45 protein-coding genes and 2 pseudogenes are annotated in these 51,766 nt (G+C 42.2%); 14 read left to right on the top strand and 33 right to left on the bottom strand.

All coding sequences use genetic code 11. From position 1 onward, the window contains the following. Positions 1–288: 288 nt before the first annotated feature. From mtnA to J7E37_RS16845, 3 genes are all read right to left on the bottom strand, one after another. Positions 289–1,338 (bottom strand): S-methyl-5-thioribose-1-phosphate isomerase, encoded by a 1,050-nt coding sequence (mtnA, locus tag J7E37_RS16855; RefSeq protein WP_215025387.1) that lies wholly within the window; start codon positions 1,336–1,338, stop codon positions 289–291. Between the two features lie 154 nt (positions 1,339–1,492). Continuing rightward, positions 1,493–2,029: a DUF3231 family protein gene (locus J7E37_RS16850; protein ID WP_214779356.1), complete on the bottom strand. Its 537-nt coding sequence runs from the start codon at positions 2,027–2,029 to the stop codon at positions 1,493–1,495. Positions 2,030–2,090: 61 nt separating this feature from the next. Beyond that, positions 2,091–2,981, bottom strand: coding sequence for a LysR family transcriptional regulator (locus tag J7E37_RS16845; protein ID WP_215025384.1), 891 nt, complete (start codon positions 2,979–2,981; stop codon positions 2,091–2,093). 136 nt (positions 2,982–3,117) lie between these two features. On the opposite strand from J7E37_RS16845, the gene J7E37_RS16840 reads away from it, so the two are divergent. Beyond that, entirely contained in the window at positions 3,118–4,404 is a 1,287-nt protein-coding gene (locus J7E37_RS16840; protein ID WP_214779074.1) for an NCS2 family permease, read from the top strand. Between the two features lie 140 nt (positions 4,405–4,544). Here the strand turns inward: J7E37_RS16840 and J7E37_RS16835 are convergent, their stop codons facing one another. The 3 genes from J7E37_RS16835 to acnA form a co-directional block, all read right to left on the bottom strand. Further along, positions 4,545–5,414: a DMT family transporter gene (locus J7E37_RS16835; RefSeq protein WP_215025381.1), complete on the bottom strand. Its 870-nt coding sequence runs from the start codon at positions 5,412–5,414 to the stop codon at positions 4,545–4,547. Positions 5,415–5,719: 305 nt separating this feature from the next. Continuing rightward, complete coding sequence (locus J7E37_RS16830) at positions 5,720–6,268, bottom strand: hypothetical protein (protein WP_215025378.1); 549 nt, start codon at positions 6,266–6,268, stop codon at positions 5,720–5,722. 405 nt (positions 6,269–6,673) lie between these two features. Continuing rightward, positions 6,674–9,382, bottom strand: a complete 2,709-nt coding sequence (gene acnA / locus J7E37_RS16825) for an aconitate hydratase AcnA (protein ID WP_215025376.1) — start codon at positions 9,380–9,382, stop codon at positions 6,674–6,676. 332 nt (positions 9,383–9,714) lie between these two features. Here acnA and sspO point away from each other — a divergent pair, with 332 nt between their 5' ends. Further along, positions 9,715–9,864 carry a small acid-soluble spore protein O gene (gene sspO / locus J7E37_RS16820; protein WP_192472394.1) on the top strand — a complete coding sequence of 50 codons (150 nt, stop codon included), beginning with the start codon at positions 9,715–9,717 and terminating at the stop codon, positions 9,862–9,864. Between the two features lie 36 nt (positions 9,865–9,900). Here the strand turns inward: sspO and J7E37_RS16815 are convergent, their stop codons facing one another. After that, a complete protein-coding gene (locus J7E37_RS16815; RefSeq protein WP_214779084.1) occupies positions 9,901–10,158 on the bottom strand; it encodes a hypothetical protein in 258 nt (85 codons plus the stop codon). Between the two features lie 113 nt (positions 10,159–10,271). On the opposite strand from J7E37_RS16815, the gene J7E37_RS16810 reads away from it, so the two are divergent. Next, on the top strand, positions 10,272–10,415 hold the full coding sequence (locus J7E37_RS16810) for a small acid-soluble spore protein P (RefSeq protein ID WP_023614207.1): 144 nt from the start codon (positions 10,272–10,274) through the stop codon (positions 10,413–10,415). A gap of 73 nt (positions 10,416–10,488) precedes the next feature. Here the strand turns inward: J7E37_RS16810 and selA are convergent, their stop codons facing one another. Together selA and J7E37_RS16800 are read right to left on the bottom strand one after the other, a co-directional pair. Then, entirely contained in the window at positions 10,489–11,895 is a 1,407-nt protein-coding gene (gene selA, locus J7E37_RS16805; protein ID WP_215025373.1) for an L-seryl-tRNA(Sec) selenium transferase, read from the bottom strand. A 122-nt stretch (positions 11,896–12,017) separates the two neighbouring features. Then, positions 12,018–12,206: pseudogene (locus J7E37_RS16800) on the bottom strand (Rdx family protein); the annotation flags it as partial. 141 nt (positions 12,207–12,347) lie between these two features. On the opposite strand from J7E37_RS16800, the gene selD reads away from it, so the two are divergent. After that, entirely contained in the window at positions 12,348–13,448 is a 1,101-nt protein-coding gene (gene selD / locus J7E37_RS16795) for a selenide, water dikinase SelD (RefSeq protein WP_215025370.1), read from the top strand. 30 nt (positions 13,449–13,478) lie between these two features. Here the strand turns inward: selD and J7E37_RS16790 are convergent, their stop codons facing one another. Together J7E37_RS16790 and J7E37_RS16785 are read right to left on the bottom strand one after the other, a co-directional pair. Beyond that, the gene (locus J7E37_RS16790; protein ID WP_215025366.1) at positions 13,479–14,423 is read right to left on the bottom strand and encodes an L-threonine 3-dehydrogenase; all 945 of its coding nucleotides are present in this window, start codon (positions 14,421–14,423) and stop codon (positions 13,479–13,481) included. A 67-nt stretch (positions 14,424–14,490) separates the two neighbouring features. Further along, positions 14,491–15,681, bottom strand: a complete 1,191-nt coding sequence (locus J7E37_RS16785; RefSeq protein ID WP_214779092.1) for a glycine C-acetyltransferase — start codon at positions 15,679–15,681, stop codon at positions 14,491–14,493. 481 nt (positions 15,682–16,162) lie between these two features. Between J7E37_RS16785 and arcA the strand changes: the two genes are divergently transcribed. Then, positions 16,163–17,395 (top strand): arginine deiminase, encoded by a 1,233-nt coding sequence (arcA, locus tag J7E37_RS16780; RefSeq protein WP_214779094.1) that lies wholly within the window; start codon positions 16,163–16,165, stop codon positions 17,393–17,395. 46 nt (positions 17,396–17,441) lie between these two features. On the opposite strand, the gene J7E37_RS16775 is transcribed toward arcA, so the two are convergent. Continuing rightward, positions 17,442–17,723, bottom strand: coding sequence for an AbrB/MazE/SpoVT family DNA-binding domain-containing protein (locus J7E37_RS16775; protein ID WP_192472366.1), 282 nt, complete (start codon positions 17,721–17,723; stop codon positions 17,442–17,444). Between the two features lie 220 nt (positions 17,724–17,943). Continuing rightward, the gene (locus J7E37_RS16770) at positions 17,944–19,344 is read right to left on the bottom strand and encodes an LVIVD repeat-containing protein (RefSeq protein ID WP_215025362.1); all 1,401 of its coding nucleotides are present in this window, start codon (positions 19,342–19,344) and stop codon (positions 17,944–17,946) included. 301 nt (positions 19,345–19,645) lie between these two features. Between J7E37_RS16770 and J7E37_RS16765 the strand changes: the two genes are divergently transcribed. The 5 genes from J7E37_RS16765 (at position 19,646) to J7E37_RS22135 (ending at position 24,670) form a co-directional block, all read left to right on the top strand. Next, positions 19,646–21,199, top strand: a complete 1,554-nt coding sequence (locus J7E37_RS16765; RefSeq protein ID WP_215025360.1) for an ABC-F family ATP-binding cassette domain-containing protein — start codon at positions 19,646–19,648, stop codon at positions 21,197–21,199. A gap of 207 nt (positions 21,200–21,406) precedes the next feature. After that, entirely contained in the window at positions 21,407–22,279 is an 873-nt protein-coding gene (locus tag J7E37_RS16760) for a putative selenate ABC transporter substrate-binding protein (protein WP_214779099.1), read from the top strand. Positions 22,280–22,288: 9 nt separating this feature from the next. Continuing rightward, the gene (locus J7E37_RS16755; protein WP_215025356.1) at positions 22,289–23,035 is read left to right on the top strand and encodes a phosphonate ABC transporter ATP-binding protein; all 747 of its coding nucleotides are present in this window, start codon (positions 22,289–22,291) and stop codon (positions 23,033–23,035) included. Position 23,036: 1 nt separating this feature from the next. Further along, positions 23,037–23,837 carry a PhnE/PtxC family ABC transporter permease gene (locus J7E37_RS22140; protein ID WP_251009723.1) on the top strand — a complete coding sequence of 267 codons (801 nt, stop codon included), beginning with the start codon at positions 23,037–23,039 and terminating at the stop codon, positions 23,835–23,837. Next, positions 23,834–24,670, top strand: coding sequence for a PhnE/PtxC family ABC transporter permease (locus tag J7E37_RS22135; protein WP_251009722.1), 837 nt, complete (start codon positions 23,834–23,836; stop codon positions 24,668–24,670). Before J7E37_RS22140 ends, J7E37_RS22135 begins: the two co-directional genes overlap by 4 nt. Before the next feature lie 28 nt (positions 24,671–24,698). Here J7E37_RS22135 and J7E37_RS16745 read toward each other — a convergent pair whose 3' ends face one another. Together J7E37_RS16745 and J7E37_RS16740 are read right to left on the bottom strand one after the other, a co-directional pair. Continuing rightward, complete coding sequence (locus J7E37_RS16745; protein WP_215025353.1) at positions 24,699–25,121, bottom strand: hypothetical protein; 423 nt, start codon at positions 25,119–25,121, stop codon at positions 24,699–24,701. A gap of 183 nt (positions 25,122–25,304) precedes the next feature. Beyond that, positions 25,305–25,451: a hypothetical protein gene (locus J7E37_RS16740; RefSeq protein ID WP_214779105.1), complete on the bottom strand. Its 147-nt coding sequence runs from the start codon at positions 25,449–25,451 to the stop codon at positions 25,305–25,307. 212 nt (positions 25,452–25,663) lie between these two features. Here J7E37_RS16740 and J7E37_RS16735 point away from each other — a divergent pair, with 212 nt between their 5' ends. Continuing rightward, a complete protein-coding gene (locus J7E37_RS16735; protein ID WP_215025350.1) occupies positions 25,664–26,749 on the top strand; it encodes an AI-2E family transporter in 1,086 nt (361 codons plus the stop codon). A gap of 42 nt (positions 26,750–26,791) precedes the next feature. Here J7E37_RS16735 and J7E37_RS16730 read toward each other — a convergent pair whose 3' ends face one another. Beyond that, positions 26,792–27,520: an esterase/lipase family protein gene (locus J7E37_RS16730; RefSeq protein WP_215025348.1), complete on the bottom strand. Its 729-nt coding sequence runs from the start codon at positions 27,518–27,520 to the stop codon at positions 26,792–26,794. A gap of 211 nt (positions 27,521–27,731) precedes the next feature. On the opposite strand from J7E37_RS16730, the gene J7E37_RS16725 reads away from it, so the two are divergent. After that, positions 27,732–28,235 carry a YhcN/YlaJ family sporulation lipoprotein gene (locus tag J7E37_RS16725; RefSeq protein WP_214779111.1) on the top strand — a complete coding sequence of 168 codons (504 nt, stop codon included), beginning with the start codon at positions 27,732–27,734 and terminating at the stop codon, positions 28,233–28,235. Positions 28,236–28,487: 252 nt separating this feature from the next. Here J7E37_RS16725 and J7E37_RS16720 read toward each other — a convergent pair whose 3' ends face one another. Together J7E37_RS16720 and J7E37_RS16715 are read right to left on the bottom strand one after the other, a co-directional pair. Beyond that, positions 28,488–29,036 carry an HD domain-containing protein gene (locus J7E37_RS16720; protein ID WP_214779113.1) on the bottom strand — a complete coding sequence of 183 codons (549 nt, stop codon included), beginning with the start codon at positions 29,034–29,036 and terminating at the stop codon, positions 28,488–28,490. A gap of 195 nt (positions 29,037–29,231) precedes the next feature. After that, a complete protein-coding gene (locus J7E37_RS16715) occupies positions 29,232–32,684 on the bottom strand; it encodes an SCO7613 C-terminal domain-containing membrane protein (protein WP_215025346.1) in 3,453 nt (1,150 codons plus the stop codon). A 285-nt stretch (positions 32,685–32,969) separates the two neighbouring features. Between J7E37_RS16715 and J7E37_RS16710 the strand changes: the two genes are divergently transcribed. Next, on the top strand, positions 32,970–33,329 hold the full coding sequence (locus J7E37_RS16710; protein WP_215025390.1) for a hypothetical protein: 360 nt from the start codon (positions 32,970–32,972) through the stop codon (positions 33,327–33,329). 444 nt (positions 33,330–33,773) lie between these two features. Here the strand turns inward: J7E37_RS16710 and J7E37_RS16705 are convergent. The 3 genes and pseudogenes from J7E37_RS16705 to J7E37_RS16695 form a co-directional block, all read right to left on the bottom strand. Further along, positions 33,774–34,489, bottom strand: a pseudogene (locus J7E37_RS16705) (3-ketoacyl-ACP reductase). Positions 34,490–34,642: 153 nt separating this feature from the next. Continuing rightward, positions 34,643–35,314, bottom strand: a complete 672-nt coding sequence (locus tag J7E37_RS16700; RefSeq protein ID WP_215025344.1) for a GNAT family N-acetyltransferase — start codon at positions 35,312–35,314, stop codon at positions 34,643–34,645. A gap of 20 nt (positions 35,315–35,334) precedes the next feature. Then, on the bottom strand, positions 35,335–36,207 hold the full coding sequence (locus tag J7E37_RS16695) for a carbon-nitrogen hydrolase family protein (protein ID WP_215025342.1): 873 nt from the start codon (positions 36,205–36,207) through the stop codon (positions 35,335–35,337). 251 nt (positions 36,208–36,458) lie between these two features. Here J7E37_RS16695 and J7E37_RS16690 point away from each other — a divergent pair, with 251 nt between their 5' ends. Next, positions 36,459–37,682, top strand: coding sequence for an MFS transporter (locus tag J7E37_RS16690; protein ID WP_215025340.1), 1,224 nt, complete (start codon positions 36,459–36,461; stop codon positions 37,680–37,682). A gap of 47 nt (positions 37,683–37,729) precedes the next feature. Here the strand turns inward: J7E37_RS16690 and J7E37_RS16685 are convergent, their stop codons facing one another. The 12 genes from J7E37_RS16685 to J7E37_RS16630 form a co-directional block, all read right to left on the bottom strand. Continuing rightward, positions 37,730–39,763: a sensor domain-containing diguanylate cyclase gene (locus J7E37_RS16685; protein ID WP_215025338.1), complete on the bottom strand. Its 2,034-nt coding sequence runs from the start codon at positions 39,761–39,763 to the stop codon at positions 37,730–37,732. A gap of 177 nt (positions 39,764–39,940) precedes the next feature. Then, positions 39,941–40,735: a serine hydrolase gene (locus J7E37_RS16680; RefSeq protein WP_215025335.1), complete on the bottom strand. Its 795-nt coding sequence runs from the start codon at positions 40,733–40,735 to the stop codon at positions 39,941–39,943. Between the two features lie 14 nt (positions 40,736–40,749). Beyond that, positions 40,750–41,760 (bottom strand): ABC transporter ATP-binding protein, encoded by a 1,011-nt coding sequence (locus J7E37_RS16675; RefSeq protein WP_215025331.1) that lies wholly within the window; start codon positions 41,758–41,760, stop codon positions 40,750–40,752. A 2-nt stretch (positions 41,761–41,762) separates the two neighbouring features. Next, positions 41,763–42,692 (bottom strand): C40 family peptidase, encoded by a 930-nt coding sequence (locus tag J7E37_RS16670; protein WP_214779130.1) that lies wholly within the window; start codon positions 42,690–42,692, stop codon positions 41,763–41,765. After that, complete coding sequence (locus J7E37_RS16665; RefSeq protein ID WP_214779132.1) at positions 42,679–43,785, bottom strand: dipeptide epimerase; 1,107 nt, start codon at positions 43,783–43,785, stop codon at positions 42,679–42,681. The genes J7E37_RS16670 and J7E37_RS16665 overlap by 14 nt, the downstream gene beginning before the upstream one ends. A 19-nt stretch (positions 43,786–43,804) precedes the next feature. Further along, positions 43,805–44,725 carry a S66 peptidase family protein gene (locus tag J7E37_RS16660; RefSeq protein ID WP_214779134.1) on the bottom strand — a complete coding sequence of 307 codons (921 nt, stop codon included), beginning with the start codon at positions 44,723–44,725 and terminating at the stop codon, positions 43,805–43,807. Between the two features lie 295 nt (positions 44,726–45,020). Continuing rightward, positions 45,021–46,628 (bottom strand): peptide ABC transporter substrate-binding protein, encoded by a 1,608-nt coding sequence (locus J7E37_RS16655; RefSeq protein ID WP_214779358.1) that lies wholly within the window; start codon positions 46,626–46,628, stop codon positions 45,021–45,023. 78 nt (positions 46,629–46,706) lie between these two features. Then, positions 46,707–47,702, bottom strand: coding sequence for an ABC transporter ATP-binding protein (locus tag J7E37_RS16650; RefSeq protein ID WP_215025328.1), 996 nt, complete (start codon positions 47,700–47,702; stop codon positions 46,707–46,709). Between the two features lie 5 nt (positions 47,703–47,707). Next, a complete protein-coding gene (locus tag J7E37_RS16645) occupies positions 47,708–48,661 on the bottom strand; it encodes an ABC transporter permease (protein WP_483297221.1) in 954 nt (317 codons plus the stop codon). Next, the gene (locus J7E37_RS16640) at positions 48,661–49,593 is read right to left on the bottom strand and encodes an ABC transporter permease (protein ID WP_214779139.1); all 933 of its coding nucleotides are present in this window, start codon (positions 49,591–49,593) and stop codon (positions 48,661–48,663) included. Before J7E37_RS16640 ends, J7E37_RS16645 begins: the two co-directional genes overlap by 1 nt. 55 nt (positions 49,594–49,648) lie before the next feature. Beyond that, positions 49,649–50,473: a M55 family metallopeptidase gene (locus tag J7E37_RS16635; RefSeq protein ID WP_214779141.1), complete on the bottom strand. Its 825-nt coding sequence runs from the start codon at positions 50,471–50,473 to the stop codon at positions 49,649–49,651. Positions 50,474–50,763: 290 nt separating this feature from the next. Then, entirely contained in the window at positions 50,764–51,393 is a 630-nt protein-coding gene (locus J7E37_RS16630; RefSeq protein ID WP_215025325.1) for an NUDIX hydrolase, read from the bottom strand. Between the last annotated feature and the right edge of the window lie 373 nt (positions 51,394–51,766).

Genomic DNA, 51,766 nt, shown 5'->3' with positions numbered 1-51,766 from the left:
GTCCGAACCTGGGTCCTCTTCAGACAAAATAAACCTGCACTCGCTTGGTTTTGTCCGAACCTGGGGCATCTTCGGACAAAATCAACCTGCACTCGCTGTTTTGTCCGAACCTGGGGCATCTTCGGACAAAATCAACCTGCACTCGCTCTGTTTTGTCCGAACCTGGGTCCTCTTCGGACAAAATCAATCGACACACACGCTATTGTCTTAGAACTCTGCCCCATCTAAATCCAAACTATCCATGCGCAAAAAAAAGCCAGGGAGTGCATCCCTGGCATACAACCATGCTTATTGTTCAAACAAACGCGGCAGTTCTTCGCTGTAGTTTCCTCGCATGATTCCTTTTTCTGTAATGATTGCGGTTATTAAGTGATGTGGTGTTACATCAAATGCAGGGTTGAAAACCTTGACGCCTTCAGGTGCTGTTGATTTTCCAAAACCTGCAGTTATTTCTTCTGCTGCCCGTTCCTCAATAGGTATCTCATCACCTGTTTTTGTATCAAGATCAATTGTAGATAAAGGCGCAGCGACATAGAAAGGAATATTATGGGCTTTTGCAAGTAACGCGACACCATAAGTCCCGATTTTATTGGCTACATCTCCATTGGCTGCTACACGGTCACAACCTACGATGACTGCCTGGACCTTTCCCTGTTGCATGACCATGGCGGCCATACTGTCAGTGATAAGGGTAACATCGATTCCAGCCTGCATTAATTCCCAAGCTGTCAGACGCGCCCCCTGAAGCAACGGACGGGTTTCATCCGCGTACACCTTTATATCCATTCCGCGTTCTTTAGCCAAATAGATTGGCGCAAGCGCTGTTCCATATCTTGCTGTGGCAATGCCACCAGCATTGCAATGAGTTAACACAGTCATGCCGTCTTTAAATAATGTTAAAGCATTCTCGCCAATGGAATTGCAGACATTTTCATCCTCCTGGCGAATCAGATGGGCTTCCTGTTCCAGTAGCCTTTTTATTTCAGCTACAGGCTTAGAGCTTGATTGCTTAGCACATGTATCCATCCTCTTCAATGCCCAGAATAAATTGACTGCAGTAGGTCGAGATGTGGCAAGATAATCTGCTTTCTCTTTAAAAAACTCATAAAATGCATCATATTCACTTTCAGGGGCATCCTTGATGCCAAGGGCCAGCCCGTAAGCAGCTGCAATGCCAATTGCTGGAGCACCTCTTACTTTAAGCTGTTTAATCGCATCCCATACATCTTCAATATTCTCGATTTCAAGGAATTCTGTTTCCTGGGGAAGTTTTGTTTGGTCTAATATATATAGTTTCTCACCATCATACTTGACGGACTGTAAAAATGATTCTTCCATGGTGATCCTCCTTCTGGCTTTTAAGACAATTCTGAACTAAATATCATTTTATCAATTATAGGCTCCATGGCAAGTGAAAATTATTTTTAAAGAAATGTTTCTACCTTCAGCAAGAGTCGACACATACAAAAAGCAGCGCCAATTGACGCTGCTTTTACTGTTTACCAGTAATATAGTATGGTGGAACTCTTAACCATCCTTTTTCCTGCATAAGCGATTTAAATGTCAAAGAAAAGGTGATTTTCATCATATGGTATTTTGCAAATAAGTAACCAACATCCGACCTGACAGATTCAGTAATTCCCCTTGTTGCAGAAGTGATTCCGACTACAAGATTGTAAGCAATCAGATTGGCAATTTCCTCATCATTCATCTTTGCGCCTTCAGGAAGTCCCTGGTATTCACCGACCATCTTTTCCGCTCCAACGTCAGGGAGAGGGATTCCTTCATCCTTGAAAAACTGTGTTAATTCCTTGATCATTGGTCTGTGTACATTTTCGATGATATCCGTGATTTTTTCTTTGAGTTCAGGATCTTGCGCTAAATTATATGCGTGCTGATCGTAGCGGAGAGTTTGTTCGGTCCCATGGAGATAAAACCATAGATTCATTACTTCTCCAACATGCAATGGCTTTTTGTCACCGTCCATAAAAGGGACGAATGCATCCTTCATCACTTCAAGAAGATTCAAAGCATGGCACCTTCCTTTCTGCAAAAGAATTTGCAGTTATTATTGGAAGAATAAAACCCTTTTATTCATGACCGTTTTCAGTGATGCCAAGCCTGTGTTTTACCAACTCGATAAAATTTCTTGCCGGCCTGGAGAGGTGATGTTGTTTTAACCAGATCAGCCCTACAGATGAAACCAACTCAGCATCTGAAATATTATGGGCAAAAAGATCAGAGTATCCATATGATTGAAATACAGATTCAGGAACAATTGTTGACCCAATACCTGAGGATACCATTTGCATTAGGACATTCATATCGGAGCATTCACAAATGACCTGAAGCGGCAGCTGTACTTTTGTAAAAGCGTCGTGGATTATATTGAAGCTGCCCAGTCCCTCTGTAGATGGAAGAATTAACGGGTAGTTGCTGATTTCTTTTATGGATATCTTGTCTTGTCCGTTTTGCCTGCAAACGAAAACGAATGATTCATTATATAAATGAAGGTAGTTTAGATCTTGATTGGCCAATGGAAGCCTGACCAGCCCCAGTTCAATTGTTCGGTTTTTAACAAGTTCAGCCAAGTAAGCCGAATCATTTTGTACAATTCGCAAATAGACTAGCGGAAAGGAGGAATGAAATGCTTCCAGCCATTCGGGAAATTCCGGCACAGATAGAGTGTTGATCCCAACTGATAAATTCCCCTTCCTCCCTTCATCCGTTTCCTGGAGTTCATTCTTCACTTCCTCAAAAGCATGGACAATGTTAAGTGCATGTCTATATAGCAGCTGACCCTTATCAGTCAATTCCAGCTTTTTTCCATGCCGCTCAACGAGCATCACTCCTAGTTCTTCTTCCATTTGTTTTAATTGAAGGCTTAACGGCGGCTGTGACATATGAAGTCTATGTGCTGCAGCAGTAATATTCTTTTCTTCGGCGATTGCGATGAAATAACGCATTTGTCTAATATCCATAAAAACTCCTTCTATTTAAAAAAAGATATGATTTTAATATAAATTATATATTTTAAATATAACTCAAGTCTATGGTACGATATTTTCATTCGTTTCAAAACGGAAAAATTTATCTGTAAAAGAGAGAGGAGAAAAAATGGATAAATTATTTCAATTACAGGCACATGGTACAACGATTGGGAGAGAGTTATCTGCAGGCCTTATTTCCTATATCACAGTTGTATACATCATCATTGTCAACGCAACAATATTAGCAGCAGCAGGCATCCCGCTCGAAGCAGGGATCATCGCTACGATCCTTACCGTGTTCGCAGGCTGTTTGCTCATGGGATTCTGGAGTAACACTCCAATTCTAGTCATTCCGGGCATGGGGTTAAATGCGATGTTTACTTATACAATCGTGCAGTCGGGCGGTTTCGCATGGCAAGAAGCTCTCGCAATGGTATTTGTATCTGGTATCCTGTTCATGCTATTAGCCTTCACTCCGCTCGCAAAAACAATCATTGCATCCATTCCTGACTCATTGAAAGAAGCAATCACAGTCGGTATAGGAATACTGTTGATCTTAATTGGTTTTGATAATAGCGGGATTATTACAAGCTCAGAGCATACCCTCCTAGAAATCGGGGATCTAAGCAGCTCAACTGCGCTAATCACATTGGTTGGTTTAATTGTCACAGTTGTTTTATTTATTAAAAATATTCCAGGCAATCTATTGCTCAGCATAGTTTTCACTTCTGTACTTTCCCTTCTTTTCGGGGACTTCGGAAGTGGTGGAGTTTCGTGGACCATGCCATCTATTGGTGAGTATACAATGGTTTTCGGTCAGCTGTCATTTGCTCAGGCAGGTAATTTTGTTTTCTGGCTGACAGCCTTTTCTCTTGCAATGGTCGTCATTTTTGAAAACATCGGTCTGATCCATGGCCATACAAAAATGCTTAACCAGACTCAAAAAAGTAAGAAGGCACTCCAGGCTAATTCGATTTCGGTTGCCACTGCAGGGATTTTCGGCACGAGCCCAACAGTATCATCTGTAGAAAGTGCTGCAGGGATAGCGGCTGGGGGCCGAACAGGATTAACAAGCATTACTACAGGTGTCCTGTTCCTGGCTTCGATCGTGCTTATTCCTGTTATTAAAGTAGTCCCTGAAAGTGCGGTATCACCTGTATTGATTTTAATAGGAATATTGATGCTTCAGAATATAGCAAATATCAAGCTTGATGATTTAATGGAAAGCTTCCCAGCACTTTTGATTATTGTTCTGATCCCATTAACCTACAGCATTGCTGACGGGATGGCGATTGGATTTATCCTATACCCGCTAATAAAACTGCTGATGGGCAAAGGCCGGGAAATACAGCCTGCACTTTATATGATTGCTTTGCTGTTCCTTGGCAATTTCGTGCTGCAGTATGCACTTTAATACAATCAAAAGCCTCGAAAAACCCAAAACTGTTCGGTTTTGGGTAGCATAGGGCAATAATGACAAGACAAATGGCGCGGAAATTGTCCGCGCCATTTGTCTTATTGTTCGACCTTTTATTTGAGTGAAGATTCGCTTTCTCAGTCGGACTGCTTCACACTAAGTACAGTGATCGTAGCCAAGATAACCATCATTCCAACAAGTTGAATGGTGGTCAATTGATCTCCCATAATCAGTACGCCAAATAATGAAGCTGTCACTGGCTCTACCATAGCAACCATGGAAGCAGTTGTTGGGGCAGTCCTACGAATGCCAATCACATAAAATATAAATGACAATCCAGCACCCACGATCCCTAATAGAAGAAACCATCCTATGTCGCTTGACGTAGCCACAGCAGCTGCTTCCTCTTTGTCTGCGAAAAGAAAAAGGATGAGACATAATGAAAAGAATGAAATGGTTAATGTTGTCTGCGGCTTTCCGATAGACGAGGCATTTTTGAACCCAAATATAAATAATGCATAGGAAAGACCAGCAGCTAGCCCCGCTGTCACTCCTAGAAAACTCACTGAAACTGATTCGGTGTTGTAGGCACCTGTAAGCAGCGTAATGCCTATAAGTACACCTGCAATACACCCCCATTTAAACCAAGTTGAACGTTCTATTCGCAACAAAAAAGATATTAAGAGGACAAAGACAGGTGCCGTGTACATTAAAGTAGCAGCAACAGCAATGCTTGAAGCTTGAATACCCAGAAAATAAAAAGTGAAATTTCCAGCAACTCCAACACCCGCCAACAGGGACCAGATGTATAAGCGAGTGGAGAAAGTCCAATTTTGTCTAAAGTGAAAGAGAAACCAAGCAAAAAAACATATAAATCCAACAGCACCCCGGTATAGTGAAATCACAATAGGATCCCATCCCTTGGTCATTAAAATATCGGCAATTCCTCCACTAATTCCCCAGCATATTGCGGCTAGTATAACTAAGCCTACCCCTGCAAATTTCATCTTGTGCCCCCTTATAGTGGCTTGAATTTTTTGATCCCGCACCCTTAATAACGAAAATTAAAGTGCAAACAGTTCTCTTTAAGCTCTCATCATCAATATATGTTTTAAAAAAGGTATTAACGATAATTCCCTTGTTTTCCAAACTAAAACCTAAGTCAGATTACTGGTTAATGTTGATTATTTTGGATACGAAAAAAAAATAAGAATGGCGTGTCAAAACTGATGTCAGTTTACACGCCATTCTTATTATCATTTATAAGTTATGCACCCAAGATAAGAAGGTTAAAAAAATCCCAAGGGCGGTTTTAATTTGCTCTTTTGAGAACATGTGATGATGCGTTTGTATGAACGTTTGGTATGAACTTTGAAGCTTCCTGCAACAGATGGATTTGTGCCGCTTGCGCCTGGTCAACTGTCCCCATGCCATACATCTTCAAGGACTTCTCAAGTACAAGCATAGATTCATAACCGTTTACATAGTAGAGACTCTCACCACCACGAGGGTAATAGGATTCAAGGGGGTTTATATTGGAGATGACATGATACTGTGCTTCTCCGTTTTGAGAGTACCCCGCAATCACAGCTTCAAAGGGCTGTCCATCTACCATTAGCGTGGGATTATTGATCAATAATTGAATTGATTCAGCCATTTTCTTAAGACTGAACCCTTGCATAACAAGAGTTTCAGCAGCGCTGACGGCCATCATGGCATATTCTTCATCACCAGAGTAAGCAATTACGGCTGTATTTGGTATTAACTCTTTAAATCTGATATCATCGAGTTTCTGATGAATCCCATAATCCGTTACCAATGAAATAAAATCCTCTCTTGCTACTATTGATACAAGGCCCATAAAAACCACTCCTTATATTCCATCATCTACCTTAAACATACCTCTTTGGGAGTAAATATCAATAGGAGAAGTTGTCGATTCATCAGAAGTTTTCGCGGATTTTGTAAGATTAGTGAATGAGGAGAATTTTACAAGCTTAAAGTAGTCTAGGAAGGTAAATTTAGTCATCATTTTACTCTATCAACAGCTTTAACAGGTCCAAGAAACCAACATCGCCAACGGGTGGAAAAGCTGTCATGAATTACCCATTATCTTGACAGCTTTAGCCCAACAGGCAAAAAGCTGTCATGAATATGCCGCGATTTTTTTCAGGTCTTATACCGAATTAAAGGCAATGATTTTGTGCACTACAATACACAAAAACCCCCTGGTCCGCTTAAGGATCAGGGGGGTTTTTTTATTATTTTACGCTTTTAATTTATCACGAAGAACCATTTGCAGAATCCCGCCGTGACGGTAGTAGTCGATTTCGACTTCTGAATCGAAACGTACAAGAGCTTCGAAAGCCTTCTTGTTGCCGTTTTCGTCAGTTGCTGTCACAGAGATGATGTCGCGTGGGCGAACCTTTTCATCAATCTGCACATCGAATGATTCTCTTCCTGTCAGGCCAAGAGTTTCTGCGTTTTCACCAGCTTTGAATTGAAGTGGCAGTACGCCCATCAATACAAGGTTAGAACGGTGGATACGCTCGAAGCTTTCAGCGATAACAGTTTTGATTCCTAATAGGTTAGTACCTTTTGCAGCCCAGTCACGGGATGATCCCATACCGTAATCTTTTCCTGCGATAACCATTAGACCAGTGCCTTGCTCTTTGTACTTCATGCAAGCATCAAAGATGGACATTATTTCGTTCGTTGGCCAGTAAGTCGTGAAGCCGCCTTCTGTGCCAGGAGCGATTTGGTTCTTGATACGGATGTTTGCGAATGTACCACGCATCATGACTTCGTGGTTTCCACGGCGTGAACCGTATGAGTTGAAGTCACGAGGCTCTACACCCTTTTCACGCAGGTATTTTCCAGCTGGTGTATCTTTTCCTATCGCACCTGCAGGAGAAATATGGTCAGTTGTAACAGAGTCACCGAACTTGCCGACAATACGAAGGCTGTTCAATGGAGCAACTTCCCCAGCCTCTGGAGTCAAGCCTTCAAAGAATGGCGGGTTTGCAATATAAGTTGAGTCATCATCAAATGTGTAAAGTGGATCGCTGTTTGTTTGGATCTCGTTCCACTTCTCATTGTCAGTGAATACTGTTTCATACTCTCTGCGGAATAGTTCTGGAGTAACAACGCGGTGAACGACTTCGTTCACTTCTGCAGTTGATGGCCAGATATCCTTGAAGAATACATCGTTGCCATTCTTGTCTTTACCGATAGGATCATTCTGAAGGTCGATGTCCACAGTACCTGCAAGAGCATATGCAACAACCAATGGCGGTGAAGCCAGGTAGTTAGCTTTTACGAGCGGGTGGATACGGCCTTCAAAGTTACGGTTACCGGAAAGGACAGAAGTAACTAGAAGGTCGCTTTCAGCAACAGACTTTTCAATTTCCGGCTTCAATGGACCAGAGTTACCGATACATGTAGTACATCCATACCCAACAAGGTTGAACCCTAGTGTTTCAAGGTAAGGAAGCAATTCAGAATCACGAAGGTATCCAGTAACAACCTTTGATCCTGGTGCCAATGAAGTCTTGACGAACTTAGGAACTTCCATTCCAAGCTCAACAGCTTTCTTGGCAACAAGGCCTGCACCTACAAGCACGTATGGGTTCGATGTATTTGTACAGCTAGTGATCGCAGCGATGGCGATTGCACCAGTCTTCATTGTCGTTTGATCACCATTAGCGAACTCAACAACAGCTTCTTTATCGATTTCTTTCTTGTCTAAGCCAAATCCCTGGTTTCCTGCAGGAGCAGTCAATGCTTCCTTGAAGGACTTTTGCATATCTGATAGCGGGATCAAGTCCTGTGGACGCTTAGGGCCGGAAAGGTTAGCTTCGATTTCTGAAAGGTTGATTTCTACAACATCAGTATAAACTGGCTCCAATGCAGGATCGAAGAATAGTCCGTTCTCCTTGCAGTATGCCTCAACCACTTTAATGTGATCCTCCGTGCGTCCAGTTAATCGCATGTAATCCAATGCTTCTCCGTCAACCGGGAAGAAACCGCAAGTTGCGCCGTATTCTGGTGCCATGTTGGCAACAGTCGCACGGTCAGCAAGTGGAAGTGTGACAACGCCAGGTCCGAAGAACTCGACGAATTTACCAACAACGCCTTTGCTGCGAAGAACCTGAGTCACTTTTAATGCAAGGTCAGTTGCAGTAGCGCCGTTCGGCATATCTCCTACTAATTTAACACCTACTACTTCTGGAACCGGGAAGTATGAAGGCTGGCCAAGCATTCCAGCTTCTGCTTCGATACCGCCTACGCCCCATCCAAGAACACCAATACCGTTGATCATAGTAGTATGAGAGTCAGTACCTACCAATGAATCAGGGAAAGTTTCAAATTCGCCATCTGCATTTTCAACAGCATGGACAACGCTTGCAAGGTACTCAAGGTTAACCTGGTGCACGATACCTGTTGCTGGCGGAACAGCACGGTAGTTATCGAAAGCTTTCTGTGCCCAGCTCAAGAACTGGTAACGTTCAGCATTACGTTCGAATTCAAGCTCCATGTTTACATTAAGCGCGTCTGGAGTTCCGTATTTATCAACCTGTACAGAGTGGTCGATTACAAGATCAACCGGCTTCTCTGGATTGATTTTTTGTGGGTCTCCACCCATGTCAGCCATTGCTTTTCTTAGGGAAGCAAGGTCAACAACTGCAGGTACACCAGTGAAGTCCTGAAGAATGACACGTGAAGGCTTGAAAGGCACATCCACTTCTTTCACTTCGCTAGTTCCCCATTTTGCTAGATTTTCAACATGCTCTTTAGTGATTACAAAGCCATCATGCTGGCGAAGCACGGACTCAAGCAATACCTTAACAGAGTAAGGCAGTTTTGATACATTGCCGATTCCAGCCTTTTCTAGTGCTGCCAGGCTATAGTAATGATAGCGTTTCCCGTCAACTTCAAATGAACTGCGGGCGTTAAAAACATCTTGGTTTGACATATGTTTACCCCCTTCTTCTACGTAAACATCATAAACTAAATAAAAGTAATTGTCGAAAAGTTTGAATCTTGTATCCCATCCTAACTTTTCTCACAATTTCATATTAATATAACCTTGTGTATAAGTAAATAACAAGAAAGTTATTGTGGTTGATAAGTTTTTCTTATTATAAAAATCATATACATGATTAAAATAATCTTAATGGGATTTTATCAAAGAAGAATTCCTGGTCTATTTTACTCCGCTTGAATCGAAAACTATTTTACAAAAATGAAAAGGTCGGATTGTGCAAGGCTGAATGGGAAAAAATATGTCAGATGGAGGTGAATTTTATGGTGAAAAGAAAAGCAAATCATGTTATTCCAGGTGCTAATGCTGCAAAAGCTCAAGGCAACGGTGCAGGGTTCAACGAAGAAATGGCTAACGAACCATTATCTGAACTGGAAAAACAAAATAATAAGAAACGAAAAAAGAATCAATAAAATCACAAAAGCGGAAGGCCTCTTCCGCTTTTACTATTACTCCATGTTTACTTCTTTTACAATGCTTTGCAAGTCCTGCTGGAACCTTTCAAGCTGCGCACGTTGATGTTCAGATGCGTTTTCAAGAGCATTTTCGATTTGCTGGAATGCTTCATTCACTTCATTTTTAAGATGCTTTAGCTGGTGACCATAGCTTGCGCTGTCCCGGACAATTTCCGAGTACAGCCCTTGTGCGTCTTCGAAGCCTTGCTGTGCTGCCTGAAAGGCTTGCTGTTTATCTTTATTATAAGGCATGTGTGATTCCTCCTGATGTAATAAATCTATACCGTTAAATTGCTCATTTACAAGTAATTTATTCAGTATAAATTCGCTTGAAAATCCAATCCTAAAGTCAGGAGGGATGAGCAATGAACAAAAATGATTCCAAGGATATGCGCAAAAATGCTCCTAAGGGTGATCAAGACAGCCAGCCTGCTCCATTAAGCGGATCAAAAAAGGTTAAAAACCGAAACCATACTCGTCAAAAACATAACTCACATCACGACATGTAAATGCTTAAGCCGCTTCTGCCGAACAAACCAAAAGAAAGTAAGGTCTGCCAGTAAAAATGGCAGGCCTTACTTTCTAAATTAGTTTAAACGCATCCAAAAGAAATCTTTCTTCTTTAACTGTAACCGTCCGAAGATCGACATTAACCTCTTCTTTTTGTATCCGTACAACGATTGCCGGTGAATATTCCGTCCTTAGCTTTCTGGCAATATGTTCAGCGCTGACCTCCGGATGGCTGACCGAGACTAGATACGTGGGCAGCTGGACATCAGGCATTGTCCCGCCTCCGACCTGGCTAGTTCCTTCATTCACAACAGCTTTTAGCTCACCTACAAAAGAATTAATTTCCTGGGCAAAGCGCTCCGATCTTCCTTTAAGTTCATCTGCGGGAGCAAGTAAGTCTCTTAGTGTCGGAATATTGAATAACCCCTGCTCTCCCCTTAGATAATCCATTAAAGTACCCTCTAGTGCCGCTAGTGTCATTTTATCGACTCGAACTACTCTCGCCAGCTGGTGTTTCTTTAACTTATCAATCAGTTCTTTTTTCCCGGCGATAATACCAGCCTGTGGTCCTCCGAGCAGTTTATCTCCGCTGAAGGATACAATGTCGGCCCCCATTTTAAGCACTTCACCGACAACGGGTTCTTCCCCAATACCATGGCGAGTGAAATCATAAAGAACACCGCTTCCAAGATCTTCGTAAAAAATAACCTGATTGTGCTTACCAGATAGTTGGGCCAATTCATTTGTTTCAACTGTTTTTGAAAATCCATATATTTTGAAATTGCTCGTATGAACCTTCAGGATCATCGCAGTATTGTCTGTAATCGCATGCTCATAGTCATATAAATGTGTTTTGTTGGTTGTCCCAACTTCCACTAAATGAGCTCCGCTTTCTTCCATAATAGAAGAGATCCGGAATGAGCCCCCGATTTCAACAAGCTGCCCACGTGAAACAATGACATCTTTGTTTTTGGCGAGTGCACTCATGATTAAATAAACAGCTGCTGCGTTATTATTGACGACCATCGCTGCTTCAGCGCCGGTGACTTGTTTAACAAGGTTTTCAACATGGCTGTGCCTGGATCCACGCTCACCTTCCTTAAGCTTATACTCAAGGTTGGAATAATTCCTCGCGGTTTCTACCACATGCTTCACTGCACTCTCACTCAACCGTGCCCTTCCAAGATTCGTATGTAAAATGGTCCCTGTTGCGTTAATGACCCTTTTAAGTGTATAGTCAAATCTTTCTGTTGCTGATGAATCGATCAAATTAAAAAGCTCGTCAATAAACAGATTGGTGCCAGGCTCTGGACCACTCCATTTATCGCTGACAATTTCTTTCCTGATTTTATTTAAAACATCTTTGATGATGTCTGTGAAACGTTCTCCGTCTGCATCATGCTTCTTGATTAAATCAAGAAACCTGGAATCCTTCTGTAATTCATGGACAGCAGGAAGCTGCCTTAATAATTGTTTCAAAATCTATCTCCCCCACCACGGTTGTGCATTCATTAATTATATCATTATTGCCCATATATAAGTTTTTTCAAAACGGTGAACTTGAATGGTATGAAAAAAGCCCGGCTAAAAAAGCCAGGGCATTAATTCATTGCTTCCATTTTTTTGATGATTTCGTCTGAATCAGGAAAAACACCTGTATCAAGTTTTGAATAAATTGTCTGGCCATTTATAGTAACTTCAAAAGCTCCCTTTGAAGCCGGAATCAACTCCATCTTTTCAATTCGGCTTCGAAAATGAGTGAATAACTCTTCCGCGAAACTCGCGGCTTTTGGTGCGTAGTTTCATTGCATGCAAAATTGGATGGTTACCTGAAAATTCTCCATTATTGAATCCCCCTGTATAACTATATATTATATTTATTGTCATTTTAGTGTAAAGTCAATGTCAGTGCAAATAATAATAGCTTAAGGATGATTTTAAAAACAAGAAAGAGTATACTTTTTGTGGAGGTGATCAGGTTGAGTGAACACGAGAAAATCCGTTTGACTTCACTATCAACAAAGGCTGGCTGAGGATGCAAAATCAGTCCCGAGGACTTGACGCAAGTTTTGCGTCTATTGCCAGAACAGGATTATGTTCCTGAATTGCTTGTCGGACATGAGACTTCCGATGATGCAGGTGTATATAAACTTACAGAAGATATCGCCCTGATTCAAACAATAGATTACTTCACCCCTGTAGTGGATGATCCATATATGTTTGGACAGATTGCTGCCGCCAATGCACTAAGTGATGTCTACGCAATGGGCGGCGAACCTAAAACAGTCCTTAATATGGTGGGATATCCTATCAAAAAGCTTGGTCCGGATATGCTCGCTGAAATATTAAGAGGTGCCAGTGACAAAGTGAAGGAAGCTGGAGCAGTGACGGTTGGCGGTCATTCAATTGATGACCAGGAACCTAAATTCGGCTTATCTGTAACTGGGCTTGCCCACCCTGGTGCCATCTGGAAAAATATCGGTGCAAAACCAGGTGATGTGCTTGTTCTTTCAAAACCAATCGGTGTTGGAATCCTGACGACAGGAATCAAGCGCAACGCAGTAACTGCTGATCAAGAGCGGGAAGTGACCGAAACTATGGCTTTACTGAACAAGTCTGCTGCAGCTGCGCTGAAAGACTTTACCCCCCACGCCGTAACCGACGTCACAGGGTTCGGCCTGCTTGGGCATGGGAGCGAGATTGCACGTGGCAGCAATGTCAGCTTTGAGATTTCTTTATCGGATGTACCTGTATTAGATGGTACATATGAGTTGGCTGCAAGAGGAGTCGTGCCTGGAGGCTCAAAATCCAACCATAAATGGCTGGATGGCGATGTGGAGTATGAAGATATTTCTACAGAAGAGCAATTAGTACTCTGTGATGCAATAACTTCTGGAGGACTACTTGTTGCGCTTCCTGAAAACGAAGCTGGTAAGTACGTGGAAGCCTTGAAGAATAAAGGGCTTGTTCATGCAGCTATAGTCGGGAAAGTCATAGAAAAGCAAGATAAACTAATCTATGTGAAAAGGTGAAATCAATGAGATTTCACCTTTTCCTTTTATCTATAGCTTTGCTTTTAATTTTTCCAGCATGTCAGCAGTCATACTTGAAAGATCATATTTCGCTTTGAAACCCCACTCTTCAGCTGCAGCTGATGCATCAATGGAGTTTGGCCAGCTGTCCGCGATTGCCTGGCGTACAGGGTCGACATTATAGGATATTTCAAATCCAGGAATATGCTTCTTGATTTCCGCTGTCAGTTCCTCTGGATCAAAGGTCATTGCCGTCACGTTGAAAGCATTTCTGTGAATCAGCTTTGAAGAATCAGCTTCCATCAGATCGATGATCGCTCCAAGCGCATCAGGCATATACATCATGTCCATATAAGTACCTTTATCTATATACGAGCTGTATTTCCCATTTTTGATTGCTTCATAGTAAATTTCAACGGCATAATCAGTTGTACCTCCGCCTGGAGGGGTTACATAGGATATCAACCCAGGGAACCTGACACCCCTTGTGTCTACTCCGAAACGGTGGAAATAGTAATCCGCCAGCAGTTCTCCGGCAACCTTGTTGACACCATACATTGTGGTTGGACGCTGAGTTGTGTCCTGAGGTGTTTTGTCTTTAGGCGTATTCGGCCCGAATGCCCCAATGGAGCTTGGCGTGAAAAACTGCAAATTTAGCTCTCTTGCCGTTTCAAGAGCGTTCATCAATCCGCCCATGTTGAGGTTCCAGGCAAATACCGGCTTCGTTTCAGCAGTCGCAGATAGCAATGCTGCCATATGCATGATGGTATCGACTTCATATTTCTTGGCCAGGTCGGCCATTTTATTTGCATCCATGACATCAAGGATCTCGAATGGACCGTTCGCTGCAGCTGCTGAATCGGTTTTCCTGATGTCCGTCGCGATTACATTATCCTGCCCGTAAATGTCACGTAGTTTAACTGTTAATTCAGAGCCAATCTGGCCAAGCGCGCCAGTGATCAAGATTTTTTTCATTCTATGTATTCCTCCCGTTATCCCCCAAAAAATAAAGCCGGCTTGTTAATCAAACCGGCCTATTCAATTAAATAATTTCTAATTCCTTGCCTACTTTTTCATAAATTGAAATGGCATTGTCTAGCATTTCCTTCGTATGTGCCGCCGAAGGCATATTCCTTACGCGGCCAGTTCCGCGGGGTACGGTAGGAAATACGATTGACTTAGCGTACACTCCCTCTTCGTACAGCCTTTTGCTGAACTCTTGTGTCTTGACTTCATCCCCTATGATACATGGGGTGATTGGCGTTTCAGAATGGCCAATGTCGAAACCAAGCTTTTGCAGTCCATCCTTCAGATAGTTTGCATTGTCCCATAGACGCTCGTTCAGTTCTGTACTGTCCATCAGGATTTCAATGGCTTTAATGCTGGCAGCAACATCGGCCGGAGTGAGCGAAGTCGAGAAAAGGAATGGACGGCTTCTTACTTTCAGCCAGTCAATTAAATTTTGTTTACCAGCTACATAGCCTCCGACTACACCAATTGCCTTCGATAAAGTCCCGATCTGGAAATCGACTTTATCTGAAAGGCCGAAATGCTTAACAGTTCCAGCACCTTCACCCAATACACCTGAACCGTGTGCATCATCCACATATGTAATAAGGTCGAATTCTTCTGCGATTTCAACAATTTCCGGAAGTTTTGCGATGTCACCGTCCATAGAGAACACGCCGTCAGTGATAACCATGATTTTATTGTATTGGCCTGACTCCTTCGCTTCCTTCGCTTTTGCACGAAGGTCTTCCATGTCTGAGTGATTGAAGCGGATGATCTTAGCTCTGGATAAACGGCACCCATCAATGATTGATGCATGGTTCAATTCATCAGAAAGGATGGCATCATTTTTATCCATTACTGCTGAAATGGCAGCCATATTGCACATGAATCCTGATTGGTATGCAATCGCAGCTTCTGTCTTTTTGAATTTCGCCAGTATTTCCTCAAGTTCTATATGCAGCTTGAGTGTACCGTTGATTGTCCGTACTGCACCTGCCCCCACTCCAAATTTAGCAATGGCTTCATCAGCAGTCTTTTTCAATCTCTCATCTGTCGCAAGGCCAAGGTAATTATTAGAGGAAAGGTTGATCATTTCTTTCCCATTGATGGTTATGACTGGTCCATTAGGGCTTTCAAGCGGGTCGATAACATTATATAAACCCTTCCCTTTTAAATCCTTCAGGTTCTCATTTAAAAACTGATCCAATGTTTTACTAGACATCGTAAATCCCCTTTCTGCCGTCACATTTGGCATGTCATTATATTGGATACATCTGTCTTTCTAGAGAGGACAATGAATTAGCCTCTTTTTCCATAATTCATGTATGTTCACAAAATATACTTTATCATATTTATTTTATTTGTACATCTATGAAGGACAGAAAACGCTTTCTTTTTTTACCTGTTTATTTTCCCCTATTTTTCGTCACAATGCATGATATTTTGTGAACTGCCCTTACAATGAAGACAAGGTTTTTAATTAACCTTAACATTGGCTTTTAAAAGGGGGTTTCTGGACTTTAGGCAAAACTTTAGTCAGGGGAATTCTTAAATTAGGTTTGAAAGTTTATTTAAGGGTATAGAAAAGGGAGCCATTCTGCAGGCAAGCAGTCTGGCGGGGGCAGTGAAATTTGAGTTCTACATAATAATCACTTCCTCCTTATTTCATAGAGAAATAGATACTGAATATGGAGGCTGCATATATGAAATACCCTTTGAATGTAACATCTGAAATTGGCGAGTTAAAATCCGTGGTCCTTCACCGGCCAGGAAAGGAAGTCGAAAATCTTACACCTAAGTACTTAGAGAGACTTCTTTTTGATGATATCCCTTATTTACCCGCCGTCCAGAGAGAACATGATTATTTCGCTGATGTATTAAGAAACCGCGGGGTTGAGGTTCTTTACCTGGAAAAACTAATGGAAGAAGCACTGAATACTGAAGAAATCCATCAACAGTTCATCGATCAAGTATTGAACGAAAGCAAAAGCAACTTGAATGGCTCAAGGCAAACGGTTGAAGAGTATCTTCATTCTCTTTCAACTGATGAAATGATTCGAAAAGTCATGTCTGGAGTTCTTAAATCAGAAATCGAGCAAGAAAAAAAATTACATTTACATGAGCTGCTCGATGATTACTACCCATTCTTTCTTGATCCAATGCCAAACCTTTATTTTACTAGGGACCCGGCAGCTGTAATTGGAAATGGCATCTCTCTTAACAGAATGTGTGAAGGTGCAAGAAAAAGAGAATCGTTGTTCATGGACTTTATCATTAAACACCATCCACGGTTCACCAATCATGATATTCCGCACTGGTATGATCGTGATGAATATTATCCATTAGAAGGCGGAGATGAGCTGGTACTCAGTCCTGAGGTAATTGCGATTGGGGTTAGTGCAAGAACGTCCGCGCAGGCAATTGAAAAATTGGCGAAACGAATCTTTTCAAGAAACAACACTATTAAAAAAGTAGTTGCTGTTGAGATCCCTAAATTAAGAGCCTATATGCATCTAGATACTGTTTTTACCATGGTGGACCACGAGAAGTTCACGATCCATCATGCTATTGAAGGACCTAATGGAAATATGAAAATCTATATTCTCGAAAAAGGAATGGATCCTGACAAGCTGAACATTTCGGAACGCTCCAATTTAACTGAAACACTGAAGGAAGTGCTGAGCCTGCAGGAGCTCGTATTAATCCCATGCGGAGGCGGACATGAAATCGCAGCGGCCCGCGAGCAATGGAACGACGGCTCAAATACTCTGGCAATTGCCCCAGGTGTAGTCGTCACTTATGACAGAAACTACGTCTCGAATGACTTGTTGCGCAAAAATGGCGTGGAAGTAATTGAGATTCCAAGCTCGGAGCTATCAAGAGGACGCGGCGGCCCGCGCTGCATGAGCATGCCTATCTACCGAAAAGACTTGTAAATCAAAAAGCAGTCCTGGAAAAGCAGGACTGCTTTACATGTATATTCTAGTTGGTTGCCAGGTAGCTTTGCAGCTCTTTGATTAACTGCTCAGCTCCTTCTTTGCTTAAGACGATCCTTCCATCTGCCAGTGACATATTATCATTGCTGATTGTACCGGTTATGAGGCACGTCAAATCTGGCTGGTATTTCTTCAGGATAATCATATCCTCATCAACAAATATTTCGAGCGGATCACTTTCACCGATGCTCAGTTTTTTCCTAAGCTCCATCGGAATGACCACTCTGCCCAGCTGATCTGTTTTCCTCACAATTCCTGTAGCCTTCATAAAGCATCCTTCCCTTCTAAAAAGTATGGGATGTGGATGTCAGTTCTTTGAATAAATTCTAGCCCAATACAATTATAGCAAAACAAGGCATTATTTTACATTTAAAATGTGTCAGTTTTGGTTCTGCAACCAGCGTTTACTCCAGGAAATATGATTAATTAATCAATCTATATGAATTGAAAAAAAAAAGAGCACGCAATGGTTGCGTGCTCTCCCCGCACTATTCCATACCGTGTGTTGCAGCGGAAGAACTGTTGTTCTTAAGCAATACTTTCAATCCTGATCCAATATCAGAGGCAAGAATGTAATTCCTGTCAACAAACACTCCCCATACATCACTTTGTTCTGGAACATACTGTCCAACCTGAACAGGATTTGCAGGATCTGTTATATCCACCGCATATACTCCTCCTGCATAATGGGACAAGTACAATGTGTTTCCATGGACTTTAGGATCGTGGACCGTGTTTGCGAACGTAACACCATCCTCAACCTTATCAACTAAATTAGTTTTGAACTCACTTAGCAGTTTAGGATTCGTTTTATCCTTTATATCGAAAATCCTTGTGTAACCATAGGATTGTTCATAGCCTGCTTTCGTAGGATTATAGACTTCCCTGGTCTCAATCAGTACGTTGCCTCCTTTAGCCAGGGTTGCCGAGTGTGCGGACCCCTGCTGGTCGGAACTGAAATCTGTACGTCCCAGGTATTGAGGGTTTTCAGGATTGCTGATGTCAAAAATGACTGTTCCCAAATCCCACATGGAGACATAGGCATACTTTCCGGTTTCATCTATCATCGTGCTGTGGTTGAATACTGAACGGGTTTTTCCGTCAGGAGATTTCCAATGGTAACCGTTAAAATCGTCCGGAATTTCTTCAAGCATTCTTGGATCGAATTCCCATAGTTTTTGAGGGTTGGCAGGGTCGCTGACATCCACGACCTGGAAGTCCTTCTCCTCCCCATGGCTATAATAGTCTGCATAAGGATTGGCAGCAAGTACGATTGCGCGGTTCCCCTGCATCGTTAAGTATAATTCATGTGTTCCATTTGTCTTTTTCGTAACTTCATAGAATCCTAGCTTCTTTGGTTCTGTAGGGTTTGTAACGTCATAAAGCAAGAATCCGCCTTTTGAGTCAGGGTTATTACGGCTAAGCTGCTGGACACTCACTACGGCAAGATCACCTTTAAACGATGGAGTGTTGACGCTTTTTACGATCACTTTTTCCTGCCAGGTTCCAGGGATATCATTATTGGCAAAAACAGCAACCTCTTCAGGATTTGACGGATCCTTCATATCAAATACCCTTACCCCGCCATTTCCGCCATTTTTTGTGTGTGTTCCAAGATAGGCATATCCTTTATGTGCATAGACATCTGCAAAGCTGTTCTGCTTTCCGTCAGCTCTTACCGTCTCCATTTCAGGAGCGGCTGCTTCATGTAAAAATTGAAGGTTTTTGCTGCCCTCCATTACCGGGACAGAAACGTTGCTATATCCAGCCCTCTCTCCTTTTTCAATATTGACATCACCAAGTTCGTCGTGGGCAAGGACATTGAATGGGACTGAAGAGACCGTCAAGGCACCAGCTAGAATCAGACTAGATAACAACCGTTTTTTCATTGTATAAACCTCCTTCTATGTATTGAATAACAATATAGCAGAGGTGGAAACTCGGCTTCAATTAATAAACTGTATATTATGTAAATTCAGTTATTTTATCCTAATTAAGTAATTTTCTTCTAAGTCTATGGTAGTTGTTTCGAAAACCGAATTAGGTAAAATTCCATAAAGCTGCGAGGTTCAGTTTCCATTTCTTCCAACCTAGAAAACGCTGGTCGAAAACCAGAGATTTTAGTATGATTAATAAATGTGATTGTAAAATATTTGTTCTCTTAAAATAGATTAAAGCGAGGATTTTATCATGAGTTTATTAAATGTAGAAAATTTAAGCCACACATTTGGGGATCGCACCCTTTTTAAGGATGTTTCGTTTCGTTTGCTGGCAGAAGACCACGTTGGTCTCGTAGGAGCGAACGGTGTAGGGAAGTCGACCTTGATGAATATCATTACCGGGCAGTTAATACACGATTCCGGTAAAGTTGAATGGACACCAGGTGTTGAGTATGGATATCTTGACCAGCATACAGTTTTGACACCAGGAAAAACAATTCGTGATGTATTGCGGGATGCGTTTCTTCCTCTTTTTAAGAAAGAAGAAGAACTGAATGAAGTGACAGCAAAAATGGCGGATGCAACACCCGAGGAGCTCGAAAAGCTGCTTGAACAAATGGCCGAAATCCAGGATGCTTTAGATGCAGGAGGCTTCTATTCGCTTGATATGGAGGTCGAAGAAGCTGCGCGGGGTCTTGGTTTGGACGCAATCGGTATAGACCGCGATGTTTCTGCTTTGAGCGGCGGTCAGCGCACAAAAGTCCTGCTTGCAAAGCTTTTGCTTGAAAAACCAAAGGTTCTCCTGCTTGATGAGCCCACCAACTACCTTGATGTCGAGCATATCCAGTGGCTTACAAGATACTTGAAGGATTACCCTTATGCATTTATCCTGATTTCACATGATACTGAATTCATGAACCCTGTTTCAAATGTTATTTTCCAGCTGGAATTTTCAAAGCTGACACGCTATACTGCTACCTATGAAAAATTCCTGGAATTGGCCGAGATTAACAAGAATCAGCATATCAACGCATATGAAAAGCAACAGGAATTCATTAAGAAGCAAGAAGAATTCATATCCAAAAATAAGGCGCGCTATTCGACAACGGGCCGTGCAAAGAGTCGACAGAAACAGCTTGACCGTATGGAACGGATAGACAGACCAGAAACAGCGGTCAAACCTACTTTTGAGTTCAAAGAATCGCGAGCTAGCAGCCGTTATGTATTTGAAGGCACAGACTTTGAAATTGGATATACTCACCCACTTCTCCCTAAAATGTCGGTTACGATCGAGCGCGGTGAGAAGATTGCGATTGTCGGGATGAATGGTGTCGGTAAATCAACCTTGTTGAAAACGATGCTCGGGAAAATCCCTGCGTTGAGCGGCAAGATCGAACGCGGTGACTTCCTCTTCCCTTCCTACTTTGAACAGGAAGTGAAAGCAGGAAGCATCACTCCGATTGAAGATGTCTGGAGCGAATTCCCGGGCATGGATCAGCATCAAGTCCGCGCGGCATTGGCACGCGGCGGCCTGAAGAATGAACATATATCCCGTCCGTTGAACCAGCTTAGCGGCGGTGAACAGGCGAAAGTCCGCCTGACAAAATTGCTTATGCACGAGAGCAATTGGCTGTTGTTTGACGAGCCTACCAACCACCTTGACATCACGGCGAAAGCAGAATTAAAACGAGCATTGAAGGCTTATAAAGGAACGATAGTCCTCGTCAGCCACGAACCAGATTTCTACGAAGATTGGGTAACAAAAGTCTGGAATGTTGAAGAATGGGCTGAAAACTCGAAATAGAACCCTTAAGAACCTGACGGCAATTTCCGTCAGGTTCATTATTTTTATTGAACGCAGGAATGCTGGTTTATAAAATGATCTGACAGCAATATAATCCTTCCCTTCCATAATATTCATAATAAATTTCTTCAAAAAGTATTGAGTTATCTACATGTTATTGATAAATTTTATAGGGTGCATAAAATTTATTTATAAAGGTGATAACAAATGAAAAAATTGATCACATTATTAAGCTTATTGATGGTCTTTACCCTTGCGGCTTGTTCTGCCAATGGTACAGATGAAGGACAAAAAGACGCAAAAACTGAAATTATCAAAATCGGTGCGATTCCTGACCAGAATGCAGCAGACTTGAACAGGAGCATGGAGGATTTTGCGGAGGACTTAGAAGAGAAGACAGGATTAAATGTTGAGTATGTCCCTTCTGTCGATTATTCGGCGCTTGTCACTGCCTTTGAACGCGGCGAAATCCAACTTGCCTGGTTTGGCGGTCTTACTGGTGTACAAGCAAGAAACTTAGTACCGGAAGCTGAGGCATTTGCACAGAGACCAATCGATGAAAAGTTTAAATCCGTATTTATTGCCCAAAGTGATGTTAAGATTGATAACCTGGAAGATTTAAAAGGAAAGTCATTTACTTTTGGCAGTGAAAGCTCGACTTCCGGTCATTTAATGCCGCGCTACTTTATGACGGAATCTGGAATAGACCCGGATCAGGATCTTGATGGAAAGCCTAACTACTCCGGTTCACATGATAAAACATATAAGCTTGTGGAATCAGGTGCGTTCCAGACAGGCGCATTAAATATTTCTGTATGGGAAGCAGCTGTAAAAGAAGGTAAAGTAGATGAATCAAAGGTAAAAGTATTTTATACAACTCCTGAGTACTATGACTACAACTGGACATTAAATAAGATGGATGCAGATACCAAAGCTAAACTCAAAGAGGCTATACTTTCCATGACTTCAGAAGATAATGAAATCATGGAATTATTGCAGACAGATAAATTCATAGAGACAAAGAATGAAAATTACGAAGCGATAGAAAAGGTCGCAAAGCAACTCAAGATCATCAAGTAGGTGGAATACATGCAAGAAATAATAAGTCTTCATCAAATATCGAAAATCTATGAGCGGAAGATGGCCTTATCTTCCCTTTCTTTTACTCTAAAAAAGGGAGAATTGGTTGGGCTTATAGGACCAAGCGGAGCAGGTAAAACTACTTTGCTGAACATGCTGGCAGCGATTCTATCACCAGATCAAGGTCAAATCCTGGTAGACGGCCGCCCTTTATCCGAACTTATGGATCAGAAAAAGAGAGCAAAGAAAATCGGCATCATTCGTCAGCAGTTTGACCTTGTCGGTGAGCTTCCGGTCATTCATAATGTCCTTGCTGGGAGGCTGTCTGAATGGGGGATTTTTAAATCGCTTCTTTCCATGCTGATCCCTCAGGATAAGGAGTATGCTATCCAGGCTTTGAGCCGGGTGGGATTAACAGATAAATTATATGAAAAAACTTCATCCCTCTCAGGGGGAGAACAACAACGGGTAGCGCTTGCCAGGCTCCTTGTCCAGAGTCCTGAGATCGTCCTGGCCGATGAGCCGGTTGCCTCACTTGATCCAGCTCGTGCGGAAGACGTGCTGGAGCTATTGGTTAAAATCGCTTTAGAAGAGAACCAAACACTTATCGCCAGCCTCCATTCTGTTGATTACGCAAGAAAATACTTCGATAGATTGGTAGCACTTAAAGATGGTGAACTTTTCTTTGACCTCCCCGCTTCCTCTGTAACTGATGAGCATATCAAGAGCCTTTACAGACTAAAGGAGCTGTCTTGATATGGATAAAAGATGGTTGAGTTTTGAGCTCCATAAACGCAAGATTCTAACACTGATTCTAAGTTTAACATTCATGTTGAGCCTTTTCGCTGTTGAATGGAATAGCAGCTTGATTCATAGCGGAGGATTCATAACAGCCAAACAAATTGCGGGAGCCTTTTTCACACCTGATTTATCGGGTGACATCCTCCTATTGGCGTTGGAATCAAGCTGGACTACTCTTTCTTATGCAGCCGCAGGTATGAGTCTGGCGATTATCATTGCCTTTTTCTATGGCATTTTTGCTGCAGGGATTGTGGTTTCTGATGGAAAAATCAAAAGGTATATCCGGCCTTTTTTTAGAGGGCAGCTCGGCTTCATGAGGGCCATTCATGAACTCGTTTGGGCCTGGTTGTTCGTCGCCTCGATCGGTCTCTCTCCTTTTGCCGCTATTTTTGCCCTGGCTATACCCTATGGCGGCATCCATGGCCGAATTTTTGCCGATATGCTGGAGGACGTACCCAGAGAACCTATTAAAGCTTTGGAAGCAGCAGGCGCCTCTAAACTGCAGGCTTTATGGTATGGTTACTTGCCTATGGTCAGGGCGAGCATTACCAGTTATGCGATGTACCGATTTGAGTGCGCAGTTCGTTCATCTGCTATTATGAGCTTTGTCGGAATCGGCGGCCTGGGGTATCAAATACAGTTGAGCCTTGATGACCTGCATTATAATGAGGTCTGGACTTTCGTCTTCTTTTTAATCATCCTTGTTATCGTGATCGACCTGTGGAGCAATCAATTGAGAAAGAGGCTGGTCCAATGAAGAAACGGAGAATAAGCTTTGTGACATTCTCTATTTATGCCTTGCTCCTCCTTGCGGGGGGATCCTGGTTATCGATATTTACCTTGGAAAAGGCAAGCTTGTCTTTACTGTTTTCAGAACAGAACCTTTTTTATGCAGGCAAGTTCTTTAAAGGCCTATTGGGTTTCGGAGAAGAAAGCCCTGCTTTTCTAAATGCTGAAAACTGGAAAAACGCACTCGAACTTACAATCGAAACTTTGGTCATGAGTGTGATGGCAACTGGCTTCGCGACAATTGCCGCACTTATAACGGTTGTTCCGGCAGCACGGAATGTTGCTGACGGATCTCTTACTCTGGTAAAAAAATGGCATGGATGGATTTCATTTGGTACGATCCGCGCCGGTTATATATTTTCCCGGGCCGTCCCAGAGCTTGTTTGGGCGATGATCATTATCTTTATCTTCAAACCAGGAATTTTGCCTGGAGCAATCGCGCTTGCTCTTCATAATTACGGGATTCTCGGAAAGCTTTTTGCAGAGGTGATCGAAGATTTAGACTCAAGGCCGATTCGCAATCTTTCCTCATCCGGAGCAGGCCGTTTTCAGCTCTTGCTGTATGGAGTGCTGCCAGCTGCTCTTCCTCGATTCTTGACATACATCCTTTACCGATGGGAGGTCATCATGCGGACGACGATTGTCGTTGGTTTTGTTGGCGCAGGGGGGCTTGGTCAGCAATTCAAGCTGAGCATGAGTTTTTTCCATTACACAGATATAGCTCTCTTGTTATTTTTCTATCTTGCCCTGGTATTTGCCGCTGACTACATTTCAGAAAAAGCGAGAATTTTCATAAAGTAATCCGGCCTGGATGCGGCCGGATTTTCCTTTACAATATATCAATCTTGTCCAGTCCATTTTCGAGGAAGTATTTTTCATAACGCGCTTTCAGCTGGAAAAGTCGATTGATTTTTTGTTCTATAGAAGCATTGATGCTGACTTCGCGCTTCAAATCAATCGTTGCGAGCTTATGGGTTAGCTGGTCCCAAAATACGTCTTCCTCGTATTCGTCTATAATCGCTTCAACCATATTTTTAAGGTCCTCGGAAAGGTAATAATACTCTTCTTCCTTGTCATAGTAAATGCCATCACCAGCTTCAAAGTCGCTTGCGAGCGAAAAAATGTATTGTTCAAGATCCTCCGCTTTACTCACCAGTTCCTTATTTGCTTCAGTCAACCCAAGCGGCCAATTTCCAAGCTGCATTAATTTCACGAGTGTTAAATATTGGTCTTTCGAAAGGTCAATTCTCATATATAACCCTCCCCTTTCATATGCTTGTTTCATATATATGAAAGAAAGATGGCTGGCTTTCCTAAATATAACTGCAATTAAGACCTTTTTGTTAACCAACCTCTGAATACTATCTGGGATTTATGCTCCCCAAATAAAAACGGCAAGCCGCTGATCAAGGGCTTGCCGGAATCTATTTTGAACCTAGTTGCTGATATTGATTGCTTCACCTAAAAGCTGAATATCTTTATAAATCTCATTTTTCAGTTCCTTATTCTCGCATTGTGCGTACTCATCAAATAAACGGCCAAGTTCCTTTATAAATAACAGATGTTCTTCGACTGCAACCATACAGAGACTCCTTTACACAGAAGATGACCAGTGGCTAATGCTGCGATTCTATTTCTGTTGACCAGAATATTTACCCTTTAAAACTTATATCAAACTACCAATTTTTATAATTATATGAAGGTACTGTCCACTATATGACAACCAGTTTGTTTAGCGGCCAATCCAATAAGGTATGTATTAAAAAGAGACACAAGTAATCAGGGGGTAACCATATGTGGATTCAACGACCTTTTTTTAAATACGCAACAGGAACGATCATGCTGCTGCTTATCATTTTACTCTTTGGGAAGATAGACTACTTCGTTTGGCCTCTGCAAAACTTTATTGTTGCCATTTTCTTTCCTGTTCTGATTTCTGGCCTCATATATTATATATTACGGAAGCCAGTTCAATGGCTTGACCGATTCATGCCAAAGATTGCGAGTATATTGATTGTATTCGCCTTAGTAGCAGGGTTGTTCACAGGATTTATTTATTTTGCGGGATCCCTATTAGGAGGACAAATCAGTGACTTTAGTGAAAATTTCCCTCAGAAGGTAGAGGAAATTGCGGAAGAATCGAGAAATGTCATCAATGATAATCAGCTTGGTTTTATTAATGCAGAGGAAATCAAGCAAAGGGCACTAAACTATCTAAGCAGGGTTTCAAAAAACCTCGGGGAAAATATTATGACAGTATTTTCCGTGATTACGAGTATCGCGACTGTACTGGGTGTAGTCCCGTTTCTTGCATTTTTCTTTCTGAAAGATGATGAAAAATTAAGGCCTTATATTATGAAGCTGATTCCTGATGAACATGAGCAGGAAGGCAATAGAATCTTGAAAGATATAGATAAAACACTGTTCACTTATGTAACGGGACAATTCATCATTGCACTTGTGGATGGTACGCTTATGTATATTGGTTACAAGATTATCGGGCTTGACTACGCTCTTATTTTAGCTATTTTCACGATGTTTTTGACAGTCGTTCCCTTCCTGGGACCGATTATTGGTGTCATTCCAGCGTTGTTTGTAGCTCTCACAAGCAGTCCAATGATGATGTTGAAGGTATTGGCTGTCCTGGTAGTCGTGCAGCAGCTTGAAGGGAATCTGGTCACTCCTCAGGTAATGGGGAAAAAACTCAGCATCCATCCGATTACCGTCATCCTTCTGTTAATCGCGGCAGGATCCTTGTATGGTTTCATAGGAATTCTAGTTGCCATACCACTTTATTCAGTTGTAAAAATCGTCACAAAGGATGTCTGGAAATTTTACAAACTTAGGGAAAAGAAGAACCTTATCAACCCGGATTCATAAACGTGCACAAAAGGCCAGCCGCGCAGCTGGCCTTTTTACTGCTTAGTTTGTATTCTGTCCCCCATCCTCCAAGCCATCCAGGATCAGAGGCCTTACTGTTGAATCAGTCAACAAGCCGCTATGACTTACACCACTAATTTCGATATTTTCTGCACCCTCAATGATTGAACTCGTATAAGGGTTAATGACTGTATCAGCACTGCTGTATATAGATGTGCATTGAATGACAGCTGAAGTGTCACTCCCATTAGGAGTTTCGTCAACACTGTTTAATTCGTTAAGGAATGCACTTCCAGGAACCATTTCTCGTGCTCCTTCCGTCCACAACCCAAAATACGAAGAATTCGTTCCATGGTGAGGCGAACCTAAAGTGACTATATCATCGACATTTTGAGCACCTTCCAGATATTTTACATAGTATCGAGTACTTAGCCCGCCCATACTGTGTGCGACTATATCTACTTTTGATGCTTTCGTCTGGCGCAAGACGTTTTTCACGAATGTTTGCAATTCGTACGCATTGTCAACACTGCTTCCTGTAGTATCTGAATATTGAATAGCATAAAGGTAATTGGATGGCCATCCCTGGCTGATAAGCCATTCTTTCATGTTGTCAAAACTGGAGGACGAACCCGTAAAACCGTGGACAAAAACGACTGGGTCCTTCTCAGAAGCAACAGGCACTTTTTTAGCCGCTTCGGCTGTTGAAAAGATAGAAAGAATGAAAACAATTGTCACAGCGATACTCACTAAACTCCTGGTCTTTTTCATTGATAACCTCCTAAGATTTCATTCTATAAATCTTATGGCAGCGCTTTCGTAAAATTCCTCCATCTTGTTTTTATTCGCATTCCCATGTATCCCAACACACTCGGCCATCAAATAATACTCTTTACCCGCCTTAGCAAGTTGGGAAATTCTGAATAAAATCCCTTCGGTTTGGACATTCTATTTGCGATTCAAAAATGAGGAGGATTTGCCAATGAAACGAATTAGCGTACAGTTGCTTATTCTGATTATGACCGTCCTTTTGTTCACTGGGTGCAATACATATACGGATGAGGGAGCAGAAACTTATCAGATAAATAATGGCGGTGCACAAATCCAGAAGATCAACCAGGAGTACACCTCCAATTCATATAATCAAACATACAGGTTGCATGTGGAGGAAGATGCGGAGGAGCAAGTAGAAATGCTCAATGAAGTTCAAAGCGCAACTGTCATCACCGGGCAGCGAAAAGCTTATGTGGCCGTAGTTCTCGAAAACGGTGATACAAAGGGTATTCCGGCAGATTTAGAGAATAAAATTTCTCAACAGGTTAAAATCGCCGATGAGTCAATTACTCATGTATATGTATCATCCAATGCAGACTTTGTTGTCAGTATGACAGACTATAGGGAACAACTTCAGACCGGAAGACCGGCCGTCGGGCTTACTGAAGACTTCAATGCTACAATAGAAAGATCTTTCCCGGGCACTCGCTAAGCCAAGCCTGGTCATGAGATTGAAAAAGAGCATCGGGTAATAAAACCGATGCTCTTTTTGTATGACTGTTTTCGTAAAGATTGTTGTTAAAATCCTAAAGCCGATTTTAACGTGATAAAAAGCCATTTTGTAGTTCGGTATTAAGTATGCAAGCTCTTTTCTGATATAAGCTTTAATTTTGAAGAAACATAGGTCATTCAATCCTATTTTGCAGTCAAAAGCAACAAAGTTTGGGAAAAGAGCCTTTTGTATTTAAGAAGGCAATTGTGTTCCTCCCCCGCTCTCACCATTCATAAGCACTTCATCAATCATTTTATCGAGCCTGATAATGCTTTGTTTTGCTCGTTCATGTTCTATTTTCCTGTAATGATGGTTTCCGCCTTCTTCTTCGTCTTTCTCATCTGCCCATTTCACTACCTGCTGAAGCGGAGTACGGACAATATCATTTGAAGGCAAAAAGGAGTCTGTGTGGAAAAGGATTGCAAGTGAAGTGGCTTTCGCCTGCACGGGGTTTTCACCCAAACGGATCAAGAGTTTATGCGCTCTCTCTGCTCCCTTAATTGGATGGATGTCATTTTTACGGTAGAGCTCATAGTCCCATTTGCCGTTCCTGTACCAGGTGAAATGCCCGATGTCATGCAGGAAACCGGCTTTTGCGGCAATATCAACATCAACATTATGCTCCCTGGCAAGATGGAATGCGTGGTAAGCAACAGCAATAGCATGGGCCATGCCAGAACGCTTCAGATATTTCTGGGCAATATGATGTTCAAATACGTCCAAAAGAGTTACATCCCTCATTTCATAACCTCCTTAGCTGATGTGGTACCCTCATTTTTATGAATGTTAACAGAAATCATAAAGAAATGCACTTTATTGCTTTCTTACTTTAACCATACTTTAATACTTAAAACCCGTTTAGAAAGCATCAAAAATTACGAATAGTGCGACACAAAAAGACAAAGCTGGCAAAAGATTATCCTTTGCCAGCCTCTATCAGTTCCAGTTTTTCAATTTCAACAGTAAGTTTTCTTTTAACTTTAAAAGGAAGGTTCGCTCCCCTTTTGCTCCTTGTTGTTTATTCCATTCAATGAAGCTGGCAACACTGATTAGGATTGATCCTGCAATCAATAAGTAACCCCACCATGGAAGATTTCCCCAGAATGGTCTTGTTTGCATGACCACATTAAGGAGCAAGACGCCTGCTCCAACGAAGAAATAGGCTTTTACCTTCAGCAACATTCCTGCCAGCATTGAAATAAGCGACAGCGAACCAAGAAGCAAGGCATCATAAACCGTATTGCTGTCGAGGCCATCCTGAATAAGCAAGAGCGAGACCATAATCAAAACTGCCCATTGGATATAGCTGGTGATTTTATTGCTTCTCTCTTTAAAAATAGACCGTAAAAATATCGCAAGAGCCACGAACGGAAGTACGTATACCTCCCTTTCCAATAAGGCAGGGATTGTAAGCTGCTCTACGGCTGCATAATAAGGAACCAGCAGATACGCACCAGCGATACAGAGGATGACACTTACTCCTCTGCCATGAACCCTGCTCCTCTGCAGCCATAACCCTGCAGAGATAAGGAGTCCATGGACAATGAGCGCCCAGAAGGTTTCGCCATTCATTAATGCCACGGAAACAATGAACAAGAAGCCGGCTAAGGAATAAGCGTCCATGCTTTGCAGTCCAAAAACTGCTCCCTTTTCCCAGAGATTCTTATAAATCCTTCTCCCTGAAAAAATAAGCAAAATTCCAGACCCTGAAAGAATAGCCATATCCCAATAAACATGCAGCTGTGCCAGGAACATGATCTGGATTGTGCCGTAAAAAATCATCAATAACGGGATCAATGCAGCTATATCCCATTTCACTCTATGGAGCAAAACCAATGTCGCTGCTGCATAACCAATTGTTAATCCGTACAGCAGCCAGCTGTATGGATATGCTGTAAGGAAGCTTGCTACTCCTAATAGCGAAATCGGAATTAGATAAAATACAGTTCTTTGTTTGTTATTTGTGGAGGACAATACCCAGAATACAGTCAACACAATACTTGTCATCAGGAAGGCATAGTGGCCAGAATCTGTTTCGGTAAAAAAACTGATACCAGTCTTGATCGCTAAGAACAACGTTGTGAATGCTGCGTATAATAGCGTTTTCACTTTCCATTCCCTTTTTACAAAGAAAATGCCCGCAGCATAGACTCCAGTGGCAATCACATAGCTTAAAATCGCTTCCTCGCCATAAAGGATGAATTCAATGACCATTATTGGAGTGAGGTAGATATGGGCTATCCATGAATAAGCGACTGCGAGCCCTCTCTGCTTTTGAAAAAGTAAAGCAGCTGCCCCCAGCAATAACCAGCCGCCTCCAGGGAAGAGTAGAGACTCTATTGTCGAACTAAAATTCAAGATCTCTTCATTAATTGAGTCTATTGATATCAGGTACCAGACAAGGCTGACTACACCGGATAAAAATGCGGCCATTGACTCTCTTGTCACTCTATAAAGCAAAAGAGACATCAAGATTCCGCCAAACCAAATTAGCGATTCTCCGTAAATATTTGATATAGGAAATACGAATGTATAAAAGAGGCTTGCTGCATAGAACCCATTGCCACTGAAAAAAGCATTCCGCGCAAGCATGGTTTCCTTTGTTTTGCGAAGGCCGATACTGACAACCAGTAAAAGAATTCCCGCAAGCGCTAAATTTCCTGGGATTCCGAGCAAGTCGTTATAAAGTCCGGAATGGATCCGTATCTCCTCACCGATTGAAGCAGCTGACATGCCAAGTGCGATAGGCACTGCCCATTGAGCAATTAGCGGCAAAAACGGTCTGTTGTCGATTTTCATCATGACATACAAAGCATAGCCGGTCAGGGACAACATCAGTGCCAGCTCCCACCAGTCGAACATGGAAAAAGTAACGAGAATCATGAAAAGCATGATCATCATTCCGACATCCCGCGAACTGGTTTTAATGGCTTTTAGATAATTCATCTTGACCAGCCAGCCTGCAAGAATGAAGAGAATGAAACCAATGAAATAAATTGGCAAAACAAGGTTTTCAAAACCGATATATTTCCCAATCTGCAAGACTGCTTCAAACATAGCGGCTGCAAGAAAAACCGGACTTAAATATTTGAAAATGATATTTTCATTGGTATTCGCAAGATAAATGAAGTTCGCTGAAATGATCAGGTAAGCTGACATAAGAATATAGGATGGATTTTCTGTATGAATCATCATCCCTTCAGCTGTGATGAATAAAAAAGCAAAACCTGATACAACTGCACTAGTCATTTGGAAAGTTCTTTTCAAGGCGTATGTATTATCCAGGAACCTTGGAATGAACAGAAACACGAAACCAAGAAGCGCATAACCTATTAAGCTTATCTCTGTAAATCGCCAATTTTCAAGAATTTGATATGCACCATAAATGAACATGGCACTGAAGACAAAATGGTACTCTTTATGGCCATTAACGAATATCATCGACAGATAGACAACAGCAGTCAAAATCAAATTGAAGCCATTGAAAACATGATTTTCATAAAAGAAAAGCATTAATAAGGTAGACAGGACTAGGTTTGCCTGTGAATAAAGGGCAAGTTCCTTTGTGAACAACGGCAGCTGAGCATTCTTTTTAAGCTGGTGGTAGGCTGCAATCAGAAGTGTATTGAATAAAATCAAGCCAAGGTAAAATCCATCTGTTTCCAATCCAATCGTTCTCAACAGGTATGCTGCTGCAATGGATGTCGTAATTAAGGTAAACCACACAAATAACCTTGACGATAGCTTTCTGGCCAGAAACGCATAAATCGGGATCAAAATACAACTGCTAATTGTTCCTAAGATGAACCGCCCTCCACCATTGAACGATAAATAAGAACCTAGCAATTCAAACCAGCCTAATGATAGGGTGAAAATTGGCAGGAAAAGGCTGCCAAGGACAACGAACGCAAAGGCGGTCTTATCGATTTTTATGATCTTGTAGCTCATATAGGCAATTCCGTAAAATAAAACCGAAACAAGTGCGATTAACCCAGCCTTCATCCACGGAGTCATACTTTCCCAGTTGCTTGTTGATACGTACAAACCGCCAATCAATAGCATGATCACCCCAATATTCAATGACCAGGAAATATTCCGTTCACGAATCTCTTCTGCTGTTTTCTTTGGTCTGACCTTTGCTGGGCGTGATTTGGGTTTTTCCTTCATCGTTACTGAAGGCTGGACTTCAAAGGCTATAGAATCTTCCTTTTTGTTCCTGGCGGCCAACTCTTTCTCCTGCCGTTCCTGTGACAGTAAATTAAGGAAATATTCATTATGGGCTTCTGATACACTCTTATATTCCTCTGCTGAAACATAGCCTAATTCTTTTAAATTATAGAGCTCGTTACGGAAAATCCTGCGTCTTTCTTCTCTAGGAGCATGTTCCATTTTTATCCCCCCATCCCTCATTAATCCAATTTGGTTCGTTTAGTGTAATTTTACACCTTTTATAAATTATTTCAACATTCAAATCAAAAAAATCAAAAGAGATTTTTCGACAATTTCTATTCCAACATTGCGCATGCGCCTTTATAATAGGATAAGTGTGTTTATAGGTTGTGTGTCTTGGACAATGTGTCTCTCTTTCCGTCATTCTGTTCCGTTTTATAAGTTTCGGAATCTAGATCAAGTCACTCTGGCAGAAAACTAATTAAAAGATTACGAGGTAAGAAGATGACTGATTTTTTATGGTTAATGTATTTAGGGTTTATGGGTACGACGGCAATTTGGTTTTTGCTTAAAGGGAAATATAAAAACAATGTCACCAGGCTGGATTTTGTCATTTCAATCATCACTTGGCTTGGTTTATTCGGATATGTGACTGAAACAGAAATGCTAACCCCTTTAGTATGGAAAATCGTCTTCGTTTTCGGTCTCCTTTGGGATGTAATCTTTACCATATTCTTTGCGGAGCGGTTTGCAGGGGATTTTGGCATGGAAGAAGAGGAAGAACCCATGCCGCTTGGTGCTAAGCTGAGTGGATTGATATTTGTTATGCCCCTTTATTATGGGTTATTCCAATATGCTTTTTAAAACGGCTTAAGCCGTTTTTTTGTTGTTTTTTAAAGTTATATCAAAATAATAGTGTTGTTTTTTAATATAATAATAGCCAATCCAGAGGCTGAAACAGCATGAATCAGCGGTATTTTTCTAAATGATTAGCACTAGGTACTAGTAGTGATCGTCAGTGTACTTTCCAGGAGGACAGTTCGATTTTTGTTTGAATTTGCTGTGAAATAAACAGCTGTTTTCGTAAAGATGGTTGTTAAAATTCTAAAGCCGTTTTTAACGTAATATAAAGGTAGTTAGCAGGTCGGTATTTAATTAAGTTTGCATGCTCTTTTCTCATTAGTGGGTCAACTTTACAAAGAAACATAGTTCATTCAATCCTATTTTGCAGTCAAAACAACAAAGTTTGAGAAAAGAGCCAAATAAAAAAAGAGGATAAAACCTTTGCTGGTTCTACCCTCGGAATGATTATGGATTTGTCGACCACATTCCAGCTGTCTTGATGAAGACGCGGCGGTTCAATTTTAATTGCGCTACCATTAACTCGGCCAGATCTTCTGGCTGCATGACTTTATCCGGATTGCCATCTGTTAAATTCGACTCAATGGCAAGGTCTGTAGCAACGGTACTTGGAGTAAGCGCGCTGACACGGATGTTATGCTTTCGAACTTCAAGCATTAGCGATTCAGTCAACCCAAGTACTCCGAATTTTGATGCACTATAGGCACTTGTTACCGGTGCTCCCTTTTGCCCTGCAGTTGACGCAACATTGATTATGTCACCTGCCTTCCGCTCAATCATTCCTGGCAAGACCGCACGGGTCACATAGTATGTTCCCAGCAAGTTGACCTGTATGATTTTTCCCACTCCTGTGGCTCCAGGTCAAGAAAGCCGCCAAATTTTGCGATTCCAGCGTTGTTAATCAGGATATCTATAGGACCTAGCTCTTCTGTTACATGCTCGACAGCGTGCTGTACAGATTCCATATCAGATACATCGGCTACAGCCCCAGAAACATTTACCCCATATTCCTCAAGCTCAGTTGTAACCTTCTCCAGATTGGCAAGTGTCAGCCCGATCATGCCAATATTCACGCCTTCTTTTGCAAGTGCAATTGCGGCAGAACGCCCAATGCCTCTGCCAGCACCAGTAATTAACGCCGTTTTCCCTTTTAAAGATTCCATATGATGACTCCTTTCAATTATGTAGTCAAGGGTTAATTATAGAAAATCTTTTGGGCGAAAACAAATCATGTGATTCTTCTAGGGAAGAGATGTGAAGCATCACTTTAAAGAACACAAAAAAACCAGCAGTAACTGCTACTGCTGGTTTGAGTATTATAATGGCAACAATGCCACGGTCTCTTTATTTTTAAGCTCTTCCACCATCTTAATCCACTTCTCCGGCTTGTTTTGAAGCACAGAATAATAAGTGGAAAGAAAATCTGTAATCAATGCTGCAGGGAGCTCTTCAGTATTCTCATCCATAGGCATGAAGCATAAATCAAGTCCCTCTACAGCTTCTCCGTCATTCTCCCAGGAAGGGTGGACGTATTCCATATCAAGTCGCTTATACCCGAGATGAGATAATACTTCGCGTCTTACAAACGGCTCCATTGTTTTTACTCCGCCGAAGTCATGGTCCTTCTTTCGATATGGGTCATAGATTTCTGCAAACATCCCGAATAACTCTACGCCTTTTTCGCCAGCCAGGTTTTGCAGGTCTTCCATTCTTTTGTTTGCTAGGAAACGCCCAAGGCTGAGGCCTGGCTTCCCAATAATGGTGAAATCTGTCATTGCGATATTCCAGTCCGGATAGTATCGGTATTCGGTTACACCAACTACCTCATCCTCATGTACAGCAACAAAGACCCTGATGCCTGGATCCTCTAGCGGCTCTTTCCATAAATCGAACTCCAGTACCTCTTCAGGTGGAAAGACTTCCTTCATTAAGTTATGGAGTTTAGTAAAAAGCGGATCATCGATACTGTTAACACGAATATATTCCATGAAGATTTCTCCTTATCATTTTATATTTTTTCTGTCCGTTCCCAGTCTGGATAAAGATCAGTGCGGCGGTCGCGCCATGTAGTAACTGAACCTCGCTCACGCACTTCATATAATAGTTCCAAATCAAGGTCGGCAGTTACGATCATGTCATCATTAAGTTCACCTTCGGCCTGAAGGCCTTTTGGAGGGAACGGGATATCATTAGGCGTGATCACTGCCGCCTGGCCAAAGTTAGCACGCATAAAGTCGACGGTGGGTAATGCGCCTACCGTTCCTGTTAGTACGACGTAAACCTGGTTTTCAATAGCCCTTGCATGGCTCGTATAGCGCACACGATGGAAACCATGGCGATCATCGGTACAGGATGGAACGAAAATGACATCCGCACCTTTCGCCTTAGCCATTCTGACGATTTCAGGAAACTCGATATCATAGCAAGTCAGCAGTGCAATACGTCCCTTCTCTGTATCAAATACCCGGAAATCCTCGCCCGCACTCATATTCCATTCATTTACCTCAGTAGGCGTGATATGGAGCTTCGCCTGCTCCACGATCCTGCCATCCGGATAAAACATGTGCGCGACATTATAGAGCTTTCCTTCACGTGCAATGACATGTGTTCCTCCAATAATGTGCATGCCTGTTTCCAGGGCGAAATTCTGGAATAAGTTTAAGTACTGTTCTGTAAAACCGGGGAGTTCATTGATGGTCAGCCTCGTACCCTGCTCACTGCCGATTGATAATAACTGAGTAGTAAAGAACTCAGGAAACAAAACAAACTCTGATCCATACTCCTGTGCTGTTTTTACATAATGCTCACATTGCTGAGCAAACTCTTCAAACGACCTGATCGTGTGAAGATGGTATTGGACTGCGGAAACCCTCATTTTCATCCATCATTCCCCCTGAATCTATAAAAATAATATTTTGACTTCAAAATTTCAGAAATACGAAAATCATTATATAGCATTTTACTTTTTATGAAAACATTTTTCATAAAAATTGGGCAAGAAATTTATTGAGTAAAATTTATTTCCAGTTCATTCAGAAATGATGGAGATAAAATGTTCCAATTACAATTAGATTAGATTATAATCTAATTAGATTTATTTCTAATCAGAATCCTTCTAATTGGAGGGGCATTATGTTCCATACTTTCAACACAGAAAAATCCTACCGCAAACTGTTCTATGCCGGAGTTATTAACGGAATCGGTGATCGGTTCAGCCAGGTGGCGCTCTTAGCTTTAATATTGCAGATGACTGGTTCTGGCCTGTCAGTCGGGATTACAATGGCTCTCAGGATGATTCCGTTTCTATTCTTCAGCCCTTTGAGCAGCGGCCTTGCCAGGAAAATCGGAAGAAAAAATATGTTGATCGTTACGGACCTAGCCAGAGGAGTATTAGCCTTGTCTTTTCTTGCGGTCAATAATCCTTCTGATATTTGGATTGTTTATGTTGCATCCTTCATGCTGGCCTCAGGAGAAGCCATATACGCACCAATCAGAAAATCAAGCATCCCTGCCATCGTTTCCTCTAAATCATTAAAAGCCATAAATGGATGGGAACAGGTATTAATTGGGATTGTTTTAATCATTGGGGCACTAAGTGGCGGGATTGTCTCATACTTCTTAGGAGCAAAAGCAGCTTTTCTGCTTAATATTGTTTCCTTTTTTGCCGCCGGCTGGATTTTATCGACCTTGCCATCCCTCGGAGGTGAAATCGAAAATGAAACCAGTAAAACAGACTCGGAAAAGTACAGTGAATTGCTCCCTGTTATTGCGACTTCGTCCTTCTTGTTAATGTTGATGATGTTTGAGTTGATCATCCCGCTGATTAATGGGATCGAGAATGTATTATTAAGCGTGTACGCCGTTGAAACGTTTGAAAAAGCTGACCTGGGAGTAGGAATTTTCTACAGTGTTCTTGGTTTGGGTTTAATGATCAGTCCATTATTGACTAAGTTGGTTAAAAAGAGGTTATTATTATTCTCTTTCATTTGCATTATAGGCGAAGGTTTATTCTTGACTTCGATAAGCCAGACAAAAGCTTTCTGGGTGGCCGCTGTTCTATTTGGGGTGACTGCAATATTCAGCGGTGTAGGCAACGCGCTTCTGGATACGGTGGCGATGGAGACCATTCCACCAAAATGGCATGGAATGTATTTCGGTATTACTAGCATGCTGTCCAATACATTCATCGGAGTCTCTATGTTTTTAACCGGTATGGCCCTGGAATGGTTCGACCCAAGATTGGTGGGTATGTTAGGCGGTATCATGTATATAGCTGCCGGCTCCTTCTTCTTGATGTGGTCCCTTAAATATAGCGCAGAGCAAGAGAAAGCAAAATTAATTGAAAAAGTGGTGTAACGAACAAGAGCTCCATCGACGATGGAGCTCTTGTTAAGAAAACCTATTCATTCAGCACTTTTACAAACTTCAATCCTATTACGGCCTTTTTGCTTGGCTTGATAAAGTGCACGGTCTGCGAATTCAATAATCAGTTTCATTTCGACTGAGTTCGTAGGAGTCACCGAAGATACCCCTATACTGACTGTTACAATCCCACTGACTTTGGAGTTTTTATGCTCAATGTTCATCTTCTGGATGGTTGACAGGAAATCTTCTGCCAATTGTTTTGCTTTGAACACATCCGTATTCGGAAGGACTACAGCGAATTCTTCGCCTCCATATCTTGCTGCAAAATAACCTTTTTCATGAAAGAAGCGTTCGAGCTCATGGGCCACAATTTTTAGGCATTCATCTCCCTGGATATGCCCATATGTGTCATTATATTTTTTAAAATAATCGATATCCAACAGAAGCAATGATACCGGCATTTTATGCTTACATGCGAAAGCCCATTCTGTCCTTAGGAATTCATCGAAAGCCCGTCGGTTATAAATTTCAGTCAATCCATCAAGTGACGAAAGCTTTCTCAGTAGTGAATTGCTTTCCCTTAATTGATTTTCAATGGTCCTCCTTGCCGTCACGTCCCTAGTGGCAAACATCATTCCTGAAGACTTTCCTGATTTGTCCTTTATCGGCCTTACTGTCGTTTCTGCCCATATAAATTCGCCATTTTTATGCAGCATCCTGTAACTGGAAGTTACGATACCGCTTAATTCTCTAGGGTTTCCATATTGCTCAAGCAGGATCTGGCGGTCTTCTGGATGAATTTTCCCAAAAAAATTCGTTCCAATCAACTCATCATTTCTATATCCCAGGATTCTCTTGCTCGAAGGAGATATATAAACAATGCTTCCGTCACTCGAAAGTCTTCCAATCATATCTGATGAATTTTCAGCGATAAAGCGATACTGCTCTTCACTTTCACGCAAAGCTCTTTCCATGCTTTTGCGCTTTGTTATTTCCTTTATAACTGTCAGAACAGCTTTTTCTCCTTGATAGGTAATCAAAGAAGATGAGACTTCAATATCAATATATGAATCTCCCATTTTCAATTGTTCTTCAAAGCTGATGACTGTCTTTTCATTAAAATCCAATTTAGAAATGATGTTCGGATGTCCATAAAAAAAAGAACGAACAGGCTTGCCAATTATATCTTTTAGGTTTGTGCCAAATAAGGCCTCAGTGTGCGGGTTAGCATAGGCAACCTTATCAAATTGCGTTAAAATGATGGCATTCGGCGACAGCTCTACTAGCGTGCGGAATTGTTCCTCCCGTTCCAATAGCTGCTGTGAAAGCATTTCCACTTCGGTAAGGTCCGTATAGACAGCCAGGTAATTTACCAGTTCTCTGTCCTTATTCAGAATTGAAAAGATATTCACCTTCATTAAATAGTGGCTGCCATCTTTGCGTTTGTTCCATAACTCGCCTTCCCAGTATCCCCGGCTCAAAATAGAATTCCACATTCTTTTATAAAAAATCGGTGTGTAGCTGTGAGACTTCCATATTCTCGGGTTTTTCCCGATTACACTTTCCTTTTGGTAGCCTGTCAATCGAGTGAACGATTCGCTGAGAGCCTGTATCCTGCCATCCGGTGTCGTGATGACGATACCTTTGTTTGCGCTAAGTATAACTGAGCCTGCATCATCTGTGTTATCTTGAGCAATGGAACAGGGTGTAATAAAGCGAAGGAAGGTTTTAATAGCTGGTTCCCCATTGAACATTGTACATTCAGAATCGACCTGGAGATCCATTGGAATTCCGTTTATTAAGAAACTCATTATAATACCATCCAGGATTGTTCCTTGTTCTATGGCTGCGACTCTGGCAGTGATTGCTTCTTGGGCAGTATCAGCTAAGAAAGAAAATATCGATTTACCTGCTAATTCACGTGGATACTTGTATCCGAGCAACTGAGTGCCACCTTCATCTATGGAAAGAATCAAGGAATCTTTATGAATACAAACAAAATAGGGTGATAGATTATTGGCAGCATCTGCATCAACGTCATTTACCCCAGTTTTGCTTTCCTTTTCCGTCATTTCATTTCTCCTTGCAAAATCAAAATTCATACATAATCATTCTAAATCTCTTGATTTTGATATTCAATAAGGCAATTGGAATAATTACTATCCAAATTCCAGTAAACCCAACAAAACTCTTCGCTATCTTATTGCTAGCAGTTGATACCTAATAACTATCGAAATCTATCAACTATACTAGAATGCTGTCGAAACGCCTTGTATAAAGCTGTTTATGTGCTTCCCGATTTGTCGAATTGTCGCTTTTCCTAATTCCGTTTCTGAAAGACTATCAATCAAAACAACTATAAATGCCTGCTTATCTCCATAGGTTATAATACCGCAATCGTGTTCGACACCGGGAAGTTCCCCTGTCTTATTTCCAATTTTCAATAGAGTGTCATCCATATAAACTGGCAGTTTCTCTTTGAATTGTTGCTGTAGAAGAAGTGAATGGAACGTGTTACGGGATCGTATTTTTAGTGAACCACCAGTAACTGCTTCTTTCAGGCATAATCCGATATCAGCTGCAGAGGTGAAATTATCTTTGCCAGATTGAATGGCATTGAAATCCAGCATTTTACGCTGCAAGGTGGAATTCTTCATCCCAATCCTGGACATAGTCGAGTTGATTGAACTGGTGCCAATCATATCAATGACTAGATTTGTCGCCGAGTTATCCGACACGATGATCATCAGGGAAAGTAAGTCCTGGACTGGAAGCTGTTTCATTATCATTGCATGCAGAACCCCTGTGTCTCCAATCCTTTCACCTTCTCGAATGGCTACGAGTCTCTCTTTTTGCAGCGTGCCTTCATCAATTTGTCTTAATGCCTCGAATAAAATCGGCATTTTGATCAAACTGGCAGACTGGTATACTTCATTGCTGTTAATTTCTATTATTACTTCTTCAATTTCCAAAAACAAACTCGCCCGGCCCTTGCACCCAGCGAGTTCTTCTAATAGTTTTTTTCTTAAATCATCTATGTTCATGTCATTTCTGTTCCTTATCTGATATTGACAAGCATTTCTTTTTTGGATTTTCCACCTAAATGTTCATCATATAAATGACAGGCTACGAAATGGTCTTTGTCAATCTCCTGCCATACTGGTTTCTTTTGAGCACAGATATCCATTGCGTGCTGACATCTGGTCCTGAAGACACAACCGCTCGGCGGATCCATCGGGCTTGGCAGTTCTCCCTGCAGGATGATTCGCTCCCGCTGGTCTTCCACATCCGGATCTGGTATCGGTATGGCGGACAGCAAAGCTTGAGTGTAAGGATGGAGCGGTTTTTTGTATAACTGGTTACTGGCTGTGAGCTCAACAATATGTCCAAGATACATAACACCAATCCGGTTGCTGATTTGCTTTACCATAGAAAGGTCGTGAGCAATGAAAAGATAAGTCAATCCCTTTTCCTCTTGAAGCCGCTTCAGCAGGTTGACGACCTGCGCCTGGACTGATACATCAAGTGCGGAAATTGGTTCATCCGCTATGATGAAATCAGGATCAAGCGCAAGAGCTCTTGCGATTCCGATTCTCTGCCGCTGCCCGCCGCTGAATTCGTGGGGATAACGGTTCGCATGGTCACGATTTAAACCTACATCCTCCAGGAGCTGATAAATTCTCTCCAAACGTTCTTTTTTGTTTGGAAACAATCCATGGACTTCCATCGGTTCAGATATAATTTCCTTTACCGTAGAACGCGGATTGAGTGAGGCATAAGGATCCTGGAAGATCATTTGCATCTGCTTATGGAACTGGAACTTCTCTTTCTCTGAAAGCGAATGTACATCTTTGCCATTGAAAACAACTTCTCCATCTGTACGGTCATAAAGTCCGATCATTGTTCTTCCGGCAGTGGATTTTCCGCAGCCAGATTCACCAACAAGGCCAAAGGTCTCACCTTTGTATATATCGAATGAAATGCCATCCACTGCTTTAAGGATTTCATTTTTTCCCATAGTAAAATGCTTCTTTAAATCTTTAACACTTAATAAAACTTCATTTTCCATGATTATTCCTCCGTATCAATCCAGTAGCGTCTCGCTGCACAGAGTTCTTTTTCGTAAATTGTTCCTTCAAGAGAAATGATTTCAATATTCTTTCCCGTATTCGGTGAATGGAGAAGCTTGCCGTTTCCATAATAAATCCCTACATGATGGATTCTGCCTTTTCCTTCTTCATAGGCGAAGAAAAGCAAGTCTCCTGGCAGTATGTCTGTAAGGAGTACGTTTTCGCCCGCAGCGGCTTGTTCATGGGCATCCCGCGGAATGATGTAACCATTAGCCAGGCACATATTATAGCTAAAGCCAGAGCAGTCATAGCCATAGCTGCTCATTCCGCCCCAAAGATATGGCAGTCCGAGGAACTGCTCGCCAGCAGCCACAATTGCGGCCCCATTTTTCTTAGGAATATCCTTTGCTACAGGTATTACTGTTACATCCTCTGCTCGTAAGATCCCGATACCTGTTGGAGTCTTAACGCGGATTCGATCGACTATATCCTCCACAATTGGCAATATCGTCTGGTAGCTTAATTCCATCAGCTTTTCGTTCTTTTCGGAAAATAACAGGGCTTTCTTAGCTGTTATCACTGCTTTTGGCCCTTGCTTGATATACCAATCTGATTGTTGAATCAATTGATCCTTTGGTATCCACCCTGGGTACCCTCGACCATCTTTTCCGGATGGCTGGTCTGGGAGAATAACATGTGCCCAATCATTTATTTCATCAATGATCAAGACCTCCTGGCCGAACAACACCTGTGATTGAACCAGATTATCATCGCACAATTGGAGTCTCGGCTCATATGTAAGCTTTTCAAGCCATTTTGCTATATTCGGGGTTCCTGAAATAGCATCCGTGTCGATTTCCCTCGCTGAATCATGTGAAGTCCACAAAGTCGCCACGGGCACATTGACTAGCCAAATGTTATTGCTTTCCATTTGAATTTCCTCCTTCTGAAAGAAGCTTTTCTATTCCAAGACCTGGCTGGTCGGGAAGTTTTATTTTCCTGCCATTATACTGTATACCGCCCGAGATCGCTTCATTTGCCAGCATTAATGGCGCGTCAAAATCAAACCGAGTGATGTTTTTCTTGCTTGCTGCGAAGTGGGCAGCGGCGGTAATCCCCAGCCTTGTTTCAATCATGCTGCCTACCATGCATTTAATACCGGCGATTTCAGCCATTTGGTTAATCATTTGTGCCTGATAAATGCCGCCTGACTTCATTAATTTAATATTGATGAGGTCTGCACCTCTCCTTCTGATCACCTCAAATGCCTGTTTAGGTGAAAATACACTTTCGTCAGCCATGATTAAGGTATCTACTGAATCAGTTACCTGCTTTAAACCATCCAGATCTTCTGCTTTAACTGGCTGTTCAACCAGTTCAATATCAAATCCAAGGTCCTCCATTTTTCGGATTGCCCTGACTGCATCCTTCGGTTTCCACCCCTGGTTCGCATCAAGCCGAATTTTAATATCACAGCCAACCCTGTGCCGGATTTCCTGAATCCTGGCAATGTCCGTTTCGATTTCACCGATTCCTACCTTCACCTTAAGTACGTTGAATCCATTGCTTACATAGTGAACAGCATCTTCGCCCATTTCTTCAGGGCTGTTGACACTGACGGTAAAATCAGTTTCAATTTCGTTTCTGTAGCCTCCAAGGAATTGATAAAGCGGTAAACCGCAGTTTTGCGAGATACAGTCATATAATGCCATATCAACTGCTGCCTTTGCGCTGGTATTGTTAATAAGGATGGTTTTTAAGCCCTGGAAAACAGCTTCATAGTTCAATAGGTTCTTTTTTATTAAAAATGGCTTGATTACGTCATTGATTGCACCCTCGACACTTACGAGGCTGTCCCCGGTAATAACCAAAGTAGGCGGTGCCTCTCCCCAGCCCGTAATCCCGTTATCACAAGTTATTTTCACAATAATGGCTTCTGCAACAGTCACTGTGCGGAGTGCGGTTTTAAAAGGCTTTTTCAAAGGGACAGCATTGCGGAAGGTTTCGATTTGTTCAATAATCATCACTCTATCTCCTTTGGTTCTATTTGATCCCGCTCTCGACAAACAGCGTTTTTTCTTTGGTATTCATTGAAGCATTCGCTCCAAGCGGAACACCAATGTGCGGGCTGCAATGCCCCATATTGAATCCTTTAAGTGCCGGCCTTCCGGCAAGTTTAATGTAGTGTTCTATTACTTCATCCAGAGATAAAGAAAGCTCCCTTTCAGGTACACAGTTATTAAAGTCACCAATAAGGATCCCTGATGACCCCTGAAGCTTCCCTGCCATATATAGCTGATTCAGCATCCGGTCAACAGCCCGCGGCTCTTCATTTATATCTTCTATTAGGAGGATCCTTCCCTCTGTATCAATTTCAAACGGTGTGCCCATGGAACTTGAAAGAAGTGAGAGGTTTCCTCCAACCAATGAGCCTTCGGCGGATCCAGGCACCAGTTCTTCAAGGTGCGAAATCGCAGAACTATAATTCAGGTCTGCTGGTATGAACAATTGCTGGAAAGTTTCCTTGGAAATTTGATCGGCCTCTTCTTTACCTATGTCCGAAGCGAGCATTGGACCGTGAAAGGTTACCATTCCTGTCTGCTGCCTGATTGCAGTGTGTAAGAATGTAATATCGCTGTAGCCCCAGAAGATTTTAGGATTATTTTTAATAGCATCATAGTCTATCGCTGAGGCAATTCGCGCTGTGCCATAACCCCCGCCAGCACAGATAATCCCTTTGATTTCCTTATCAAGGAACATTTCCTGTAAGTCACCTAATCTCTCTTCATCATTCCCGGCAAGATAGCCATATTCTGTATACAGCGATTTCCCTAATTTATAATTTAGCCCTAAATCCTCGACGAATTTTAAGCCGCGTTTCAGATTTTCTTTATTAGGAGGACTAGCTGGCGCTATGACAGCCACAGTGTCGCCTTTTCTCAGGCGCTCAGGTTTGATTGGCATGAAATCAACCCCCTTTAGTTTTTGGGTATCATTCTTTTCAAGACTATTCGATCAAAAGGACCCGGTTTGCCCCAAATTCAGTTCACGACCTTTGCGGCAAAATAAAAATTCATATGTTATAAGATATTTTTAAAGAGTATGTACTAGTAAAAAAGAGGTGTTCCAAGATGAACACCTCTTTCTTAGAAGCATAAGAAAGTATAAAAATTCAACTTAGAGAAATGTCCAGCTCCAGCGCCTAGCCCCTCGAGACGTTTCGGGGCTAAACAAGGCGCTTCTGGTTTTCAATGAATCATTACTTCTTATCTGCCCACTTAAGTTCAAGGTATCCAACTGGATGGCGGACAACATCTGTTACTGCTTCATTTTGCAGATATACCTGGTTATAGAAGTGAACTGTGAAGATTGGTGCTTCTTCAAACAGGATCTTCTCTGCCTGATACATTAACTCATAACGTTTTGCTTCGTCAGATTCATTCTTTGCTTGCTGAATCAGCTCATCATATTTCGGATTCCCCCAGCCGGTACGGTTCATAGAATGACCTGTCTGGAAGTTTTCCAGGAAGTTGATTGGATCAGCATAGTCAGCCAGGAATGAGCTGCGGGAAAGCTGGTGCTTCAGTGCTTTTTGTTCTTCCGCGAATACATTCCATTCCATGTTCGCAAGCTTGACCTCTACGCCAAGGTTTTCTTTGAACATTTGCTGCAGAGCTTCAGCGATTTTCTTGTGGACATCGCTTGTGCTGTAAGTCAAGGTTACTTCTGGGAGTTCAGTGTAACCCTCTTCTTCCATTCCTTTTTCAAGTAAAGCTTTCGCTTCTTCTACATCCGTTTTATTGAAATCTCCATTCACTTCACGGAAATCCTTGCCTGATGGATCCTGGAATCCAGGAGAAACAAATCCATAAGCAGCTTTTTCCTTATTCTTTGTGACAAAGTCAACGATCTTTTGCTGGTCAACAGCAAGAGCGAACGCTTTACGGATATTTACATTCTGGAATGGTTCCTTTGTTACATTGAAGCGGTAGAAGTAATCTCCTGCCTGGTCTTCAACCTGTACCTTTCCTTCTTTGAATAACTTATCACTTAATTCAGCAGGTACATCGGAAACATCCAGATCCCCAGCCTGATACATTTGATACTCAGTGTTTGTGTCGTCTACGATTGCCCATTCAACACGATCTAATTTAACGTTTTCAGCATCCCAATACTCATCATTCTTTTCCATGACGAATTTTGTGTCATGCTCCCAGCTAGCAAGGTTAAACGGACCATTGCCTACGAAAGAGTCGGCTTCGGAAAACCATTCAGGCTTTTCTGTAGCGACCTTTTCATTGATTGGGAAAAACGCCGGATTGGCAATGACACTTAAGAAATATGCCTGCGGACTTGTTAAAGTTACTTCAAACGTCTTGTCGTCAACTGCTTTTACTTTTACATTGTCAGCAGAACCCTCTCCGCTGTTGAATTCCTCTCCGCCTTCAATGAAATAGCCGAGGAAAGCCGCGGCTGATCCCGTTGCAGGATCCAATAGACGCTTCCAGGCAAATTCGAAATCCTTTGCTGTTACATCATCACCATTGGACCATTTTGCATCTTCACGGATGTGGAATGTATATGTCTTGCCATCTTCAGAAACATCCCACTTTTCTGCAGTTGCTGCTTCTGGCTGGTGGTCTTTACCCAGACGTGTAAGACCTTCCATCAGGTTGTTCAAAGCGTTCCATGAAGCTGAGTCGAAACCGATTGGCGGGTCAAAGGACGTTGGTTCCTGGCCGTTGTTCAGGTAAAGGACCTTTTCTTCGCCTTTTTCACCATTGTCTTTTCCGTCTGTTTCTTTACCTGTGTTTTCATTTGCGGTACATGCAGCCATCGTGAATACAAGCATTGCTGCCATGAGCATGGTTAAAAACTTCTTCACTCTGTTTCCCCCTTATGTTGATCTAAAATTATATCAAAAAGGCATTAGCCTGATTGAACATTACCTGCTTGCAATCAATTTTTGCGCTCGCTCATCCTGCAGCCAACAGTCAACTCCGTGGCTGGTGGATAGCTTTGTTTCTGCAGGATAGACTTTGTCACAAACCTGCATGGCAAATGGACAGCGGGCTGTAAACGGACAGCCGACTGGCGGGGAGAATAAATCAGGCGGTGTACCACCGATCGGGATCAACTCCGCCCCGTCTTCATCCAGACGCGGAACAGAGTTCAATAACCCTTTCGTATATGGATGCTGAGGATTGTAAAAAATCTCTCTCCTTGTTCCTGTTTCGACAATTTTGCCAGCATACATGACGGCGATTCGATCAGCGACTTGGGCAACCACTCCCAGGTCATGGGTGATCAGGATAATCGATACGCCTGTTTTTTTTTGAATATCGCGGAATAATTCTAAAATTTGAGCCTGGATTGTCACATCTAGCGCTGTTGTCGGCTCGTCCGCAATCAGCACCTCCGGCTGGCAGACCAGCGCCATGGCGATGACGATCCTCTGCCTCATCCCGCCGCTAAATTGATGAGGGTATTGTTTCAGGCGAACTTGAGGGCTTGGGATTCCAACCAGGTCCAGCATCTGTACCGCTACTTCCTTTGCCTGCTCCTTTGACAGCTTCATATGCTGGAGAATCCCCTCTGTCAGCTGATCACCGATTGTCAAGGTTGGGTTCAATGCTGTCATTGGATCCTGGAAAATCATTGATAAATCTGATCCGCGAATTTTCCGCATTTCGGAATCTCTCAGTTTCGTCAGATCCTTCCCTTTAAAAAGGATGGATCCGCCATCAAACTTGCCCGGCGGTTCCGGAATCAGTCTCATGATACTTTGGGAAGTCACGCTTTTACCGCAGCCGGACTCCCCTACAATCGCTAAAGTTTCCCCTTTATGTAAATCAAAAGTAACCCCACGGACAGCTTTTACTTCACCGCCGTATGTTTTGAATGAAACATGAAGGTCTTTTACTTCCAGTACCTTTTCCATGGTGCTTACCTCCTTAGCTTCGGGTCAAGTGCGTCCTGAAGCCCATCACCTAAAACGTTAAACGAAAACATTGTCAAAGAAATGAAGAATGCCGGGAAGAACAGCCTCCACCAGTCACCGGATAAAATAACAGGCAAAGCGTCACTTGCCATCGATCCCCAACTCGCTAACGGTGCCTGGATGCCTAAACCCAGGAAGCTGAGGAAAGCCTCAGCAAAGATAGCAGATGGAACGGAAAGTGTTATTTGTACAATGATCGGCCCCATCGTATTAGGCAGCAGATTTTTGCGGATGATTCTTGCTGTTTTCGTTCCGAAAGTTTTCGATGCTAATACGTATTCGTAGTTCTTGATCTGCAGTACCTGGCCGCGAACAATCCGTGCCATGCCGATCCATCCAGTAATGGTCAGTGCAAAAATGATTGTGGCAAGGCTTGGCCCCATAACGACGCTTATTAAAATAACAACAAGCAAATATGGAAGACCATAAAGAACTTCAATGATCCTCATCATGAAATGATCTGTTCTTCCGCCCTTATAGCCAGCAATCCCGCCATAGATGACCCCGATAAGAAAGTCGATCAATGCTGCAGCAATTCCAACAAACAATGATATGCGAGCGCCATACCATGTCCGGGTGAATACATCGCGCCCGAGCTCGTCGGTTCCAAACCAGTGCTCACTTGATGGCGGAAGATTCTGATTGACCAAATCTTGATGGTCAACTGTGTGAGGCGAGATGATAGGCCCGAAGATAGCCATAAAGGTCAAAACAGATAAGAAGAATAACCCCATCATTGCCAGTTTGTTTTTCAGGAGTCGTCTCCATGCATCCTGCCAATAAGACAGGCTGGGCCTGACAACGGCTTCTGCTTCCGAGTCATTTTTATCAATAGGAACAAACCAGTCGTCAGGAATGGGCGAGCCTGCTGGCGGTTCCTGATGTTTACGCAGAGCCATCATTTTCCCTCCTTTTTATGAAGCTTGATCCTTGGGTCAAGTATTCCGTAAGCGAGGTCTACCAGGAAAAGCATGACGATCAATACTGTACTGTAAAAAATCGTTGTTCCCATTATGACTGGATAATCACGTTGGTTGATGCTTTCGACAAAATACTTGCCCATGCCTGGAATTGCGAAAATCTTTTCAATGACGAAAGTTCCTGTAAGTATGCTCGCTGCCAATGACCCAAGAATTGTGACAACCGGCAGCAATGCATTTTTCAAAGCATGTTTGAACACGATTTTTACAGGTGACAGCCCTTTTGCCTTTGCTGTTCGTATGTAGTCTTGTGTCAGAACCTCAAGCATGCTCGACCTCGTCAAGCGGGCGATAATTGCCATTGGCCCGGTTGCAAGAGCCAGAGTTGGCAGAATCATATGCTTTGGACTGGTCCAGGTGGCAACCGGCAGAATCTCCCAGGTAACGGCGAGCTGCTGGATCAGCAGGGTGGCCATTACGAAGTTTGGTACTGAAATACCGACTACTGCAACAGTCATCGCAAGGTAATCGATCAAGCCATTATGGCGGAGTGCTGCAATGATTCCCAGCAGGATGCCAGAAAATATAGCAACAATCAGAGTGATCATCCCAAGCTCGAATGAAACAGGGAATCCTCTTCCAAGCATTTCGTTTACTGTCTGTGAAGACTTTTTAATAGAAGGTCCGAAATCGAATGTCGCGACCGATTTTAAGTAAATGAAATATTGAACGTATAAAGGCTCATCCAAATGATAAAAGCTTTCAAGATTTTTTTGGACCGCTTCGCTCGTCGCCCGCTCCTCATTGAAAGGTGACCCAGGAATGGAATGCATCAAGAAGAAGGTCAGAGTGATGATGACCAGCAGGGTGACTGCCATAGAGCCCAGTCGTTTGAGTATGTAATGAAGCATTAATCCACATCCTTATCATGTCTTTGTGTAAGTTCTTGAGGTGGAGGGAATCACCCTATGAAAATGTCGTCCTCATTGCAAGTTCAGTCATCACAAGCATAGCTTGATAGGCTTCGAGAATGTCCTTAGCCTGGTACCTTACAATCGTTGACCCTTCTTCAATTTCTGTACCCGGCATCAAGTTTGCCCATTCTGCTTGTCCATAGTTGGCAAATTCAATTCTTAAAACAGGGTTATCAGGAGGAGTAAGCGGTTTCATTTTATCCAGATTCTTAATAGCCCTCTCTGTCTTTTCGGCAAGAAGTTCACCAGCTTTTACTGGAGTCAGGGACTTTGCAGCAGACCGCGATATTGACTGTTTAACTACGGCAGTTGTAATGTTAGGGATCAATGCCTCAGCTTCACGGGCAGCACCATCATCCCCTGCTACCATGATGACAGGTACTCCAAAATGGCCTGCTACATAAGCATTGAATCCAAGCTCACCTATTTGCACATCATTTATCCACATATGGCGGACACCAAAAATCATCGAATGCGACATTACGCCACTCATAGAGGCTCTTGCATGGTAGCCGACAAAAACGGCTCCTTCAAAGCTGCCATCAAGACCCTGGACCATAGAGTAAGGCTTCACATCGCCGGTAATCAATTGTGTTTCCGGATGAAGATCCTCTATTAAAAGGTTGTTCATCTTGGAGTGACTATCATTGACGATGACTTCCTTACAGCCAGTTTCAAATGCTTTAGCAATCACAAAGTTTGCTTCCTGGGTCATGATTTTTCGGCCTCGTTCGTAATTGTGTTTTGAAGAGTCCACATGGGTATGGTCAACTAGACCAGTAATCCCCTCCATGTCCACTGATATGTACAGTTTCATTTTTTTACCCAACTTTCTATGAATAATTATCTTAAAATTATAAATAATAAAACTACCAATCGCAACCTTTTTTTCCTATTAATTTCTGTAATTTCAAGGAAATAGGAGATTTGTCATTAGTTTCTCAACGCCAATAATACTATTCTATTAATAATATTTTTAGCCTGATTTTTTATAAATGCGCGTAGGAAATGAATTTCCTTAACCTTTCCCGTACCTAGGGTAGTTTTAATAACAGTTTTTTTAAGATAATGGTTTTTGGGCAAAAAAAAAGCGCAACATCTGCGCTTCTATTCCCTGAGTTTATGTTGCTCCAACAATTCAATAAAATGGGTCAGCACCCTGGCTGTAAGTCCCCAAATCACCTTGCCGTTTGCGCGGTAGAAGTATTCATCCATTGTTCTTGTCTGCCAATTGTAATTCTCGCCGCCGATGATCAGATCGAAAGGAAAGCCGTCTTCTGGTTCCACTTGGAAATTGATTTTATAACTGTCGGGCTGGTTCTTTTTAAAAAATGACAGAGGAACTGTAAATACCTCACCCACTTCTGCTTCATTAGGAATAATCGAATTCAGATTACTAATTCTTCCAACAAAGGGGTAAATGATTGTGCCGAATGCTGATACCATGTAATCCAAAGGAAAAACATCGATAATCTCTCCTTCAGGTATGCCAAGTTCTTCCGAGGTTTCCCTGACCGCTGCTTTTTGAGGATTTTCTCCCTTTTCTATCTTTCCGCCTGGGAAGCAAACCTCGCCAGGCTGTCTCCTCATCGTAAGGGATCGCACCTCAAATAAAATATGGACTTCGTCTTCGACTTCCACTAATGGTAGCAATACTGCGAACTTGATAAATTGTTCATGGCCCAAAATTGAAGGTGTACGCCCCAATAAAGTTTTTGAAATCTGATTTATATTCATTATTGGACATCCACTCTCCCTGTAAAAGTATGTATTGTCATTGTATTATGAAAGACCGATGAAAATAAAGGAAATGGCTCTTATGAATAATCGGGATTTGAATGAAACTCATCGATATTTAAGATTGGATGCGGATTTGAATGACAGAACACCATAAGGATGGATCTAAGAGCTCCTGGTTCCGGACAACATGGCATAAAAAAGCATGATTGGTGGCTTTATTTATAAACATAGTATCAATACAATCGATTGGCGACCCGAATTCCCATATATTCCCACAATATAGTAGCAATAAGCCGGATTGGTGATCTAAAAACCCACTTATTTCCAAAATAACGCACCAATAAACCCAATTGGTTAACTAAAATCCCAC

Origin of the sequence: Bacillus sp. ISL-39, from assembly GCF_018613295.1 — a bacterium.
GTDB lineage: Bacteria > Bacillota > Bacilli > Bacillales > Cytobacillaceae > Mesobacillus.
This window is presented reverse-complemented; position numbering and strand designations above follow the sequence as displayed.

Excerpts from the sequence above, each read along its gene's own strand:
- J7E37_RS16785 (WP_214779092.1), bottom strand. The coding sequence starts at position 15,681 with ATGTCTAGTAAAACATTGGATCAGTTTTTAAATGAGAACCTGAAGGAT.
- J7E37_RS16810 (WP_023614207.1), top strand. The coding sequence starts at position 10,272 with ATGAACAAAAATGATTCCAAGGATATGCGCAAAAATGCTCCTAAGGGT.
- J7E37_RS16630 (WP_215025325.1), bottom strand. The coding sequence starts at position 51,393 with ATGAATATAAATCAGATTTCAAAAACTTTATTGGGGCGTACACCTTCA.
- J7E37_RS16840 (WP_214779074.1), top strand. The coding sequence starts at position 3,118 with ATGGATAAATTATTTCAATTACAGGCACATGGTACAACGATTGGGAGA.
- J7E37_RS16700 (WP_215025344.1), bottom strand. The coding sequence starts at position 35,314 with ATGGAATATATTCGTGTTAACAGTATCGATGATCCGCTTTTTACTAAA.
- J7E37_RS16735 (WP_215025350.1), top strand. The coding sequence starts at position 25,664 with ATGTGGATTCAACGACCTTTTTTTAAATACGCAACAGGAACGATCATG.
- arcA (WP_214779094.1), top strand. The coding sequence starts at position 16,163 with ATGAAATACCCTTTGAATGTAACATCTGAAATTGGCGAGTTAAAATCC.
- J7E37_RS16730 (WP_215025348.1), bottom strand. The coding sequence starts at position 27,520 with ATGAAAAAGACCAGGAGTTTAGTGAGTATCGCTGTGACAATTGTTTTC.
- acnA (WP_215025376.1), bottom strand. The coding sequence starts at position 9,382 with ATGTCAAACCAAGATGTTTTTAACGCCCGCAGTTCATTTGAAGTTGAC.
- J7E37_RS16760 (WP_214779099.1), top strand. The coding sequence starts at position 21,407 with ATGAAAAAATTGATCACATTATTAAGCTTATTGATGGTCTTTACCCTT.
- J7E37_RS16775 (WP_192472366.1), bottom strand. The coding sequence starts at position 17,723 with ATGAAGGCTACAGGAATTGTGAGGAAAACAGATCAGCTGGGCAGAGTG.
- J7E37_RS16755 (WP_215025356.1), top strand. The coding sequence starts at position 22,289 with ATGCAAGAAATAATAAGTCTTCATCAAATATCGAAAATCTATGAGCGG.
- J7E37_RS16640 (WP_214779139.1), bottom strand. The coding sequence starts at position 49,593 with ATGCTTCATTACATACTCAAACGACTGGGCTCTATGGCAGTCACCCTG.
- J7E37_RS16845 (WP_215025384.1), bottom strand. The coding sequence starts at position 2,981 with ATGGATATTAGACAAATGCGTTATTTCATCGCAATCGCCGAAGAAAAG.
- J7E37_RS16745 (WP_215025353.1), bottom strand. The coding sequence starts at position 25,121 with ATGAGAATTGACCTTTCGAAAGACCAATATTTAACACTCGTGAAATTA.
- J7E37_RS16675 (WP_215025331.1), bottom strand. The coding sequence starts at position 41,760 with ATGGAAAATGAAGTTTTATTAAGTGTTAAAGATTTAAAGAAGCATTTT.
- J7E37_RS16670 (WP_214779130.1), bottom strand. The coding sequence starts at position 42,692 with ATGGAAAGCAATAACATTTGGCTAGTCAATGTGCCCGTGGCGACTTTG.
- J7E37_RS16740 (WP_214779105.1), bottom strand. The coding sequence starts at position 25,451 with ATGGTTGCAGTCGAAGAACATCTGTTATTTATAAAGGAACTTGGCCGT.
- J7E37_RS16715 (WP_215025346.1), bottom strand. The coding sequence starts at position 32,684 with ATGGAACATGCTCCTAGAGAAGAAAGACGCAGGATTTTCCGTAACGAG.
- J7E37_RS16770 (WP_215025362.1), bottom strand. The coding sequence starts at position 19,344 with ATGAAAAAACGGTTGTTATCTAGTCTGATTCTAGCTGGTGCCTTGACG.
- J7E37_RS16650 (WP_215025328.1), bottom strand. The coding sequence starts at position 47,702 with ATGGAAAAGGTACTGGAAGTAAAAGACCTTCATGTTTCATTCAAAACA.
- J7E37_RS16765 (WP_215025360.1), top strand. The coding sequence starts at position 19,646 with ATGAGTTTATTAAATGTAGAAAATTTAAGCCACACATTTGGGGATCGC.
- J7E37_RS16690 (WP_215025340.1), top strand. The coding sequence starts at position 36,459 with ATGTTCCATACTTTCAACACAGAAAAATCCTACCGCAAACTGTTCTAT.
- sspO (WP_192472394.1), top strand. The coding sequence starts at position 9,715 with ATGGTGAAAAGAAAAGCAAATCATGTTATTCCAGGTGCTAATGCTGCA.
- J7E37_RS16685 (WP_215025338.1), bottom strand. The coding sequence starts at position 39,763 with ATGACGGAAAAGGAAAGCAAAACTGGGGTAAATGACGTTGATGCAGAT.
- J7E37_RS16815 (WP_214779084.1), bottom strand. The coding sequence starts at position 10,158 with ATGCCTTATAATAAAGATAAACAGCAAGCCTTTCAGGCAGCACAGCAA.
- J7E37_RS16790 (WP_215025366.1), bottom strand. The coding sequence starts at position 14,423 with ATGAAAAAAATCTTGATCACTGGCGCGCTTGGCCAGATTGGCTCTGAA.
- J7E37_RS16695 (WP_215025342.1), bottom strand. The coding sequence starts at position 36,207 with ATGAAAATGAGGGTTTCCGCAGTCCAATACCATCTTCACACGATCAGG.
- J7E37_RS16680 (WP_215025335.1), bottom strand. The coding sequence starts at position 40,735 with ATGAACATAGATGATTTAAGAAAAAAACTATTAGAAGAACTCGCTGGG.
- J7E37_RS16725 (WP_214779111.1), top strand. The coding sequence starts at position 27,732 with ATGAAACGAATTAGCGTACAGTTGCTTATTCTGATTATGACCGTCCTT.
- J7E37_RS16710 (WP_215025390.1), top strand. The coding sequence starts at position 32,970 with ATGACTGATTTTTTATGGTTAATGTATTTAGGGTTTATGGGTACGACG.
- J7E37_RS16665 (WP_214779132.1), bottom strand. The coding sequence starts at position 43,785 with ATGATTATTGAACAAATCGAAACCTTCCGCAATGCTGTCCCTTTGAAA.
- mtnA (WP_215025387.1), bottom strand. The coding sequence starts at position 1,338 with ATGGAAGAATCATTTTTACAGTCCGTCAAGTATGATGGTGAGAAACTA.
- J7E37_RS16635 (WP_214779141.1), bottom strand. The coding sequence starts at position 50,473 with ATGAAACTGTACATATCAGTGGACATGGAGGGGATTACTGGTCTAGTT.
- J7E37_RS16720 (WP_214779113.1), bottom strand. The coding sequence starts at position 29,036 with ATGAGGGATGTAACTCTTTTGGACGTATTTGAACATCATATTGCCCAG.
- J7E37_RS22140 (WP_251009723.1), top strand. The coding sequence starts at position 23,037 with ATGGATAAAAGATGGTTGAGTTTTGAGCTCCATAAACGCAAGATTCTA.
- J7E37_RS16655 (WP_214779358.1), bottom strand. The coding sequence starts at position 46,628 with ATGCTCATGGCAGCAATGCTTGTATTCACGATGGCTGCATGTACCGCA.
- J7E37_RS16835 (WP_215025381.1), bottom strand. The coding sequence starts at position 5,414 with ATGAAATTTGCAGGGGTAGGCTTAGTTATACTAGCCGCAATATGCTGG.
- J7E37_RS16645 (WP_483297221.1), bottom strand. The coding sequence starts at position 48,661 with ATGGCTCTGCGTAAACATCAGGAACCGCCAGCAGGCTCGCCCATTCCT.
- J7E37_RS16660 (WP_214779134.1), bottom strand. The coding sequence starts at position 44,725 with ATGCCAATCAAACCTGAGCGCCTGAGAAAAGGCGACACTGTGGCTGTC.
- J7E37_RS22135 (WP_251009722.1), top strand. The coding sequence starts at position 23,834 with ATGAAGAAACGGAGAATAAGCTTTGTGACATTCTCTATTTATGCCTTG.
- J7E37_RS16830 (WP_215025378.1), bottom strand. The coding sequence starts at position 6,268 with ATGGGCCTTGTATCAATAGTAGCAAGAGAGGATTTTATTTCATTGGTA.